52 protein-coding genes and 2 pseudogenes (1 of these 54 cut by a window edge) are annotated in these 56,868 nt (G+C 46.4%); 15 read left to right on the plus strand and 39 right to left on the minus strand.

Annotated elements, in window-relative coordinates; translation table 11 throughout:
• On the minus strand, positions 1-176 hold the start of the coding sequence (locus BM099_RS13530; RefSeq protein ID WP_090728658.1) for a hypothetical protein. The gene continues 268 nt to the left of window position 1, outside the view; 176 of the gene's 444 nt are visible here — the first part of the coding sequence; it begins with the start codon at positions 174-176; its stop codon lies off the left edge, out of view.
• A 227-nt stretch (positions 177-403) separates the two neighbouring features.
• Here BM099_RS13530 and radD point away from each other — a divergent pair, with 227 nt between their 5' ends.
• Positions 404-2,149, plus strand: coding sequence for a DNA repair helicase RadD (gene radD / locus BM099_RS13535; RefSeq protein WP_090728659.1), 1,746 nt, complete (start codon positions 404-406; stop codon positions 2,147-2,149).
• Positions 2,150-2,250: 101 nt separating this feature from the next.
• Here radD and thrH read toward each other — a convergent pair whose 3' ends face one another.
• The 4 genes from thrH to rluC form a co-directional block, all read right to left on the minus strand.
• Complete coding sequence (gene thrH, locus BM099_RS13540; protein ID WP_090728660.1) at positions 2,251-2,868, minus strand: bifunctional phosphoserine phosphatase/homoserine phosphotransferase ThrH; 618 nt, start codon at positions 2,866-2,868, stop codon at positions 2,251-2,253.
• Positions 2,869-2,984: 116 nt separating this feature from the next.
• On the minus strand, positions 2,985-3,959 hold the full coding sequence (gene cysB, locus BM099_RS13545; protein WP_090728661.1) for an HTH-type transcriptional regulator CysB: 975 nt from the start codon (positions 3,957-3,959) through the stop codon (positions 2,985-2,987).
• 109 nt (positions 3,960-4,068) lie between these two features.
• Entirely contained in the window at positions 4,069-5,157 is a 1,089-nt protein-coding gene (locus BM099_RS13550) for a DNA-binding protein (protein WP_090728662.1), read from the minus strand.
• Complete coding sequence (rluC, locus tag BM099_RS13555) at positions 5,154-6,143, minus strand: 23S rRNA pseudouridine(955/2504/2580) synthase RluC (RefSeq protein WP_090728663.1); 990 nt, start codon at positions 6,141-6,143, stop codon at positions 5,154-5,156. The genes BM099_RS13550 and rluC overlap by 4 nt, the downstream gene beginning before the upstream one ends.
• Before the next feature lie 571 nt (positions 6,144-6,714).
• Here rluC and rne point away from each other — a divergent pair.
• Positions 6,715-9,831 (plus strand): ribonuclease E, encoded by a 3,117-nt coding sequence (gene rne, locus BM099_RS13560; protein WP_090728664.1) that lies wholly within the window; start codon positions 6,715-6,717, stop codon positions 9,829-9,831.
• A gap of 209 nt (positions 9,832-10,040) precedes the next feature.
• Here rne and BM099_RS13565 read toward each other — a convergent pair whose 3' ends face one another.
• From BM099_RS13565 to aroC, 4 genes are all read right to left on the minus strand, one after another.
• On the minus strand, positions 10,041-11,123 hold the full coding sequence (locus BM099_RS13565; protein WP_090728665.1) for an efflux RND transporter periplasmic adaptor subunit: 1,083 nt from the start codon (positions 11,121-11,123) through the stop codon (positions 10,041-10,043).
• The gene (locus tag BM099_RS13570; RefSeq protein ID WP_090728666.1) at positions 11,110-14,544 is read right to left on the minus strand and encodes an efflux RND transporter permease subunit; all 3,435 of its coding nucleotides are present in this window, start codon (positions 14,542-14,544) and stop codon (positions 11,110-11,112) included. The genes BM099_RS13565 and BM099_RS13570 overlap by 14 nt, the downstream gene beginning before the upstream one ends.
• A gap of 204 nt (positions 14,545-14,748) precedes the next feature.
• Positions 14,749-15,603 carry a polyamine aminopropyltransferase gene (gene speE / locus BM099_RS13575; protein ID WP_090728709.1) on the minus strand — a complete coding sequence of 285 codons (855 nt, stop codon included), beginning with the start codon at positions 15,601-15,603 and terminating at the stop codon, positions 14,749-14,751.
• Positions 15,604-15,883: 280 nt separating this feature from the next.
• On the minus strand, positions 15,884-16,978 hold the full coding sequence (gene aroC / locus BM099_RS13580) for a chorismate synthase (RefSeq protein WP_090728667.1): 1,095 nt from the start codon (positions 16,976-16,978) through the stop codon (positions 15,884-15,886).
• Positions 16,979-17,147: 169 nt separating this feature from the next.
• On the opposite strand from aroC, the gene BM099_RS13585 reads away from it, so the two are divergent.
• A complete protein-coding gene (locus tag BM099_RS13585; protein WP_232349118.1) occupies positions 17,148-17,714 on the plus strand; it encodes a Smr/MutS family protein in 567 nt (188 codons plus the stop codon).
• Between the two features lie 86 nt (positions 17,715-17,800).
• Positions 17,801-18,340, plus strand: coding sequence for a GTP cyclohydrolase I FolE (gene folE, locus BM099_RS13590; protein WP_090728711.1), 540 nt, complete (start codon positions 17,801-17,803; stop codon positions 18,338-18,340).
• A gap of 165 nt (positions 18,341-18,505) precedes the next feature.
• On the opposite strand, the gene BM099_RS13595 is transcribed toward folE, so the two are convergent.
• The 8 genes and pseudogenes from BM099_RS13595 to dinG all read right to left on the minus strand — a co-directional run bounded on the left by BM099_RS13595 (position 18,506) and on the right by dinG (position 26,628).
• The gene (locus BM099_RS13595) at positions 18,506-19,381 is read right to left on the minus strand and encodes a patatin-like phospholipase family protein (protein ID WP_332311460.1); all 876 of its coding nucleotides are present in this window, start codon (positions 19,379-19,381) and stop codon (positions 18,506-18,508) included.
• Positions 19,378-20,193: a DUF4892 domain-containing protein gene (locus BM099_RS13600; RefSeq protein WP_177201182.1), complete on the minus strand. Its 816-nt coding sequence runs from the start codon at positions 20,191-20,193 to the stop codon at positions 19,378-19,380. Before BM099_RS13600 ends, BM099_RS13595 begins: the two co-directional genes overlap by 4 nt.
• 88 nt (positions 20,194-20,281) lie before the next feature.
• Entirely contained in the window at positions 20,282-21,121 is an 840-nt protein-coding gene (locus BM099_RS13605; protein ID WP_090728670.1) for an alpha/beta fold hydrolase, read from the minus strand.
• A gap of 42 nt (positions 21,122-21,163) precedes the next feature.
• The gene (locus tag BM099_RS13610; RefSeq protein WP_090728671.1) at positions 21,164-21,610 is read right to left on the minus strand and encodes a SixA phosphatase family protein; all 447 of its coding nucleotides are present in this window, start codon (positions 21,608-21,610) and stop codon (positions 21,164-21,166) included.
• On the minus strand, positions 21,610-22,641 hold the full coding sequence (locus BM099_RS13615) for an NAD(P)H-dependent glycerol-3-phosphate dehydrogenase (RefSeq protein WP_090728672.1): 1,032 nt from the start codon (positions 22,639-22,641) through the stop codon (positions 21,610-21,612). Before BM099_RS13615 ends, BM099_RS13610 begins: the two co-directional genes overlap by 1 nt.
• Positions 22,642-22,661: 20 nt before the next feature.
• A complete protein-coding gene (locus BM099_RS13620) occupies positions 22,662-22,889 on the minus strand; it encodes a hypothetical protein (protein WP_090728673.1) in 228 nt (75 codons plus the stop codon).
• A 277-nt stretch (positions 22,890-23,166) separates the two neighbouring features.
• Positions 23,167-24,375: pseudogene (gene rhlB, locus BM099_RS13625) on the minus strand (ATP-dependent RNA helicase RhlB); the annotation flags it as partial.
• Between the two features lie 129 nt (positions 24,376-24,504).
• Positions 24,505-26,628 carry an ATP-dependent DNA helicase DinG gene (gene dinG, locus BM099_RS13630; protein WP_090728675.1) on the minus strand — a complete coding sequence of 708 codons (2,124 nt, stop codon included), beginning with the start codon at positions 26,626-26,628 and terminating at the stop codon, positions 24,505-24,507.
• Between the two features lie 122 nt (positions 26,629-26,750).
• Here dinG and lexA point away from each other — a divergent pair, with 122 nt between their 5' ends.
• Both lexA and BM099_RS13640 read left to right on the plus strand, forming a co-directional pair.
• Positions 26,751-27,368: a transcriptional repressor LexA gene (lexA, locus tag BM099_RS13635; protein ID WP_425319911.1), complete on the plus strand. Its 618-nt coding sequence runs from the start codon at positions 26,751-26,753 to the stop codon at positions 27,366-27,368.
• Positions 27,365-27,829 (plus strand): cell division inhibitor SulA, encoded by a 465-nt coding sequence (locus tag BM099_RS13640; protein ID WP_090728677.1) that lies wholly within the window; start codon positions 27,365-27,367, stop codon positions 27,827-27,829. The genes lexA and BM099_RS13640 overlap by 4 nt, the downstream gene beginning before the upstream one ends.
• Positions 27,830-27,920: 91 nt before the next feature.
• Here the strand turns inward: BM099_RS13640 and BM099_RS13645 are convergent, their stop codons facing one another.
• The 3 genes from BM099_RS13645 to topA are packed head-to-tail and all read right to left on the minus strand — an operon-like array spanning position 27,921 to position 31,370.
• On the minus strand, positions 27,921-28,178 hold the full coding sequence (locus BM099_RS13645; RefSeq protein ID WP_090728678.1) for a hypothetical protein: 258 nt from the start codon (positions 28,176-28,178) through the stop codon (positions 27,921-27,923).
• Positions 28,172-28,699, minus strand: a complete 528-nt coding sequence (locus BM099_RS13650; RefSeq protein WP_090728679.1) for a DUF6586 family protein — start codon at positions 28,697-28,699, stop codon at positions 28,172-28,174. The genes BM099_RS13645 and BM099_RS13650 overlap by 7 nt, the downstream gene beginning before the upstream one ends.
• A gap of 31 nt (positions 28,700-28,730) precedes the next feature.
• A complete protein-coding gene (gene topA / locus BM099_RS13655) occupies positions 28,731-31,370 on the minus strand; it encodes a type I DNA topoisomerase (protein WP_090728680.1) in 2,640 nt (879 codons plus the stop codon).
• A 201-nt stretch (positions 31,371-31,571) separates the two neighbouring features.
• On the opposite strand from topA, the gene BM099_RS13660 reads away from it, so the two are divergent.
• Positions 31,572-32,279, plus strand: coding sequence for a DNA topoisomerase I (locus BM099_RS13660; protein ID WP_090728712.1), 708 nt, complete (start codon positions 31,572-31,574; stop codon positions 32,277-32,279).
• Between the two features lie 18 nt (positions 32,280-32,297).
• Here the strand turns inward: BM099_RS13660 and BM099_RS13665 are convergent, their stop codons facing one another.
• From BM099_RS13665 to BM099_RS13725, 13 genes are all read right to left on the minus strand, one after another.
• Positions 32,298-33,005 carry an RluA family pseudouridine synthase gene (locus tag BM099_RS13665; protein WP_090728681.1) on the minus strand — a complete coding sequence of 236 codons (708 nt, stop codon included), beginning with the start codon at positions 33,003-33,005 and terminating at the stop codon, positions 32,298-32,300.
• Entirely contained in the window at positions 33,002-34,999 is a 1,998-nt protein-coding gene (locus tag BM099_RS13670) for a DNA topoisomerase III (protein ID WP_090728682.1), read from the minus strand. Before BM099_RS13670 ends, BM099_RS13665 begins: the two co-directional genes overlap by 4 nt.
• A gap of 19 nt (positions 35,000-35,018) precedes the next feature.
• Positions 35,019-36,395 carry a sensor domain-containing diguanylate cyclase gene (locus BM099_RS13675; protein WP_090728683.1) on the minus strand — a complete coding sequence of 459 codons (1,377 nt, stop codon included), beginning with the start codon at positions 36,393-36,395 and terminating at the stop codon, positions 35,019-35,021.
• 152 nt (positions 36,396-36,547) lie between these two features.
• Positions 36,548-37,420, minus strand: a complete 873-nt coding sequence (locus BM099_RS13680; protein ID WP_090728684.1) for a cache domain-containing protein — start codon at positions 37,418-37,420, stop codon at positions 36,548-36,550.
• Between the two features lie 138 nt (positions 37,421-37,558).
• Positions 37,559-38,590, minus strand: a complete 1,032-nt coding sequence (murB, locus tag BM099_RS13685) for a UDP-N-acetylmuramate dehydrogenase (protein WP_090728685.1) — start codon at positions 38,588-38,590, stop codon at positions 37,559-37,561.
• On the minus strand, positions 38,590-39,066 hold the full coding sequence (locus BM099_RS13690) for a low molecular weight protein-tyrosine-phosphatase (protein WP_090728686.1): 477 nt from the start codon (positions 39,064-39,066) through the stop codon (positions 38,590-38,592). The genes murB and BM099_RS13690 overlap by 1 nt, the downstream gene beginning before the upstream one ends.
• Before the next feature lie 236 nt (positions 39,067-39,302).
• Entirely contained in the window at positions 39,303-39,578 is a 276-nt protein-coding gene (locus BM099_RS13695) for a putative quinol monooxygenase (protein ID WP_090728687.1), read from the minus strand.
• A 55-nt stretch (positions 39,579-39,633) separates the two neighbouring features.
• A complete protein-coding gene (locus BM099_RS13700; RefSeq protein ID WP_090728688.1) occupies positions 39,634-39,888 on the minus strand; it encodes a DUF2164 domain-containing protein in 255 nt (84 codons plus the stop codon).
• Between the two features lie 45 nt (positions 39,889-39,933).
• Entirely contained in the window at positions 39,934-41,247 is a 1,314-nt protein-coding gene (locus tag BM099_RS13705; protein ID WP_090728689.1) for a sensor histidine kinase, read from the minus strand.
• Positions 41,247-41,921 carry a response regulator gene (locus tag BM099_RS13710; protein WP_090728690.1) on the minus strand — a complete coding sequence of 225 codons (675 nt, stop codon included), beginning with the start codon at positions 41,919-41,921 and terminating at the stop codon, positions 41,247-41,249. The genes BM099_RS13705 and BM099_RS13710 overlap by 1 nt, the downstream gene beginning before the upstream one ends.
• 60 nt (positions 41,922-41,981) lie before the next feature.
• Positions 41,982-42,287, minus strand: coding sequence for a PepSY domain-containing protein (locus tag BM099_RS13715; RefSeq protein ID WP_232349119.1), 306 nt, complete (start codon positions 42,285-42,287; stop codon positions 41,982-41,984).
• Positions 42,241-42,396 carry a hypothetical protein gene (locus tag BM099_RS20945; protein WP_090728714.1) on the minus strand — a complete coding sequence of 52 codons (156 nt, stop codon included), beginning with the start codon at positions 42,394-42,396 and terminating at the stop codon, positions 42,241-42,243. Before BM099_RS20945 ends, BM099_RS13715 begins: the two co-directional genes overlap by 47 nt.
• A 144-nt stretch (positions 42,397-42,540) precedes the next feature.
• A complete protein-coding gene (locus BM099_RS13725; RefSeq protein ID WP_090728691.1) occupies positions 42,541-43,149 on the minus strand; it encodes a cytochrome b/b6 domain-containing protein in 609 nt (202 codons plus the stop codon).
• Between the two features lie 395 nt (positions 43,150-43,544).
• Between BM099_RS13725 and BM099_RS13730 the strand changes: the two genes are divergently transcribed.
• Entirely contained in the window at positions 43,545-43,958 is a 414-nt protein-coding gene (locus tag BM099_RS13730) for a CBS domain-containing protein (protein WP_090728692.1), read from the plus strand.
• A gap of 537 nt (positions 43,959-44,495) precedes the next feature.
• Here the strand turns inward: BM099_RS13730 and BM099_RS13735 are convergent.
• Positions 44,496-44,936, minus strand: coding sequence for an RNA-binding protein (locus BM099_RS13735; RefSeq protein WP_090728693.1), 441 nt, complete (start codon positions 44,934-44,936; stop codon positions 44,496-44,498).
• 775 nt (positions 44,937-45,711) lie between these two features.
• On the opposite strand from BM099_RS13735, the gene BM099_RS13740 reads away from it, so the two are divergent.
• From BM099_RS13740 to BM099_RS13760, 5 genes are all read left to right on the plus strand, one after another.
• Complete coding sequence (locus tag BM099_RS13740) at positions 45,712-46,698, plus strand: M23 family metallopeptidase (RefSeq protein ID WP_090728694.1); 987 nt, start codon at positions 45,712-45,714, stop codon at positions 46,696-46,698.
• A 43-nt stretch (positions 46,699-46,741) separates the two neighbouring features.
• Positions 46,742-47,419 carry a hypothetical protein gene (locus tag BM099_RS13745; RefSeq protein ID WP_090728695.1) on the plus strand — a complete coding sequence of 226 codons (678 nt, stop codon included), beginning with the start codon at positions 46,742-46,744 and terminating at the stop codon, positions 47,417-47,419.
• A 96-nt stretch (positions 47,420-47,515) separates the two neighbouring features.
• Entirely contained in the window at positions 47,516-48,547 is a 1,032-nt protein-coding gene (locus BM099_RS13750; protein WP_143083780.1) for an Acg family FMN-binding oxidoreductase, read from the plus strand.
• Between the two features lie 49 nt (positions 48,548-48,596).
• The gene (locus BM099_RS13755) at positions 48,597-49,454 is read left to right on the plus strand and encodes a DUF6920 family protein (RefSeq protein WP_090728696.1); all 858 of its coding nucleotides are present in this window, start codon (positions 48,597-48,599) and stop codon (positions 49,452-49,454) included.
• Between the two features lie 55 nt (positions 49,455-49,509).
• Positions 49,510-50,310: a type II CAAX endopeptidase family protein gene (locus tag BM099_RS13760; protein WP_090728697.1), complete on the plus strand. Its 801-nt coding sequence runs from the start codon at positions 49,510-49,512 to the stop codon at positions 50,308-50,310.
• A 365-nt stretch (positions 50,311-50,675) separates the two neighbouring features.
• Here the strand turns inward: BM099_RS13760 and BM099_RS13765 are convergent, their stop codons facing one another.
• Positions 50,676-51,680: a TolB family protein gene (locus BM099_RS13765; protein WP_090728698.1), complete on the minus strand. Its 1,005-nt coding sequence runs from the start codon at positions 51,678-51,680 to the stop codon at positions 50,676-50,678.
• A 651-nt stretch (positions 51,681-52,331) separates the two neighbouring features.
• Here BM099_RS13765 and BM099_RS13770 point away from each other — a divergent pair.
• Positions 52,332-52,856, plus strand: a pseudogene (locus BM099_RS13770) (homocysteine S-methyltransferase family protein); the annotation flags it as partial.
• 252 nt (positions 52,857-53,108) lie between these two features.
• Positions 53,109-53,327, plus strand: a complete 219-nt coding sequence (locus BM099_RS13775; RefSeq protein ID WP_177201183.1) for a DUF6434 domain-containing protein — start codon at positions 53,109-53,111, stop codon at positions 53,325-53,327.
• 267 nt (positions 53,328-53,594) lie between these two features.
• Here the strand turns inward: BM099_RS13775 and BM099_RS13780 are convergent, their stop codons facing one another.
• The 4 genes from BM099_RS13780 to BM099_RS13795 all read right to left on the minus strand — a co-directional run.
• Positions 53,595-53,990 carry a nuclear transport factor 2 family protein gene (locus BM099_RS13780; RefSeq protein WP_198064215.1) on the minus strand — a complete coding sequence of 132 codons (396 nt, stop codon included), beginning with the start codon at positions 53,988-53,990 and terminating at the stop codon, positions 53,595-53,597.
• Between the two features lie 181 nt (positions 53,991-54,171).
• Positions 54,172-55,815 carry a phytoene desaturase family protein gene (locus BM099_RS13785; RefSeq protein ID WP_218150146.1) on the minus strand — a complete coding sequence of 548 codons (1,644 nt, stop codon included), beginning with the start codon at positions 55,813-55,815 and terminating at the stop codon, positions 54,172-54,174.
• Between the two features lie 203 nt (positions 55,816-56,018).
• Entirely contained in the window at positions 56,019-56,453 is a 435-nt protein-coding gene (locus tag BM099_RS13790) for a universal stress protein (RefSeq protein WP_090728701.1), read from the minus strand.
• Between the two features lie 41 nt (positions 56,454-56,494).
• On the minus strand, positions 56,495-56,868 hold a 374-nt coding region (locus BM099_RS13795), incomplete at its 5' end, for a c-type cytochrome (protein WP_090731063.1).

The following is a 56,868-nucleotide window of genomic DNA, read 5'->3' on the forward strand; positions in this document are numbered from 1 at the left end:
GCGTTCTCTTTAACAGCGTCCATTGCAGACTTAGTGGCGTCAGACGCTTCTTTAACTGTTTCCGTTGCTGTCGCTTTAGTTTCTTCAGCTACTTTTTTAGCTTCGTCACTATCGCAACCGGTTAAAATAACAGCGGAGGCTAATACAGTAGCCATCAATACGTTATTAATTTTCATCTTCAACTCCTTGGTTTTCAAAAAAAAGTCTGAGTATTCCATCAATAATGGCTAATACCTTAAGCCAATAAACCTTAACAATAACTGCATTATGCCGCATTGCACAAATTTAATCGATTTATCAAAAGCTCATAATGTCTCAAAATCAGATATAAACATAATAAACAATAACACAGCGCCAGGTATCGAATCTTTTACTCGCCCTTCATTAGTCGTATGCTTTACACATGGAACCTTATACGCTCAGAGCATACCAACAAGACGCTGTCGATCTTACCATCCGTCACTTTCGACACAGCAACGATTCAGCGGTCATTGTTCTCCCTACCGGGGCAGGCAAAAGCCTGGTCATTGCTGCACTCGCTAAATACGCACGCGGTAAAGTATTGATACTCGCTCATGTAAAAGAACTGGTTGAGCAAAACCACCAAAAATTTATCGCTTCGGGCATCTCCGCAGGTATTTACTCTGCCGGTCTTAACCAGAAAGAGACCCATCACGCCGTAACTTTTGCCAGTATTCAATCAATTTCTCGTAATCTACAAGCACTCGATTCTCCCTATACACTGTTGGTCATAGATGAGTGTCATCGCTTAAGTGATGATGAGGATAGTCAATATCTCAAAACTATCGAGCATCTGAAAAAACTCAACCCGAACCTTAAAGTACTTGGCCTGACAGCCACACCCTACCGAATGGGGCTTGGCTGGATTTACCAATATCACTATCGCGGCTTTGTTCGCAGCGACACACCCAGGCCATTCATGCGTTGCATCTATGAACTGCCTTTGCGTTACATGATCAACCACAACTATCTCACACCACCACACATAATTGACGCGGCTGTCAGCCAATATGACTTTTCAGCGATTACTCCTGACGCCTTCGGCCGCCTACCGGAAAAACCTGTTAACGAGCTACTTACCCGCTGCAAACGCGTAACCCAAGCCATTGTCCAGCAAGTTGAGAAGCTGGCCACCGACCGGCAAGGCGTCATGATTTTCGCCGCCACGGTTCAGCATGCGCATGAAATTGCCGGTTATCTGCCTGCAGAAGAAACGGCACTGATCACCGGCGAGACCACTCAACTGACACGTGACCAAACTATTCATGCCTTCAAACAGAAGCAACTCAAATACTTAGTCAATGTTTCTGTTTTGACGACGGGCTTTGACGCACCCCATGTTGACTTTATTGCGCTACTGCGCCCTACCCAGTCTGTCAGCCTGTATCAACAGATTATTGGTCGCGGCTTGCGCCTCAGCCCAGGGAAAACTGATTGTCTGATTATTGATTATGCAGGCAACAACTTTAACTTACATCATCCCGAAATTGGTGCAGCAAAACCTGATGCTGAATCAGAACCGGTACAGGTATTCTGCCCTGTATGTAATTTCGCCAACATTTTTTGGGGGAAAACAGATAACGATGGCCAGGTAATTGAGCATTTTGGACGTCGCTGCCAGCAGGCAGAAAAAGCAGCCAACGGGAAAATTGTACGTTGCGACTATCGTTTCCGTTTTAAAAGCTGCTCTTTTTGCGGTGCTGAAAATGATATTGCGGCAAGACAATGCCATCAATGCAAAGAAGCACTAACCGACCCTGATGATCAGTTAAAAAAAGCGCTTCAACTCAATGATGCGTTTATTTTACGTTGCGCAGGCATAAGCCTTGAATCTAGCGGCAGCAAAATAACGGTGATATATCATGATGAGCAAGGCGAAACGCTCAAAGAAAGTTTCAACTTTAATAGCGCCGCACAAAAATATATTTTTAACCAGATTTTTGGCCGGCGCTTTCTTAATAGCTCTCGCCCGGTCACTTTTGACAGCTTAGATGAGGTGCTGCAGGCAGAGAACAAATTAACATCACCTGACTTCGTCATCGCCCGCAAAAAAGGTAAGTTTTGGCGTATACAAACAAGAATATTTGATTATGACGGAAATTACAGGAAGGCTCATCAGTTAAGATAAGTAAACACATGACTTTTAGACTTCAGAACACAGCCCTAAAAAAGAGCCCATACAAGCATTGAGGTTCCAGTTCAACGAAACCTCAATGATAACGCCAAGCGTTACAGTGACAGGTTACGCTGACTGGCTTTTAAAAACTCTTTTTTCAGCTCAGCAAAGGTTTGAACGGCAGGAAATTGCGGAAATTCATCAATGACATTCTGAGGCGCATGGAACAAAATGCCCGACTCCGCCTGTGTTAGCATCGTTGTATCATTATAGGAATCTCCCGCTGCAATCACGCGGTAATTAAGCAATTGAAACGCCCTTACCGACTGACGCTTAGGATCTTTCTGACGCAAAGTATAGTCAGTAATACGGCCACTCTCATCCACCTCAAGCTTGTGACATAAGAGTGCGGGATAACCTAGTTGTTTCATCAGCGGCGCAGCGAAATCGTAGAAGGTATCTGAAAGAATCACTACCTGAAAACGCTCGCGCAGCCAGTCGATGAACTCACGGGCACCCTCAAGGGGAGCCAACCGACTGATAGTATTCTGGATCTGCGGTAATGTCAGACCATGCTCATCAAGTATGCGTAAGCGCTGCTTCATCAATACATCATAGTCCGGAATATCACGAGTTGTTGCCTTTAACTCTTCTATGCCGGTTTCTTCAGCAAATGCAATCCAGATTTCTGGGATTAAAACACCTTCCAAGTCAAGACAAGCCAGTTCCACAAGCAACTCCTCCAAAGTAAATTCAATTAAAAAACGGCGCCAATCTAACCTCTGCCAGTACTGCTTAGCAGGCAGGTTCTGGTCGACATAACAGAGACGCCTATTTAGGGATCAGGTTAAAGATCAGGTAGTTCCTGATGAGCAAATATTTCATCAATTTCAGCACGGCTAGCGCACTCAAGCACCTGCTTAATAACATCTTTCGTCAGATGCGGTGCAAAAAGATGTATAAAATCATACATATAACCACGCAAAAAGGTTCCTTTCCGGAATCCGATCTTGGTCGTACTGGGCTCAAATAGATGACTGGCGTCCAACACCACCAGATCTTTATCAACCTCAGGTTCATAAGCCATGGTCGCAACGATACCAACCCCCAGGTTAAGACGTACATATGCCTTGATAACATCCGAGTCTACAGCGGTAAAAACCACCTTAGGTTCTAACCCTTCTTTCGCAAAGGCATCATCAAGCTTAGAACGTCCAGTAAAGCCAAATACATAGGTGACAATCGGATAATCCGCAATATCCTTCAGCGTAAGCTTAGATACTTGTGTCAGCGGATGATCCTTAGGAACAATGACAGAACGATTCCAGCGATAACAAGGCATCATAATCAGATCAGAAAAATGCGTCATAGCTTCGGTAGCGATAGCAAAATCGACCGTACCATCGGCCGCCATTTCAGAGATCTGCATAGGGGTACCCTGATGCATATGCAAAGAAACATCCGGATAAGATTTAATAAACTCGGTAATCGTTTTCGGAAGTGCGTAACGGGCCTGAGTATGTGTTGTTGCTACCGCCAAGCTACCTTTCTTTTCATCACTGAACTCTTGGGCAACCTGCTTAATGCTTTCTACTTTTTGCAGGATCTGACCCGCGACTTCAAGAATGGCTTCACCCGCGGGGGTTACTCGCGTTAAATGCTTACCACTTCGCGCGAAGACCTCAACACCTAACTCATCTTCCAGCAAACGAATTTGCTTACTAATGCCAGGCTGAGATGTATACAGACTCTGAGCAGTCGCCGATACATTTAAATCGTGACGTGAGACCTCCCAAATATAACGCAATTGTTGCAGTTTCATGTCAGCCTTCCGCCCAGATTAGTCTTATCCATTCAATCCATACTATTATTACTACTTTGCATTATAACTGTAAAGAATAACAAAACAGCCAATTGCTCTATCAGAGACATTACAGTCGCGAATTCAACCTGCGCAGCTCTTCATCCTGAGTAATAATACGCTTTTCAAGGCTGGTCAAACGGGCCAGCGTTCTAACCAATTCGTCTTCCTTGTCTTTTAATATTTTGCGTAAACTATTTTCACGACGACTCCAGTCGACCGTGGAATTATGCTGCTTCTGATTCAGACGCCGTATCTCACCATCCAAATCACGTGCCTTATCTTCAAGACGTTTCGTTTTATTGGTTTCAGCCAAAAGCGACGAGGTATAACGAGCTAACTCCCGACTCTGCAAGGCGTTGTCCTGCTTAAGCAGCTTCAACTCCGCATCCTGGCTACGCAACTGGGTTCGCTGCGTTTCAATCTTGACATCTTTTTTCGCTAACTCAGCTTTAAGGTCATGAATCGACTTGGTGAGTACTGATTCTTTTTTGCCCACTTCGTCACGTAATTTTTCCAACGCATTTTTATAATAGCGAGCATCAACATCCGCTTTGCTAACGGCCTCAAGCATATGACGTTGCTCATCTTTGATACGCTGATCAAAAGTACGTTTTGAGTCTTCATAGGTTTTGCGTAAGTGTGCTAACTCATGCTCAACATTAGAACGTATTTGCTCTTCCTGCTTACGTTGGGTTGTTTCTGACGCGAAGCCGCTCTTTAAGACTGACAGTTCAGCTTCAAGCGCTTTATTATGCCCGCCCAGCTCACCTACTTTCTGATTTTGCTCACGCAAACGATTTTCAAGATCCTGCTGACGATATTGCATCTCTTTAATCGTATCTTCAGTAACACGCCCGGCTTCTTCGACATTAGTGCCCAGATGTCTTTGATCACTAACCAAACGTGAGCTAGCCTCCTCAACAGCCTGCTGCCAAATCCGACCAAACGCTATACTCATTGAATCGGGTGCATCAGGAACATAGACGTCCTTTTGACCAAAACTGATACGCGCAGACAAATCACGTTTCCAGCTTTGCCAATGAGGCAGCACCTCCTCAATACTCATCTGACAATCGATGCTAATATTTTCCGGAGTTGGCTGAACTCCGCTTGTCAAAATACGATCTGCACAACGATAAATTTGCTCTTTTATCATTCAGACTCTTCCTGGTATGCTTTATTCTGTTGGTCTGCCAATCGTTCCAGCGCACTGCTTAACGTTTGCTCCAGTGGCGCACTGACCCGTAACACTTCGTTTTCCAGCAGAGTTACTTCTAACATTGCCGAGTGTAAAAACAAACGTTTGATTCCTTGTTTCTTCATGTCCCGGTTTATCGATTCCACGCCATATTTGTCATCGCCGATAATCGGGTGTCCGGCGAATTGAGTATGGACACGAATCTGGTGCGTTCGTCCGGTAACAGGCTTAGCCTCAACCAATGTCGCCTGTGTGCCGAAGCGCCTGAGCACTTTAAACCGAGTTAGCGAGGCTTTTCCATCCGGCTGAACCCTAACAATCCTTTCACCTGATTGAAGCTCGTTCTTACGCAGCGGTGCATCGACTGAGCTATCTTTAGATTCCCAGCGCCCGACAACCAAGGCGTGATAAACTTTATTAACGCGGCTTTGACGCAGCGCTTCGTGCAGATGACGTAACATGCTGCGTTTTTTGGCAATCATAATACAACCGGAGGTGTCACGGTCAAGGCGGTGAACTAACTCAAGAAAACGTTCATCCGGTCTTAATTGACGCATCGCTTCTATCAACCCAAGATTGATGCCACTTCCACCATGTACAGCCAGCCCAGAGGGTTTATTAATAACGATCAATGCTTTTGATTCATAAAGAATAGATTGCTCAAGCAATTCAAGCAGCGCTTTACCCACCATAGGTACATCGGTTGGCTCTGGCACGCGAATAGGCGGAATACGCACAACATCTCCGCCATGAATCCGACCATCAGGCTTTATACGCTTCTTATTAACTCTCACTTCGCCTTTTCTGATAATGCGATAGATCATGCTTTTAGGGACGCCTTTCAAAGCAGTACGTAAGAAATTATCAATACGCTGCCCCGACTGATCTTCTTCTATTTCGATATAACGAACGCTATTGATGGCCGACGGCTTATTATCTGACATTGAGGGAATTGTGTTCTCGATTGATGCTGTATGGGTTAGCTGCTATATTGTAGCGTCGCCGAACGCTGTTGGCTTTAGCTATTGTTAAAAAAATAGATAATGGGCTACTGTGAAGATATTTTTTCACTCATGTCAACTCTAGTATCACTATTCGATTGAGTACTTCGTTTTAGTACTTACAGTTTAGTTAGTATCAGTAGGATCTAAGCCTAGAGCAGCTAAATCTAGCTAGTATCTTTCACTGGTCACCCGACAGCGCGGCAGTATGTGTATTTAATAAAGTTTTTAAGAGAGTGCATTACCCCCCTGAATATCCCCTGTTGGATTTGATTGGAGGTGGAGACGCATTAACAGCCTGGAACCTGCGACGTTATTTCGCAGACACAAACACTTAGAAGAAAAACATCGGCTGTTTTTTCCTCCACCGCAGATGCATTTGCGCAGTACTATCATCTATAGATACTGGCATCCTCAATACTGGACGGCATCGAATGATTGAATCGTGTAACGTTTTCACCAGACGGATCGAACAGGTTGGAGCGCACTCTCTGTAATAGAGAATTAATCTAAAATGAAAAGAATGTTGATCAACGCAACTCAACCTGAAGAGCTGCGTGTCGCACTAGTAGATGGCCAACGCCTTTACGACCTCGATATAGAATCAGAAAGCAGAGAACAGAAAAAAGCTAATATTTACAAAGGTAAAATAACCCGCGTAGAACCAAGCCTTGAAGCTGCTTTTGTTGATTACGGTTCAGACAGACATGGCTTTCTGCCATTAAAAGAGATCTCCCGCGAGTATTTCTCCAAACAACCGCAACGCGGCAATCGTCCAAGCATTCGGGATGTTCTGAAAGAAGGCACCGAAGTCATCGTACAGGTTGATAAAGAAGAGCGTGGCAACAAGGGCGCTGCACTCACTACTTTCATCAGCCTCGCCGGCCGTTATCTGGTATTAATGCCGAACAACCCTCGTGCGGGCGGTATTTCACGTCGTATTGAAGGTGATGAGCGCACCCAACTAAAAGCGGCACTGGATGGGGTTAATATTCCGGACAAGATGGGCATTATCGTACGAACTGCAGGTGTTGGCCGTTCGTCACAAGAGCTACAATGGGATCTTGATTACCTCAAGACCCTATGGGATGCGATAAAAGAATCCAGTGACAAACCCTCCCCTTTCCTTATATATCAGGAAAGCAACGTTGTTATTCGTGCTATTCGTGATTACCTGCGTGCTGATATTGGCGAAGTACTGATCGACGACGACGAGGTTTACCAGAATGCGCTGGTGTTCGTTCGACAGGTTATGCCTTCTTACGAAGCAAAGCTAAAACTTTATAAAGAACAGACGCCTCTGTTTAATCGGTTCCAGATTGAAAGCCAGATTGAAACAGCATTCGAACGCGAAGTTCAGCTGCCATCAGGTGGTTCGATTGTTATAGATCCGACCGAAGCACTGGTATCAATTGATGTAAACTCGGCTCGCGCAACACGCGGCGGAGACATTGAAGAAACCGCATTGCAGACCAATCTGGAAGCAGCGGAAGAAGTATCCCGACAATTACGTTTGCGTGATATTGGCGGCCTTGTCGTTATCGATTTCATCGATATGACGCCGATCAAAAACCAGCGGGCGGTTGAAGATAAGCTTCTGAATGCCTTGAAACTGGATCGCGCTCGCGTTCAGATGGGCCGTATTTCCCGCTTTGGTTTGTTAGAAATGTCTCGTCAGCGTTTACGCCCTTCACTGACGGAAAGCCGTGGTGTTGTTTGCCCTCGCTGTAACGGACAAGGCTCTATACGCGATACTGAATCACTCGCACTCTCCATTATGCGCCTGATCGAAGAAGAGTCCTCTAAAGATCGTACAGCACAAATCCGGGCTATATTGCCGGTCACTGTAGCGACCTATCTGCTCAACGAAAAACGCCGCATCGTCCACGACATTGAGCTACGTCACGATGTTCGTGTCGTTATCGTTCCTAACCCAAACATGGAAACGCCTCACTATGAGGTGGTACGCCTGCGTGATGACCACACCATCACAACGATTAACGATGCTAGCTATACGCTTCAACCGGAACCAGAAACAGAAGCTGAAGATATTGCACGCACCCCGCCAGTGAAGCGTGAGACTGCTGCTGTTCGCAGCGTCACACCGCCATCACAGGCACCCGCGAACACAACAAACGCATCCAATACGGCTACAGAAGCAGCAACGCCTCGCAGTCAAGCCGCCACTAACCCGGCAGCACAACAAGCTACAAGTCAGCCAGAAAGCTTCGCAAGCCGCATCATTGCCGTGCTTAAGTCATTGTTTGCAACTGAAGTAGAGAAAAAAGAAAAACCTGCAGTACAACAACCAGCTGCAAAAGAAAACTTCAGCAAGAAAAGCAACAGCAGAGACAGAGATAGCAACCAACGCAACCGTAAACCACGCAGAAACGGACGAGATTCATCAGACCGCCAACGCTCCTCAAAGCAGCAAGATGAAATTATTACGGTAACTGCGGAGCAAGCTCCTCAGGCAGTGGGCGCTGTAGGTGCTGGCTCATCTAGTAACTCAGCCTCTGCCCAGTCATCAGACGATGATAAAAACGGCAAGCCTCGTCGCCGTCGTCGCACACGCAAAAACAACGATGACAAAGTCGAAAAGACGGATGCAAGCAAAACGACCAAGGAAGCAGATAACGCCAACGAACCGGCGAGCGAACCACGCAGCCGTAATCGTGGACGCCGTCGCAGAAACAGCGAACGCTCTGCAGAACGCACCTTAGTTGCCGACTCGGAAGCTTTACAGCCCGACCAGGCAGTTGCACCAGTAGCTACAGCCGCAGCGGCCATTGCTGCCGATGCAGTAGACGCAGCAGAAAGCGCTAAAGCAGCAACTACTAAGCCGAAAGCTGAAGTAACGGACGCCGCTAAACCTGCCAGCGATACGACAGCGACGGAAGCAACTTCTGAAATAGCAGCTAAAGCAACACAAGCCGTTGCAACAGAAGCAGCATCAGATGCAGCAGTTGAATCAACGGATGCAGTAGCGGATACGGCAGCTGAAACCATAAATGCAGTAGCGGATACAGCAGCTGAAGCCACAGATGCTGTAGTGGATGTGGCAGCTGAAACCACAGATACAGTAGTGGATGCGGCAGCTGAAACCACAGATGCAGTAGTGGATGCAGCAGTTGAAACCACAGATGCAGTAGTGGATGCGGCAGCCAAAACCACAGATGCAGTAATGGATGCAGCAGCTGAAACCACAGATGCAGTAATGGATGCGGCAGCCAAAACCACAGATACAGTAGTTGATGCTGCAGCTAAAACCACAGATACAGTAGTGGATGCGGCAGCCAAAACCACAGATACAGTAGTGAATGCGGCAGCTGAAACCACAGATGCAGTAGTGGATGCAGCAGTTGAAGCAACAAATGCTGGGGCCACCCCTGCAGCCGCTCCCAAAGAAGCGCCGACAGCAGTAGTCTCAACCGAAACTCAAGCAACTGATGCAGTTGAAGCAGCCGAAGCAAGTGAAGCAAAAACCTCGCCAGCTGAAACGCCTGCTGAACAGCCTGTTCCAGCACGTCGCAGGGTTCGTCGCACCAGCAGAGCGCCTAATGATCCGCGTGAAATACGCCGTCGCCAGGAAGAGTCTGCTAAGAGCAACAACGCTGATTCGAGCAATTAAGTAGAAGGCACAAACAAAAAAACCGCGACCTTGTTTCGCGGTTTTTTTATGAGTTTTAAATACCTGAAAATCTATAATGCTTGTATACCGTCATACAAAACGCAGCCATACAATCTATCTCTGTGGATCGGGCTGAAGTCCAACCCACCAATAGACGGCAACACCCTGACCGGCATCTGCCTCGCTGGGTTTTCGATCTCATCCCTCATTCAGCGTTTTTGAAGCAAGGTCTCCCCACCCTTAAGGCCTGATACAACTTCAACCATACCTTGCTGATAAACCAAGCCCGTTTTCACAAAACGCTTTTCAATGCGCGCGCCTTCGGGCAAGGCATTTACTACCCAAACAATATCTAACTGCCCGACTTCAGCGACAAACGCTTGCGGCACTAAAATTTGTTGTGCAGTTCCAGCGGGAACCAATAAACGTGCGTACAACCCAGGCAATAAGCCTTCAATATCACTGATCTGGCTTTTTACTAAGAAAGTCCGCGAAGCGACATTGCCGGCTGGCACTAATTCTTCAATAACGGCAGTCAGGGAAAGCGCTTTAGATGGAATCTCCATTTTTAAGGTTTGTCCCAGTTGCAGCTGAATGGCTCGCCCCTCTCTGACATTCGCCTCGACTCTTACCGAAGCAGGGTTATACAAAGATAATAGCGGCAAACCCGGCTGTGCAGTACTGCCGGGATCGGCCAACCTATCGACAATCAAACCATCAAAAGGCGCCAATACCGTGGCATACCCTAAAGCCGTCTCAGCCTCAACTAAGTTTTGTAGTGCGCTTTTCCTTTGGGCTTGTAAACTGGCGTAGTTTGCCTGATTGGCCTCTAGAGGCGCCAAGGCAAGTAAGCCACGCTTATTTAATTCTTGTGAACGGCCCAGCACTTGTTTTGCCTCTTTTAAACGCGCTTCAATCGAGCCAATTTGTGCTTGCGCTTGCGACACTCGTGACTGCAGATCGGCTCTTTCCATGACCACTAATTCCTGGCCCTTTTTCACATAATCACCGGCACTTACTTTTATATCTTCGATACGCGCCAGAATACGCGCTGAAATGAGCGCTGTTTGTTTGGCAGCAATCGTGGCCGGAACAGGCTCTAAGACTTCAACTTGCGTAGTTTTCACCTCAAATAAACCATCAGGATCCAGCGGGGCCAGACTTTTCTCCCTTAAACCCGGGGCCTCTTTTTTATCAAAACTACCTGCCAGCCATGCAATCACCAGGCCCAGGATAAGCACCGTGAATAAAGGCACAAGGTATTTCATTAGTAACAACTTAGCGTGTTGCATGTTGATCTTCCCTCCCGATAAGCTCACTTTGGGGCGAATCAAAAACTAAAAAATAAACAATGGGCACCAACACCAAAGTAAATAAGGTTGAAGCGATAATCCCAAAAATTATGGCCAAGGCCAAACCACTAAAAACCGGGTCCAGAATAATAACCAAATTACCTAATATCGTGGTGCCCGCAGTTAACAGTACCGGCCTCATCCTAACGGCTCCTGCCATCACCAAGGCATCTTTTATTGGCGCGCCCTGCTTTCTTGCCTGGGTAATAAATTCAACCAGAATAAGCGAATTTCTGACAACAATACCGGCTAAAGCGATCATCCCTATCATGGCGGTAGCCGTAAATAGAACAGGATCGGGCGCCCCCGCCACCACACGCTCACCAAAAAGATTCAAAATCGCAAAACCCGGCATTATGCCAATCACCGTTAACGGAATGGCTGAGATGATAATTAAAGCTAAACGAGTCGAGTCTGTTTGAAACTTGAGCACAAAAAAGATACCCACCAAGGCAAACAAAAAGGCCAACCCCATATCTCTGAATACATCAATCGTGATTAACCATTCACCCTCGCCCCCCCAATTCAACTGAGCATTTTCCGGTAAATGCCAGCTATCTCCTGGCGCGTTTCCAAGAAATACTTCAATGAAGTTTCGCTCTTGCCATGCTGTAACTTCAGTGGCATTACTTGTTTTTGACGCAGTATTCAGATCGGCACTTACATCCGCAATGACTTCAGCGGGGGTGCGGCCAGATAACTCGGCCATGACATAAACCACTCGTTGTAAGTTCTTATGCTGAATAGATGTATCTTCTTGCAACGTAATAAATTCACCCAACTCCCCTAAAGACACTAATGGTTGCGGCACGCTATCCAAACCGTTCTGACTGCTTGCTTTGACCACGCCGGCACGCCCTTTAACCTGCAAACGCTCAAGATCTTGCAGCGCACTTCTTTCCGCTAACGGGAGTTGCAAAATAATGGGCAAGGGCACGGTCTCTCTATCTGTCTGAAAATACCCTGCCGCAATACCCTGGGTTACCAACATCAAGGTTTGGTTAACATCCTGGGTCGAAATGCCTGAAAGCGCGGCCAGCGTTTTATCAGTCTCAAAACGTAAACGTGTCTGCGCATCTTCAATACTGGTATCGACCTCAACCACAAAGGGCTCTCGCTGCAAACGGGCCTCTACTAATTTAGCGGCGACCTGAAGGTCTTCATAAGAGGTCAATGCTGAACCGCTAACTTCAACCACCAGGGTACTCAACACCGGCGGACCCGGAGGCACTTCAACCACTTTCAAACGCAAGCCCGGTTGCTTTAATTGCTGCTCGGCAAACACCGCTAAATGCTCACGCATTCGTAAAACCACGGCATGGGACTGGTGCTCCCGGAGTGTTTTATCTATTAAGGTCAGCCTAAGATCCGCTAGAAAAGGTGCCTGACGCTGATAGTAGTGACGAACCATGCCGTTAAAATCAATAGGTGAAGGTACACCAACAAAACTCGCGACGGCTTCAACTTCGTTAAATCTTAGCAATTCCTGAGATATTCGTTTGGCGACAGTAGCCGTCTGCTCAAGGGTTGAAGATTCGGGCATATCAATGATCACCTGCACTTCATTTTTATTATCAAAAGGGAGCAGCTTCAGGGGAACCCAGCGCATCATTGGCAACATAGCCGCGGCGATAAAAAGTAGCAGCACCGCCCAAAGAAATATTTTAGACTTCCGACGACTGATAAAAAACGGCATCAACAGTTTCTGGTAAAAACGATACAAGCCAGTTTCCCTCTCCGGGTCAAGCTCATTAACGGATGAGTCATCATCTGATGAAGAAGCTACTCGCAGAATTTTTTTGGCGAGCCACGGCGTTACCAAAAAGGCCACCAAGGTACTAACGATAACGCTAATAGGTACATTAAAGGCCATTGGTGCCATATAAGGCCCCATCATGCCGGTAATAAATGCCAAGGGGATAAATGCCAGAATAATGGTAATGGTCGACATAATCAGCGGTATTTTAATCTCGGCAATGGCCTCCTGAATTCTGGCTAGCTTATCTTGAGCAGGATCAGCACAGTGCTTTTTTAAAAAGCGCTGAATATTATCGACACCCGTAATGGGGTCATCGACTAATAATCCAAGGGACAAAATCATTGCAAACAGGGTGACGCGATTAATGGTATAGCCAAATACCATATCCAGGGCCAGAGTCACGCCATAACTTATCGGCACCGCAATACCGACCACCACCGCAGGCCGCCACCCCAAGAAGATGGCAATAAAAACCACGACAGTAAATACCGCAAATAACAAACTATTGGTTAAGTTGGTCACTTTTTCATTGGCGGTTTGACCATAATCCCGTAAGGTTTCAATATAAACATTGCCGGGTAATAGCTGAACTTTCAGATCGTCAATTAAGGCATGCACTTCTTGCGCAACGGTCACCGCATTGCTCCCCGGTTTTTTCGCAATACTCAGGGCGACCATGGGGTAACTGCCGCCAGCCGACTGCGGCTCACCCGGCTTAGCAGCGGCAAAATCAATCCAGGTATAACTATTGGCTTCTTCAGGGCCATCCTCAATACTGGCGACATCTTGTAAGAATACCGGCACACCATCGACAACATTAACAACCAGTTGTTGTAAACTCTTTAAATCACGCAGCACATCACCTGACTCTAATTGCACCGAGGATTGCGCCAAGGTCCAATAACCCGCTCGCTTCAAGACATTAGAAAGCTGCAAGGCCTGCAATACATCCATTGCCGTACTTTGGCGGGCAGCCAGGCTTTCCGGTTGCAGCAAGATGCGAATATTGCGGGCTCTACCTCCCACCACCTTGACTTCGCTTGTATTGGTGATGGATTGCAGGTAATTGGCAAACTCGTCGGCCACCCGCTTTAATTGATAATCGCTGACCAAAGGCTCGCTTAAATCCGTCCACAAACCGAGCATTAAAATAGGGACGTCATCGACTTCAATGGGGTTCACTTGCCAGGCACTAACGCCCGCCGGAATGTTATCTTGATTGGAATAAAGTTTGTTATAGGTATTGAAAATGGCGTCTTCTCTATCTTCCCCCACATAAAAACGCAGGGTCACTAGCGCCTGGCCACTCATAGAGCGCGAATAAACATGCTCAACGCCGGGTATTTGCGCGAGTAATTTTTCGAGCGGAAAAGTGACCTGATGCTCTACCTGCTGAGCGGACATTGCCGGCGCTTGCACGCTAATATCGACCATCGGCACTACAATCTGTGGCTCTTCTTCACGGGCGGTGAAATTTAATGCCAAGCCCCCCATGAATAAGGACAACAGGATAATCAGTACCGGCAAACTTCCCGACAAACTATAGGCGACCGCTCTATCAATGAAGGATAAAGATGCTTGCCTGGATGCATTCTTTTGCATTTAAATATTCACTTTAGCTGTATTAGTTCAAACTAAACCTGACTAACAGAAAAAACACAACACCTTCCCCATGGGGACGGGAGAATAAACGCTGAATGAACCCGTTTAAGAAGCCATTAGCTGATCTGAATCACCCATCAGCCACTCTTCACCCATAAAAAAACGCATCACTTGGATGCGTTTTTTGTGAAAATCTGCTGACTGCTACACCTCGTCTAATGCTTCGACCACATACTGTGGTAAAGCAAAAGCAGCCACATGCATTTCAGGATTATAATAACGACTCTTAATACCTGACTGAACAAAGCGCTGCTTTAATGTGTCAAGATCAACCTGACGCAGAGCCGCATCATCTGCAGCCCATGCCAGTGTCATGTTGCCCCCTATGTAGGTAGGTACAGCAGCACAATAGAAAGTCTGATCAGCAAAATAAGGGCTTAGACGTCGGCGCGTTGTTTGCACTTCGCCTACCTGCATGAAGACCACGCCATTTTGTGCTACAAAGACACCTCCTGTATTCAGGCAACGTTTGCAACCTTCATAAAAACGGCTACTAAAAAGCACCTCGCCAGGGCCTACAGGGTCTGTGCAGTCAGAAATAATAACATCAAACTTTTCATTGGTTTCACAAACAAACTCGATACCATCTGCAATCACTATATTGGCACGCGGATCATCATAAGCGCCATTAGAATGCTTTGGCAGATAGGTTTTACACATATCAATAACAGACTGATCAATTTCCACCTGTGTCGCATGTTCAACTTCGGGATGCTTCAGAACTTCACGCAGAATACCGCCATCCCCACCACCGATAATTAACACCCGCTTTGCAGCGCCATGTGCGAACAAAGGCACATGCGTCAGCATTTCATGATAAATAAACTCATCACGCTCTGTTGTCTGAATAATACCGTCCAGCGCCATGACTGTACCGAACTCTTTATTGCGGAAAATAATCAGATGCCAGGAATCCGTCTGCTGTTCGAACAAGACTTCTTCGATTGCGTAAGACTGTCCGTAGCCATCATAAAGTGTTTCAAGAAAGGTAGTAGTCATCAGTTTAAATCCGCCTTTTACTGCATAATATGTCATCAACCTGCATTCCATCCGGAACAGCAAATTATTGAGTTAAGCTTAAAAACAAATGCCCAGCCGAGACTGAGCACTCAAAATAAAATTATTTAACCCCTGAATAAGAGGCTTCACCGCCGATTAAGAGGCTTCACCCAGATAAAGAGGCTTCACCCAAGTCAAAAGGCATCACCCCAAATTAAGAGGCCTCACCCAGATCAAGAGGCATCACCGCAGAATAAGAAGCTTCTCCTGATAAGAGGCTTTATCCCTTAATAACCGGGGTACTGCACTTAACATCGGCATTCTGAGCACGATGACGCAAAAAGTGATCCATCAACACGATAGCCATCATTGCCTCAGCAATAGGTGTAGCACGAATGCCAACGCAAGGGTCGTGACGCCCCTTGGTCACCACTTCAATAGGCTCACCATTAATATTGATGCTGCGGCCCGGCAACCTCAAACTAGACGTTGGCTTCAACGCGATATGCGCAATAATATCCTGGCCGGTTGAAATGCCCCCCAAAATACCGCCGGCATGATTGGAAAGGAAGCCTTCTGGTGTCATCTCATCACGATGCTCAGTACCTTTTTGCGCAACTACAGCAAATCCATCACCAATTTCAATGCCCTTAACCGCATTGATGCTCATTAAGGCATGTGCTAATTCGGCATCTAAGCGATCAAAGATCGGCTCGCCCAGTCCTACCGGTACCCCGGAGGCCACCACAGATATTTTAGCACCTACAGAGTTGCCCTCTTTACGAAGGTCATCCATATAGACCTCCATCTGCGCGGCAGCATCAGCATCCGGTGAGAAAAACGCGTTTTGCTCCACCTGATGCCAATCAAATTTTTTCGGATCAACAACAATCGGGCCTAACTGTGATAAATAACCGCGAATCTCTATCCCTTTACTTGCCAGATATTTTTTAGCAATTCCCCCTGCGGCCACACGCATCGCAGTTTCACGCGCCGATGAACGACCACCACCACGATAATCACGAAAACCATATTTGTGCGTATAAACGTAGTCAGCATGAGCTGGACGAAATGTTTCAGCAATATTAGTGTAATCTTTAGAACGTTGATCGGTATTTTCAATCAATAGACCGATAGAGGTTCCGGTCGTTTTACCTTCAAAAACACCTGAGAGGATTTTCACCTCATCGGCCTCACGACGCTGAGTCGTATGACGCGATGTACCCGGCTTACGACGATCCAGATCATGCTGCAGGTCAGTTTCTGATATCTCTATCCCAGGAGGGCAACCATCAATAATACACCCTAATGCTGGCCCATGACTCTCACCGAATGACGTTACTGTAAACAACTTCCCATAACTATTGCCCGACATTAGCTCATGTTCTCTCTTATTAATTCTGCTGGCTTATTATAACGCCCGAATCAAATGTTTTAAATTCAGTTGTCATCCGCACTTGATCAATCAGCATAACTATCGGGATAATACCCGCATCTGATTAGGTTTCGATCTGACAGTTTAATGAATTCATGTGCGCGGTGCTATGTCTGACAAAATAAACTCCGGTAAGACTCAAGCAGAGTTATCTTTTACTGAGATGATGGCTGATGTTTCACCTATTAAGCAGGGTAAAACCGTGTTGCGGACGAATGGCCCGATTCGTAAAGACAAACAACGCGCCTACCTCCGTTCCATGGCTGAAGCAGATATAGACCAGGTCATTGATGGTTTATCCAGTGAAATGGTAGAGATTGTTGAGTCCGATGAAGAACTAATCTTCGCGGCTCCCGGCATACAAGTCAGCATGCTGAAACGCCTCCGTAAAGGCCATATCCCCTGGGAAGCAGGTATTGACTTGCATGGAATGACCGTAGATACCGCACGCGACGAGCTGAGCTTGTTTATTCGCGATGCTCAACGTCAGGGCATGCGCTCTGTGATGGTCATCCACGGCAAAGCGTTTAGTCAGTCAGGCCAGCAACCCGTGCTTAAATCCTATGTCAATGACTGGCTTCGACAACTCCCCCAAGTACTGGCCTTTTGCTCTGCTCAGCCCAAAGATGGTGGTTCTGGCGCACTCTACATACTGATAAAACAAATCAAACAATAAATTAGCTCTTGCCACTTTACGTAAGTAGATTGTTCGCGTAAGTTAGCATGCTTTTTAATTCATATTACTGGGGATTTTCACCAATGATGGAAAAAGCATACGCTACCATTATCGAACAGGTAGGCGAAGACCTGAATCGTGAAGGTCTGCTCGACACACCTGCCCGCGCTGCTAAAGCAATGGCATATCTGACCCGCGGATACCACCAAAACCTGGAAGAAGTCGTTAATAATGCTCTCTTCCCGTCTGATAACAGCGAAATGGTGCTGGTTAAAGATATCGAGCTATACTCACTGTGTGAACACCACTTACTACCTTTCATCGGAAAAGCTCACGTTGCATATATCCCTGATGGTAAGGTCATTGGCCTGTCCAAGATCGCTCGTATCGTAGATATGTATGCCCGCCGTCTGCAAATTCAGGAAAATATGACAAAAGAAATTGCAGAAGCGATTATGTCCATGACAGGCGCAAAAGGCGTTGGCGTAGTTATTGAAGCCAAGCATATGTGCATGATGATGCGCGGTGTTGAGAAGCAAAACGGCTCAATGAAAACATCGATGATGCTGGGTACTTTCAGATCAAAACCTGAAACACGTGCCGAGTTTCTTTCATTACTCTGTTAAGCTCAGCTAAGCCCAGTTAAGTTAATCTCAGCTAAGTTAAGATGAATTAAGCTCTGCCTTTCTATATTCAGCATTTCTATATCATCATTACTGATTGATCAGACTTACGCCTAAGCAAGTCTGATCTACTTCTGCTGTTATTAACGCCATATACTAAAAATAGTATTATGAAAGTCGCCGTTCCAATATATCCAGGCCCTCAGCAGCCACTTTACGACCGACAGCAATAACATCCCTCGCTCGATGAAAATCATGAAAGCGACAAGTCTCAGTCGGTATATTTATCAAAAGGTCCGGCCGATAACCCGCTATTTTATATTGAGTCAACGCCCCCTGCATCACCTCGAGCGCGCTCATCATTACATCCAGATTGCTGTCTAGCTTCAGCTTATTTTCGCTGCTACCTTCACCGTGCAGTAATGCGGCAACACTTCCATTGTCAGTCGAACTCGCCACCAACGTCTGATCAACCTGAGGCAGGTTAATCTCAGGCATCACAGGGCTACTGTTCAAATCCACCGCAATAATCAGATCAGAATGCGCGGCAACTGTTGGCGTGATCGGTAGAGGGTTGAGCACACCTCCATCCACTAAGACCCTATGCGCATCAACCACGGGGGTAAAAACACCCGGTACGGCCACCGAAGCCCGAATCGCCGATTGTAACGAACCTCGCTGAAACCACACCTCTTTTTGATGAACTATATCTGTCGCGACAGCCGTAAAGGGAATCGGCAAAGATTCAATCGTCGGATCACCGGTCATCTCCTTTATTTTTTGAAATAACCGGTCGCCACGAATAGTTCCCATACCAAAAGTCAGGTCCAGCAAACGCAAAATCTGCAACCGGGTTAGACCAAGAACCCATTCCTTATAAGTATCCAGCGCATCCGCGGCGTACAAACCACCGACCAAAGCCCCCATCGAACTCCCTGCTATACAGTTAATCTGATAGCCTCTCGCCTTTAACTCTTCAATAACACCGATGTGAGCGTAGCCACGCGCACCACCACTGCCGAGCACTAAGGAAACACTGGTCACAATGATGACGCGCCGGAAACCAGCATCACTGTCAATTGATTCTGATTAAGTACCGAGGGCACTAGCGCCCCCACAGAGAACACCTCTACCCCAGATATTTGACGCATTGAAAGCAACCGCCGTATCTCGTCCGCTTTGGATATCCCAATCTCATTGGCAGTCGCTAACGTTTCTCCTTGGTGATGCACAACCAGAGCGATATCAACGTTGTCCTTTTTCAACTGATCAACCAGCTTTTTCAGCAGGTCCATATCAGGCAGCGCATTCGTTGACAATTCAACATAACCTTTGCCCTTTATCGTCGCGACCATACGTGCTGCCGCGTCGGTTTCAATGAAATCAATATGCGCATAAACTCTGCGATTACCCCGCTCAGTCACATAAATAACGGCCGTGACACCAGGCAACCGGGCTGCCATAACATACTGTGACTGCTCAACACCATAGAGTTTAGAAAATCCGAAAATATCATTTGCCCAATAATTACTACTACCGCATCCACGCCCATGACAGGTAAAAAGCAACTCTGCATTCAGCTTGTCCAGCTGTTCTTTGAATTCATTAAACACAGTACGCGTCGTATTGCCGTCAGGAACACGATAACTGATACGCTTAAGGTAGCCACTAATGCGTTCTTCACGCTCAAGTCTTTCAACACCGTTAACCTTCTCAACGCCGCCAAGGGCCAGGGAATAATCCGTTAACAAGGGAGGCTGATAATTAACGATCCATGATCCGCGAAACCGCTCAATCAAACTATCGTCAGAAGCCCCGGAAATATCATCTTCGGCGATGACTATAGAAGAACACATTAGCAATAGTACCGAAACAAATCTTGTGAACCACATGAGCAAACAACCCTTAATATTTAACCGTTAGAACATGATTTCTAAAAAACATTCACTGAATAACGTTTTTGATATCTTCAGCAATACTTTTAGCAGCCTTTGATTCCAAATGCAGGTGATGATTCCCCGGCAACAAAACAACTTTAACATCGGCTAGCTGAGCGATACGCGGCTGCCAGGATTCGTCATGTATTCCAGCATCGCCCAGATAAAGGATTACCGGCGCTGTCACTGACTGCAAAAACGCGCTCACCTGTGCTTCACTCATTCGCAAAAGGGAAGGCAACATCAATCCCGGGTCACTTCGCCAGACATATCCCTCCAACGTCTGCTTTAAACCTCTCTCAATAAGCCATTCAGCCGCCTGCCGACTAACAGGCCAGCGCCCCTGCATACGCACATTAATAGCCGTTTCTTTGTCAGGGTAAGGTCTGAGCTTTTTAGATTTCATCCGACGGCGCTTAACAATAGCATCCGCCATCAAGGCCGGTAATGCTTCCTCTGCATATACCATCGGCGCCAACCCCTCGATCAGAAAAAGCTTATCAACCCTATCAGGAAAAGCACCGGCAAATAAAGTGGCAATGCTGGCGCCCATGGAGTGACCAAGCAGCGTTACTTTTTCAAGACCAAGCTGATCCAACACCCGCAAAAGGTCACTGACATTATCCCAGATATAATAAGGCATTGATGCAGGGCGGTGATCGCTAAAGCCATGCCCCACAAAATCTAACGCTATAAAATGATAGTCACTGAAGTGCTGGCGCATTTCATGATACGTGGCAGCATTGTCTAACCAGCCATGCAGCGCAACAATAACTTTATCCTGCCCGACACCCGATTCCAGTGCATGCAGTGTTAAATCATCAAGTTGGAATTGTCTTTCATTCATAGTCAATAAAGTAGCAGAGCTGTAACAATAAAGCTTTAGAAATTATAAGGATAAACGTATAGCAGAGGCCCTTCCCGGCCAAAGAAGATCAAGCGTGACCAGTTGCCCAGGCAATAAGGGCTCAGGAAAACGCGTATTGCCCTCCAGAAGAAAACAGACGACATAACCAATAATAGGCTGATGCGTAACAACCAGCAGGTTCTCAACCCAATGCTCTTCCAGAGAATCCATTGCGTCACTCAGCGAAGCCTCGGGCGACCAACGATCATCAATCACCCACTCAACATCAGTCATACCTTCCAGCATTAACGCGGTAGTCTGCCTGGCGCGCGCATAAGAACTACTGATAACCCGCTGAACCGAAGCGAGCGGCGGTTGATAACGAACCCGCTGCTGCTCGACAAATGCAACCCCGGTAGGCGTAAGCTGACGCTCCATATCACTAACGGCATCCCAACTTGCCTCTCCGTGGCGCATCAGGATTAACACTAGAGCGTATCTCTGGGTAATACGAATTCCACATCAGAGCTCTGCTCATTCATCATCATCGCTTTAACGACCTCCTGAACATGCGCGCCATTAAAGACCACTTCATATAAACCGGAAACCAATGGCATATAGATCTCCAGCTCATCGGATTTTGCTTTGATGATACGAATCGTGTTGACCCCTTCTGCCACCTCACCCAATGACTTTACCGCTTCATCCAGAGTTTTACCGCTACCCAAGGCATAACCGACGCGGTAATTGCGGCTTAGTGGGGACATGCAGGTCACGATCAGATCCCCCACGCCGGCCAGTCCGAGAAACGTCATAGGATTGGCTCCCATACTCACTGCAAAACGACTCATTTCAGCGAGACTTCGGGTTATCAACATGCTTTTGGTATTTTCACCCACACCGAGTGCAGCACTCAGACCCGCCGCAATCGCGTAGATATTTTTCAATGTGCCACCCAGTTCTACGCCATACATATCAGTACTGGCATAGACCCGAAAATAAGACTGGTGCAATGCGGCCTGAACCTCAGAACGCAGAGCTTCATCATCACTGGCGATAACCGTCGCCGTGAGCTGATGACGAGCAACCTCTTTTGCCAGATTAGGGCCACTTAACACGCCTACCTTCGCGTCTGGTAGTTCATCTTTAAGAATTTCACTCATTAAACTAAAAGTATCGCCTTCAATACCTTTAGTCGTGCTAACTACCATTTGCCCGGCATGCAGAAATGGCTTTGCTTTGCGTACAACAGAACGAAAACTCGGGCTTGGAATGGAGACAAACACAAGCGAAGCACCTTTAACCGCTGCCTCAATATCAGTCGTCGCTTTCAATGATAGCGACAAAGGGTAATCGGGAAGATAGCGTGAATTAATATGCTGCTGATTTATTTCTTCCGCCCGGGCTGAGTCCCGCATCCATTGCGATACCTGGATCCCCTTCTCCGCCATTATATTTGCGATTACAGTCCCAAAACTGCCACCGCCTAACACAGCGACTTTCTGCTGCCCTGCTTGCATGCGTATACCCTTATTACAGATTAATCATTGTCCCGACGGTCATCAACACTATCTAACAGCTTATCGATACCTTTAAAAATATAAATAATAACGATATAAGAGAGTGCCGAAACCACCAAAAAAACCAGCAACTGCACGATATCACCGGTACGCTGATACCCAGCCACAGCTATAACAGCAAACAACGCACTCATAAAAATCGCTAGTATGCGTGCGATGAGGCCTGTTTTATGCCGATCCTCAGACATTACCGCTCTTCACCTTTATATTATCAACTTCTGTATTATCAATTTCTGCTGGCAACGATTCAGCTTGCTTTTCTTGCGGCGGCGCTGCCAAGTGCTCTTCTGAGGACGCCTCAGGCACAAGTTCAGGCTGATCGACCACATCGTCTACAGCGGCAGTATCAGGGCTGATGTTAGAGCCGGGGGCTGCATTAAGGCCAGAGGTTTCATTATTACTCAGCAGATTATCGGCCTGCTCAACCACAGCTGGCACTGAGTTCTTGTAGGCATTTGGATCTGCTAGTAACTCTTCACTCGGGTGTATACACTCTAATTTAACCCCCGTTTCTGCTTCTATTTCCGGGATCATAAAAGAGTCATTTTCGCAGGCAAAACAGATAGATGTTCCAGTAGCGCCTGCTCGGCCCGTGCGGCCTATACGATGCACATAATCCTCAGCATCTTCAGGCAATTGATAATTAACAACATGCGTTACACCATCAATATGAATACCACGCCCGGCAACATCCGTCGCTACCAGCACTTCTATTTTGCCACTTTTGAAGTCTTCGAGTGTTTTAACACGCTTGTGCTGCGGAATTTCGCCAGACATCAGCGCTGCTTTCACACCATCTCTCTTGAGCTTTTCTGCCAGATCCCGTGTTTCATGGCGACGGTTGCCAAACACAATGACACGCTCAATGTTATTCACACGGATATAGTTACGTAATAGTTTGTATTTTTCATGACTGGACACCAAAAAAACTTTCTGGCTGATATTGTCCGTCGAGCGACGCTCTGCTTCTATTTCAATCTGTACCGGCTCATGCGTCCACTGACGTGCCAGACTCATAATATCGTCTGTAAAGGTTGCGCTGTACAAAAGGGTTTGACGCTCATCCCCTTTGCGTGGCGTATTGCGGATAATGGTTCTGACATCCGGGATAAATCCCATACTCAGCATTCTGTCCGCCTCATCCAATACCAACACTTCGACGTTATGCAGATCTACTTCTTTAGAGCGCACAAAATCGATTAACCGACCCGGCGTTGCTACCAAAATACCAACGGGCCCGGCTTTCAGTTCTTTACGTTGTTTCTCGTAGTCCATACCGCCGACAATAGAGACAACATTAATATCTGTATACTTACATAACAGCACAGCATCAGCGGCTATCTGTAGTGCCAACTCACGTGTGGGCGCAATGATAAGTGCACGCGGCTCACCCTGACGCTGCTTATCTTCCAGCTGAAAATCAAGCAGATCGGTGATAATGCCTACCAAAAAAGCAGCCGTTTTACCGGTTCCTGTTTGCGCTTTACCGATGATATCTTTACCCGCCAGGGCCGGTTTAATCGTATCAGCCTGAATGGGTGTACAGTATTCAAAACCAAGGTCATGGATGGCATGCATTAACTTATCAGGCAATGAGAAATCATGAAAACGCTTCTTGCCTTCTTCGATGGCTACTGCGGAGTCATCGGGTGTCCAATCACTGCTTTTGTTCATAGGTTTACGAGCACGACCAGAAGAACGACGTTTGTTTTCGCGCTCACCTTTTTCTTTGGCGGCATCTTTAACGCTTGTCGTCTCATTCAGGTTACCCGGCTTTGATTCTTCCAATGTCATACTCACTTTTTAACTAATTTCACGACGAAAAGGAGGCAACGCATCCAGCAATTGCCGGCCATAACGGCGCGTCACTACACGTCTGTCTAATAAAATAACCCGACCACTGTCCTGCTCGGTACGTAAAAGCCGACCTGTTGCCTGCGTCAATCGCATTGACGCTTCCGGCACAGTCCACTCCATAAAAGCATTTCCACCCCTTTGCTCGATCCACTCCGCCATTGTCGCGTCGACCGGATCATCCGGGACACCAAATGGCAATTTAGTGATGATCACTTCTGTCAGATATTTTCCTGGCAGATCTACACCTTCAGCAAATGAGGCCAAGCCAAAAATGATACTGGATTTCTGCGTATCAATAACTTCTTTGTGCTTTCTGATAATTTCGTTCTTCGTCAGATCACCTTGCGCTAATACTTTACTACGAATCGTACTTTCAAGCTTTTCCAGTACAGTAAACATTTGCCGCCAAGAACTAAATAATACGAGGGTCGCAGTCGATTTTTCCAGATTCTGGTTGAGAAAACTGATCACCTCCTGCGTATGCTCCTCCGGCTTCCCGGGATCTGACAGCATACGGGGTACAGACAACACAGCAGCCTGCGGGTAATTAAACGGACTAGGCAAGCGCTCACACAGAACATCCTGCGGCAAGCCAAGCTCACTAATGACGCGATTAAAATGCCCCAGCGCCGTCATCGTAGCAGAAGTCAGTACCGCACCAAAACAACTACTCCACAGATGTTCCTGTAAGGTATCCGCCGCAGAAACCGGGCTGCTACGACATTCAAAGTCAAGCCCGTCACTACCATCAATCAGATTGATCCAGCGAGCCGTGGGCGCAAGCCCTTCAGGGTCGCTGACAGCATAACTTTTATTTAACCAGTACAGTGACTGCGCCCGCATCCACATCAGCCCCATACGTGGATACCAACGCTCGGCAACATCGCGGTTTATCTCTGGCACGCCACCGTCGAGTGCCTCTTTTAACACATCAACAATTTGCTCGGCCTTTAACATCCACTTTTCCGCCGCTGCCGCTATTTCAACGGCGGAATGTATCATTACCTCCGGCAATACTCCTTTTGGAAAGCGAAAGCGTTCAGAGGATGGACGCTGCACGCCATCTATAAGCATAGCCCTGAGATTACTCTGCAGCTGATCTAACGCCAGGTCGATATCCTGACGGGCCGGAGCCATGCGCTCTACATACTGCGCTAATACTGCATTGTTATCACACTCATCCAGCATCACATCCAGCTGCTTGACAGAAGACTTCAACCAACGCTGGGTACCTTTGACACGCATACTATATGCAAAATGCCCGGTCGCCTTGGATGAGAGGTGATGCGCTTCATCAAATATGTAAATCGTGTTGGCGGGTTCCGGCAAAATAGCACCACCGCCCAGCGAAAGGTCGGCCAGCACTAAATCATGGTTGGCAACTACTATATCCGCCTTGTCCATGGCATCCCGCGATTTATAAAAAGGACACACCGAGAAATTACTGCAACGCCTGTTAGTACAACGTGTATGATCACTGGTTAAGGGGGCCCAGCGACTGGCCTCTATCTCTAGCGCAAGGCTATCGCGATCACCGTCCCACTCACCTGACGCAAATTTACCCAGCAATTCCTGGTAAAAAGCCAACGATGCCGGATCTATTTGATGTTGAATCTCATCTTCATATAAGGCTATCTGGCCCGTCTGATGCTGGGAGTCCAATAGCTTTTCAGCCTGTGAGATACAAAAATAACGACCACGCCCTTTCGCCAGTACATAACGCACATTTTCACTTAACAGGCGGGCTACTTCCGGTAGATCTTTATTCAACAACTGCTCTTGCAGTGCCACGGTAGCCGTAGAGATCACTAATGATTTGGATTGTGATTTGGCAATCGGAATAGCGCTGAGCAGATAGGCCATCGTTTTACCGGTGCCTGTGCCCGCCTCAATCACACAAAGATGATTTCCATTAACCCGATCGCCTTTCTCATCCGTCTCGATTGTGCCGAGTGTCCGCGCAATATGCGCAATCATCATCTTCTGACCATAACGCGGTTTCATATCGTGATCAGCAAGAAATCGACGATAAGAGGCCTGAATAGAATTTTTGAGTGTGTCGCTGAGCAAGACGTACTACCTGAATAACTTTAGGCGTGGATCATACCAAGATACTGGATATATAAACAGAAAATTACTTTACATCACCTTCTTGCTGTATATAATCACAGATACTGTATAAATAAACAGGCATGATTATGAAACTAACAAAACGCCAAGAAGAAGTACTCGAGTGCATACGCGGGCATATCGATGCAACCGGATATCCTCCAACACGGGCTGAGATCGCTGCCGCATTGGGTTTCAAATCAGCTAATGCAGCAGAGGAGCACCTCAAAGCCCTGGCCAGAAAAGGGGCTATCGAAATCATTCCCGGTACCTCCAGAGGTATCCGCCTGCCAGAACTGGAAAGCGAATCTGAAGGTATCCCGGTGATTGGTCGTGTGGCGGCTGGCTCACCCATCCTTGCTCAGGAGCATATCGAAGAACACTGCACCATTTCAGCTGATTTTTTCCACCCGCCTGCCAACTACTTACTCAGAGTACACGGCACCAGCATGCGAGATATCGGCATCATGGATGGCGACCTACTGGCCGTACATCAATGCACAGAAGCACGAAATGGCCAGGTTGTGGTTGCCCGCATAGACGATGAAGTCACTGTAAAGCGCTTCAGGAAAGATGGCCATATGGTTTACCTGATAGCAGAAAATACCGAGTTCTCTCCCATCGAAATAGATCTGAGAAAACAAGAACTATCGATTGAAGGCTTAGGTGTAGGCGTGATCCGGCAGGGAGGTGATCTATGATACAAGTTCGCAACCATCGAGGTAGATCTCATCTTGGGCTATTGCCCAAAACTGAGAACAACCAGATCCATCAAAAAACGACTTCTGCGAAAGCTGACTTCGGCAAAATCACTGAAATAGTCACCAGCAGTGGCGAGCTAAATGATATCCCGCTGCTGATGCCGCTCTTGGCTCAACTCAGCCATGAAGACAGATGGTTCGCGTGGATTTCTCCCCCCGTCAACTTACCAAGATCGTTACTTGAGAATGCAGGCATCGACCTGAGCAAAGTCATTTTGCTCTACCCTGATGCGCAGCACTCCGTACTCCACCTGGCCAAAAAAGCACTCAGCGCCGGCACTTGTCATGCGGTGATCAGTTGGGCAGAGGAGATTTCAGAACACGAAATAAAGAATCTTGAGCAATCCGCCCAGCTTGGACGTAGTAATGGCATCCTCATACGAAGACGCCATCACCATTAAAACAAATGTGTGAAACAGTAGTTGGAAGTCAGGTGAAACTTAATGGACTTATTTAATGGACTTATTTAATGGGCTTATTTAATGGGCTTATTTAATGGACTACCGGCTTAGGAGGCCTGGATGCTTCCGCAGACTCCAGCGACAACTCAGACATCATTTTCGCGCCAGCAACCAGAATCATCCTTGCCAGCTCTTCAGACTGACCATTCAGACCATCTTTAACGCACTGAGATAAATTCACCGTTATTAACGGCTCCTCTTCCCCTGCTTTACGCATAGCGTATTCGCCAGAAGGAAGCCGTATAATTTCAAGCACCGTTTGCTCCAATACTTTTTTTTCGTCTACCACTCTTGCATATCCGAACGCAGGCGCTCTACTAATGAGCGAAACTCATTTAACCATAGCTTATATTCAGCCAGGATATCGCCATCTTCAGCATGGTTCGGATTGACCTGTACAACATGTATCTCCGAAATACTCACGGTATCACTGGCCACTGTAGAATGGTTGTCCATCGCCTTCCAGCACGCATCATAAGCTGCCAGCATCTTATGTAACCAACTGACTTCGCTCTGCTCAAGAATGGACAGCTCAGATCTTTCTGGCGATTCCTGTCCAGACTCCTCAAACATGCTTTCCAAGTCAGCCAGCCTACTGACCTTACTGGTATCAAAGCTATATCTCTCTGCCACTTCCCGCAAAAAAGAAGCGTAACCAGAAGCCAGATGAAACAAGATTGATTCGTTGTAAGATTCAATCTCGTTGTGCTTACTCCATTTCGTAGAGCTCTGCGCTACTGTTAAAGCATCCAAATGAATACGTGCAAAATTAATTTTCTGATTCGTCCTGACCAGATATACATTACTCATACACTACCTCTGTAAAATGACCATTTTCAGGCTATTTCTTTTTAGTCTTTGGCTCTTCCACCACCCAAGCATTACCCTGATAGAATGCACGCCATCCGGTTGCTTTGCCATTGACCTCGGTCATCACATACTGCTCCTTTGTCTTACGGCTATAACGTACAATAGTTTCATTGCCTTCGCTATCACGCTTTGGTGCACTGAACAGGAAGCTGTATTTAGGGTCAATTTCGGCCTGATGAGGCAGCAATTCAATAATTTTCGGTGCTCTTGTCTCACGGTTCCGAGGGAACTGGCTGGCAGCAAGAAACAGACCTGATGCACCGTCCCGAAGAATGTAAGTATCTTCAACTTTCTCACATGCCAATTCAGGCATAGGCACAGGATCCATTTTCGGTGGAGCCGCTTCGCCACTTTTTAATAACTTACGCGTATTTTTACATTCTTCATTAGTACAACCGAAAAACTTACCAAAACGGCCTGTTTTCAACTGCATTTCAGCACCGCATTTATCACATTCCAGCGAAGGGCCTTCATATCCTTTGAGGCGATAACTACCCTCTTCTACTTCATATCCCGGGCAGTCCGGGTTATTACCGCATACATGCAATTTACGATGCTTATCTACCAGATAACTATCCATGGCACTGTCGCAAATACTGCAACGATGCTTGTTACGTAAAATACGGGATTCTTCTTCTTCATCACCATCAACACTGACCACTTCATCGCCAGGCGTCAGGTTAATCGTCGCTTTACAACGCTCTTTAGGCGGTAAGCTATAACCAGAACAACCCAGAAAAACACCCGTACTGCCGGTGCGGATCGTCATATGACGGCCACAGTCAGGACAAGGGATATTAGTATCTGTGGGTGAGTTAGGTCGCATCCCCGTTTCTGGATCCTGCGCTTCTTCCAGTTTGCGAGTGAAGCCTCCATAAAAACGATCCAACAGAGCTTTCCACTCAGCCTCACCCTGAGCAATCTCATCCAGCGCATCTTCCATTCGGGCTGTGAAACTGTAATCCATAAGATCGGTAAAGTTTTCCGCCAAACGCTCAACAACGATATCGCCCATTTTACAAGCATAAAAACGACGATTCTGAATCTCTACATAACCGCGATCCTGAATCGTGGAGATTATAGAGGCATAGGTCGATGGACGTCCGATACCTTGCTTTTCAAGCTCTTTAACCAGGCTGGCTTCTGTAAACCGGGCAGTAGGCTTAGTAAAGTGCTGTTTAGGCTCAAGCGTTTTCATCTCAAGTTTTTCACCCGTTTTCACATCGGGCAAAATCACATCTTCATCGTTTTTCGCTTTGCTTTGCATCACGCGGGTATAACCATCAAAGCGCAAGATGCGACCTTTGGTAGTTAATTCAAAATCACCTGCTTTTACTGTAATGCGAGAGCTTGTGTATAAGGCAGGCGTCATCTGACAGGCTAAAAACTGACGCCTGATCAATTCATAAAGACGCTCGGCATCGCGTTCCATTCCAGCTAAAGAGGTCGCTTCTGTGTTTACATCACTTGGACGGATTGCCTCATGCGCTTCCTGAGCACCTTCTTTGCTGGAGTAGCGAATAGCTTCTTCAGGCAGGTATTTACTACCAAAATGATCGCCAATATACACACGACAGCTTTCAACTGCTTCAGCACTCAGATTGGTAGAGTCGGTACGCATATATGTGATGTAACCCGCCTCATAGAGACGCTGCGCCATCATCATGGTTTTCTTCACACCAAAGCCTAAGCGGGTACTGGCCGCTTGTTGCAATGTTGACGTGATAAAGGGAGCCGAAGGCTTACTGCTGGTCGGCCGGTCATCCCGGCTCAGCACTGTATATTCTGCGTCTTTTAGCGCGGCCAGATGGACATTCGTTTCTTTTTCCGATGCCGGACGAAATGCCTTTCCAGCTAGCCGAGCGACCTGTAAACGCAAAGCCGCATCGGCAGCCGTTATTGTATCTGCGTGAACTTCCCAAAACTCTTCAGGAATAAAAGCACGGATCTCTTTTTCCCGCTCAACGACTAATCGAACAGCGACAGATTGAACACGCCCTGCTGATAGCCCACGCGCAACTTTTTCCCATAGTAATGGCGACAGCATATACCCCACCACGCGATCAAGAAAACGTCGCGCCTGCTGTGCATTTACATGGTTCATATCCAGCGTACCCGGTGACTCAAACGCACTGGATATCGCTTTCTTGGTAATCTCATTGAAAACGACGCGACGATATCTATCATCGTCACCGCCAATCGCTTCTCTCAAGTGCCAGGCAATCGCTTCTCCCTCGCGATCCAAATCGGTCGCGAGATAGATAGTGTCTGCATCTTTTGCCAGGCGCCGCAGTTCTTCTACGACTTTCTCTTTACCGGGAAGAATTTCATAATGCGCTTCCCAGCCTTTCTCTGGGTTAACACCCATACGAGCAATGAGCTGCTCTTTGGCCTTCTTCGCTTTATAAATGACTTTTTCATCGGCAGGCATTTTTCGTGTCAAAGCAGCCTGTTTCGCACGTGCTTTTGGATCTGACTTTTGAGCACTACCGCTCGTAGGCAGATCACGGATATGACCTACACTCGATTTAACAACATATTCATTACCAAGATATTTATTAATCGTCTTAGCTTTTGCGGGCGACTCAACAATAACGAGCGACTTTCCCATAGGGTAACTATCCTCGGGCAGATACGGCACAATAAAAAATAGCGAGCATATATAAGTGCTAATACAACTCGGGTCAAGCAAGTCTCATAAAAAAACCAATAAGTAGTATACTCAGTTAATCAGAAATAACTTGCATACCTGCTTTAACAACGGTGTCTTCTGACTATATAATTCATGGACTTAGCGAGGCAGTTGCATAACATGTTGCAAGATAACCTGATTTATATAGTCATCATAGCTCTAATTGGCGCAATTGCGCTCGGCATTAGCCATTTCATTTCACAGCGAGAGCACAATGCAATCGTTAAAAGTGAGCGTTTAACCTGGCTACGCAAGCAAGCTTTTTACACACTTGACGCCATTGCAACACTCAAAGCGGCTGGCTGCAAGCCGGAAATTCTTGAAAAACTAAATCAGCATGCCATGCTACAAATTGAAGAGATCAGCATGCTAGCCCCTGATTCTGACCTTATGACAGAAGTTAATAATCAAAAAGAAACAGCGGATCGAACACCTCCCGGGCAAGGTGTTTTCAACAGTGACAAAGATCTGAAACGCTTCAAAATTTATGTCAATTTTACTGAAAAACTACTCGCAGAAATGCTTAAAAAAGGCAAACTTTCTACCATTTTAGCCGAGAATTACGCACAGGAATTATACTGGTTGAACATATCAATCGTAGCCGATGCGCATATGCATCAAGCACAACAATTTCTGACTCAAGATGAAAAGCTGCTCGCCCTCTCGCACATGAAACATGCCAAGGCCGTCATAGTACGCGCTATGGTGCCACAACAGAAAAAGCAGCCCAAACTTGATCTTATACAACCACAAATTAATGCTATTCAACCCCGCAAAGTCAATCAGGGCGGGGCTTTAGCAGACTCGCTGGATAACTTTCTTAAATAGCTTTCTTAAATTGCTTTCTCAAAAAGGACAGGCACACTCTGCCACCATCCTCTTACCTGTGACAGGGTGGTCAAACGCCAGTGTTAACGCATGCAATAATAAACATCCCGACGCTGCCCGCGTTTGTTCAGTACCATAAAGATCGCAACCTAAAATAGGATGCCCCAGCTCTTGGCTGTGTACCCGTAACTGGTGAGTACGCCCCGTATGGGGCTTAAATAATACTCGGCTTGCATTGGAGTGTTGCAAGCGCTGCAATACTTCAAAATGGCTAACCGCTGGTTTACCGCTTTCATGACAGATTTTCATCAACGGAAAATTCGGCGGATCTTTAGCAATAGGAGCATCAATAGTCCCCTGATCATCAACGATATGACCCGATAATATGCTGATGTAAGTTTTTACAACGGTGCGATCTTGAAATTGTTTTGTCAGAATAGCATTCACTTTTTTATTTAACGCCAGCAACATGATGCCAGAGGTACCAAAATCGAGTCGGTGCAGCAGGGTTGCAGTCGGAAAATCCTGCACCAGCCGAAAGTGAACCGAATCTTTATTTAATGGATTTTTACCTGATAAGCTCAGCAACCCGCTGGGCTTATTGATCAAAAGAATATGCTCATCCTGATAGAGTATTTCTATTTTCTCGTGACAGACAGGTGCAACAAAAGTATCAACAGGGGTTGAAACTGGGATTGAATCAGAAGTTGAATCAGGAGTACTCATGATCTTTTCCTCACACCCGGCTTTTTTACCGCAGAAGCTCTTTTGCTTACTGCCGGTTTTTTTCTACGCGGCCTCACCATCGCTTTTCCTTTGCCCTGCAGTCCGTCAAACCGGACGGCGCCGACCTCTTCTATTAATTCCCGCAAACTGAGTGCCATCGGTTGCATAAAATGGTTATATGCCAGCTCTCTTTGACTGATCGCCTCTAATTGCGACTCCCAATGAGCAGTCATATCCGGATGTGTCATATTTTCAGGCAAACTAGTGATCAATTGACGCCCCACATCAGTGGCTCTGATCTCTTTTCCGCTACGGGTTAAAAATTGACGTGTGAAAAGTAATTCAATAATACCGGCACGCGTCGCCTCTGTACCCAGTCCATCTGTCTCGCGGAGTACTTTTTTAATCACAGGATCGCTGACAAACCGCGCAATGCCCGTCATGGCGGCTAACAGTGTCGCATCCGTAAAGTGCTTCGGCGGACTGGTTTGCTTCTCATCCACATGAGCCTCGGTGCACAAGACTGCATCGCCTTGCTGAACATCAGGGAGCCTGACGCCCGAAAAAGCCTCCTCAGCCGATTCGCCAGGACTGCTATCAGAGGTTTTAGAACGATTACCAGACGATTTACTTTGTGGAAACAGCGTTTTCCAGCCCTCTGCCAGCACATCCTTTTGTTTTGCAATAAATAATCCACCGCTCACTTCTGTATCGATCTGTTTATCCATATATTCAAAAGGAGGATAAAACTGAATCAGGTACTGGCGTGCAATCAGCTCATACAGATTAGCTTCCCCTGAGCTTAAGCGGCTACTATCAACAGATTTAGCGGTGGGTATGATGGCGTGATGAGCACTTATTTTTGCATCGTTCCACGCTTTACTTTTTAAGCGAAGATCCGCTTTAGCAACGGCATCGCTGAGCTTATGGCAGGTTTTAGCTATCGCCGCCGTCACTTGCTGTGCCCCACTGTAATGCTCCATCGGCAAATAGCGGCAATCAGAACGCGGATAGGTAATTAATTTATGTTTTTCGTACAATTGCTGGCACAGATCCAACACCTGCTTGGCGCTCAACCCATACCTTTTAGCAGCATCAATCTGCAACGCAGAGAGATTATAAGGTAAAGGCGCAGGCTGCTTCTTTTTACCTTGCTGCACCTTTTTAACCGTCCCGTTTTGATCTACAACGCGCGCCACAACATTATCTGCCAACTTACGGGAAAGCACCCGCCCATCCTCATCCATGAAGGACTCACAAGCCTCACTGGGTTTCCATTTCGCCTGATAGCGTTCACCTGCAGCTGTTTTAAGAGTAACAAATACCTCATAAAACGGTTTTGAGACAAAACCTTCAATTTCAAGGTCACGATGCACAACCAAGCCTAACAAGGGGGTTTGTACCCGTCCTATCGATAAAACACCGTTAAAGCCTGATTTCTGCCCTTGCAAGGTACACAGCCGTGTCATATTGATGCCATATAACCAGTCGGCTCTGGCACGCGCTAACGCGGAAGTTGCCAGTGAAATAAATTCGCTATTATCCCGGAGGTTGTTCAGAGACTTTTTTACCGCATTGATATTTAAATCGCTAATCAGGCAGCGTTTTGCAGCGGCGCGCTTGCTAGCAGAAACACCACTGAAACTAATCACTTCATCGACTAGAATTTGCCCTTCTCGATCCGGGTCACCCACATTAACCAGAACATCCGCCTGCTTAATCAGTTTTTTCAAAATAGTGAACTGTTTTTTTGTTTTCGGTTTTACTTCCAGCTTCCACTGATCAGGCACAATAGGAAGGTGCGCTATGCTCCACTTTTTAAAAACCGGATCATAAGACTCTGGCTGTGCCTGCTCTAACAGATGTCCGATACACCAACTGACGACATCACCCTTTCCCACATAGATACAACCATCACCTTTTTTGTGTGGTGTAGGCAGTGCATCAGCAATAGCACGACCAAGACTTGGCTTTTCAGCAATATATAAAATCATGGAAAAACGGACTCTGTAATCAGTCGATTTGTTGGGTACGAATTACCTTTGCAGGGTCGGCCACTGTTGAGGCAGCCGCTTTATAGGCCACCACACAATTACGCCCCCTTTTTTTAGCGGCGTACAATGCTAAATCCGCTGATTTAATCAGCGCTTCCTCATTTTTCTGATCTCCCGGGCAGGTCGCAATGCCTACAGAAAGAGTAATAGTGCGTTGGCACTCGGGGACGCTCTCTGAATCCTCAGCCACTTTAGCAATCAACATCTTAAGTTTTTTATACGCTTCTAGTTTGCTGGTGTTGGGTAAAACCAGAATAAACTCTTCACCGCCATATCGAGCAACAACATCCCGGGATCTAATATTTTTTGCTAGGGTCTCTGCCACAAATTTAAGTGCTTTATCCCCTTCAGGATGGCCAAATGAATCATTGTATTGTTTAAAGTGATCGATATCGACCATGGCCACAGTGACATCATAACCCTGCAGCTGAGACGTTTGTATTTCACGCTTAAGCGTACTCCCCAAACCCCGGCGGTTAAGCAGCCCCGTCAGCTCATCGCGGTTGGATGCCATGCTTAACTCAGTGCGCAGCTGGGTATTATGAAAATGTAAACCAATGGTATTGCAAACCTCAATCACGCGCTGCTCTTCCTCACGGGATAGCAGTGACTCGGTCAACCTTTCTGAGCGAATATGTAGCACACCGTACTGCATTTCATGGCTGGCAATCGGATAACAGGCAACGCTTTTGATGGTGGTTAAATTGGCGTTACTGCACAGCATATTCTGCGTATTAGACGAGTCGATATAGGCTTTCCCTTGTTGCAGCACCTGACACTCTTCAAGCTTAACATTCAAATACACCTTATCTTTGTGCTTCCCCCATGCGCCGGCAAGCCCCCAGTTTTTAAAGGACTTATTAGCAAATAATACCGCCACGGTATGATCAGGAATGATATTTTTCAGATATTTTACAGAGATTTCCTGCAACTCTGTTAATGTAACCGCTGCCGCCAGTGCATCCCCCATCATTCGCACCTGCTTCAACTTTTTATTACGTAAATACTCTGACTCCAGCATCTCATTTTTTGTCTCTGACAACACCTGAGCATGCTCTACCGCCAGCATTCGCTCTTCCACCTCCGTTTGTAGCTTCTCAATGGTTTCTGATAGCTGCTGATGACTAACGCTGGCATCCTGCAAACGCCGCCAGGCATACCACCCCAGTGCAAAGGACAAAAAAGACAATCCGATCGGAAGGTCCTCCAAACCTATCATCGAATAGGCAGAGGCCCATGACAACCAGTGTTCATTGAAATCGGAAATAGTAGCGATAAGGTATGCGACAAGAAAAACGCCAATAACGATAAAAAAGTCAGAATCACTTCTTTTCATGCATTCATCCTGAAGGGGTAAGCGTTCACCTGAAAACAATTCAACGTGCCATAAATCCGTGTCATTAATCTTCAGCTTTAATTTAACAGTTTCAGCATAGATCAATACTGTTGATTTCGGGGTATTGATTTAGGAATATTCACTTAGAAACATTACTTTCGTGGCATTTGTTTAAGCTTTTTGAAAATCACATTTAAGCTCTTCTGCATACGCCCGATAGCATCTGCAAGCTCACCAATCTCATCGTTAGAATTAACCGAGATCACTGTATCCATTTTACCCAGGCTCATTTGCCGAGCACTTTCAGCTAAGTCACGAATGGGCTTCACTAAAGCGCGGTTAGAGAACCACACGCTGAAAATGATCACGAGTACCAGGATCGAAATACCCACCAACAAAGAAAGAATGATGGTGGTTTGTACTTTTGCATCAACCTCCTGCTGCTTCAACAAGACGGCATCATCAATATCGTCTACATAAAAACCGGTACCCAGCACCCAGTCAAACTCGTCGAGTACAATGGCATAGCTCAGTTTTTCTACCGCACGACCTTTGGAGGGCTTATCCCATAGATAACTGACGTAGCCGCCGCCATTTTTTGCTGCCTGAATAAGCGCCTCTGTCAAGTGCACGCCATTTGCATCCACCAAATCTATCAAGCTCTGACCTTCCAACTGAGGCTGATCAGGTTGTACTTTAGCAACGCCCCTGTAATCGAGAGCAAAAATATAACCATCTTCATCACCGTAGGAGATAGCGCGTAAGACGGTTTTCACCCGTTCCTGCGCTTCATTTTGATTAGCTACATTTTTAAGAACCGACTGAATAGCCGTTTCGGTAATTTCCATATAATTTTTTAATGATTCACGCTTGGCAGCCATCATAGTAATGCGTATCTGCTCAAGTTCCTGCGAGCCCAGAGAACGTATCTGGTAAATAGATACGGCCATCACTGCCACCACCGTTAAAATTAACGGAATTACCGTCAGGAGCAGAATTTTTTGTTTAATCTTAAGGTTTTTCACTTACAGCACTCCGAGCCAGCAACACGCTGATACTCATTATTTTTTATTCATATCAAATCGACATAGAAGACGAAATCATAGCGTAGCAGCACATAACTAACAGTCGAGATATACGATACAACCCTATGATTTAAAAGATTAAGTCATAGGAAAAAGTTGCGGTTCCATTTCCAGATTCACATTAAAAGCCGCATAAACAGAAGCCTGAATATCGTTAGCCAATTGTAACAACTCCTGTAGCTCCCCCCCACCAAAATGCACTAATACCAGCGCCTGTTTTTCATACACGCCGACATGTGCTCGTCTCTTTCCCTTCCAGTGACACTGATCTATTAGCCAGCCGGCCGCCAGCTTCATAAAACCAGGCGCGTCGGGATAAGCCACCAGCTCCGGCCACTGCTGTTTTAACTGCTGATATTGTGATTCACTGATCACAGGGTTTTTGAAAAAGCTCCCGGCGTTACCCAGTACAGCGGGATCAGGAAGTTTGCTCTGTCGCACCGCGCACACCGCATCAAAAATCTGCTGCATATCCGGCTGGGTTATATTGTGCTGATCAAAATAGTTCTGTAATGCAGCATACCTGATTGACGAATCCTGTACCCTTGACAGCCGAAGAGTCACTTCAGTGATAATGAAACGTCCGGGCAGGCGCTTAAATACACTGTCCCGATAAGCAAACTCACAATCGTTATTCGAGAACTCGATAAAGCAGCCCTTTGCTACATCTAATGCACGCACCTTAGTCAAAACGTTTTTCAACTCAGTCCCATAAGCGCCGATATTCTGAACCGGCGCCGCGCCGACACGTCCGGGAATCAAGCCCATGCTCTCGATTCCTGAATAGCCCTGTTCTACACACCAGCGCACCGTTTCATGCCAGTTTTCACCAGCCCCCAACGCCAGAGATATCGAGTCAGCCGATTCAGTGACCTGTTGGCACATAATATCAATACGAATCACAAGACCGTCGATAAGCGGAGCCATCAACACATTACTACCACCACTCAACACGCGGATCGGTAGTTGGTGTTGCTGCGCATAAGTAACGGCGGCGACCAATTCAGCTTCACTTTCTATGGCAATAAATTGCGCAGCGACGCAAGGAAAACCCAATGTATTAGCGGATTGCAGTGGATAATCAGCATGAATCTTATGTTGTATATCCATTATCGTGGTGCTTGCTGAAGTTTTAACAACAGCCCGAAAGATGCGTTCTCAACCAGGTCCAGCACATGGTCGAATCCTGAATCACCCCCGTAATAAGGATCAGGCACTTCCCGCTCGACACATTGAGCAAAATCCAGAAACAAGCCTAAGTGCCCGGCATAATCGGGAGGCGCAATCGCCTTGAGGTTACGCAAATTCTCTTCATCCATCGCAAGGATATGCGTAAATTCCGAAAAGTCTTCAGGGGTAGCCTGACGAGCGCGCAGGTGATCCAGCTGATAACCCCGTTCTGCGGCTGCGCTGATAGAACGCGAATCTGGCGGGTTGCCTACGTGATAAGCCGCTGTTCCGGCAGAATCCACATCAATCACACCCGCCAGCCCCTGCTGGGCAGCTAAAGTTTCAAACACACCATGTGCTGTTGGCGAACGACAGATATTCCCCAAACAAACAAATAAAACACGCGCTTTTTTCATTCAAAACAACCACTTAAATAAACATTCTAAAGCAGAACAAGATTAGTAAAATCAACAAGAATGATGATTATAAATCAATTGGTTAGCAAATAGTTTTACAAAAAGAAAATAGACTGTCGATATAAAATAATTTCTAGCGATAAGAGTAACGAGCAAATATTTCGGGTGCTAAACCAGCCATTGAATTTAGCTGCGAAAGGTCCGGAAAGCCGGCATCAAAGGCGCAAAATTAATTACTATGTGTTGATGTCATATTCGGTTACATCAAAAGACTCAACTAAAGAAAACATGTCATTCTCAGGGCCTGATTCTCGAAATGCATCCAACGCCTGACGAGTTTTCCATTTTTCGAAAATATTGACTCTATTCAAGTCAACCGGGTCTGGTGATACAGAGAAATCGTCACAAGCATCGTCATTTCTGGCCAGCAGGATTGCTTGTCGTGATTTCTCAATGAATTCATCCCGAAAGTTCGACTTTATAGTCAGCTTACCCGCAACGATTATTGACATCTTTGTCTCCTGGACACACAACTGAATGATCTCATCAAGCCTTTAACGCCCCCTGCTATCGGGTAAGTGTTATCGGTTTTTCAATCTCATAGATGGCATCTGCTATGTTTTCGAGTTGTTTTTCAAGCACGGCTTGCGCGTCGTGCAGGCCTTGATTGTAGTAATAAGCGCCGACCTCTTCAGAGAAAAAATCCAATAGAAACTGCGCATCAAACTGCCCCATGTCCTGATCCAGTTCCTCCTGAAAATAACGCTGAATCTTTTGAACCATCATATTTTTTTGTTCACTGCTGAACTCAATTTTTGACATAAATGACTATTTCCTTGTGGATTTACCCGTATACCGCTTACCCGTTTAAATGGGACCTGACGGGAAGACAACAGTAGCTCGCAACCCACCCGATTTTCCATTTGTGATTAGCAGCGAGCCTTGGTAGTTCTCTACTATATCTTGACAGATAGAGAGCCCCAAACCCGCACCTTGTGTGCTTTCATCCAAACGCTCGCCTCGCTGCATCAGCCGTGCGATGCTTTCAGCCGGTAACCCCCTGCCATCATCCGTCACCGATATAACGATATTTTTATCTTCCTGACGTATCTGCAGAGCAACATTACGCACGGCAAATTTGCAGGCGTTATCCAGTAAATTGCCAAATAGTTCGAGCATATCATCGCGGTCCTGATATAGAACAAGTTCAGCCGGATATTCACTTGTGATGACTAGATCAGGGAAGAGCTTAGTCAACACATCCATCAATGGCGGAATATCGTCAGCAAGATGCATTTGCCTGCCGGGAGATGAGACGCCGACAATACGTGCCCGCTTCAACTCACGCTGAATCAGCCATTGAATATCTCCCAGCAGGCGTTGAATCTCCTCTGAATGAGGATTGGAGGCCTCTTCTAAAAGCTGCTGGACTCTTTGCAGTGGTCGCTTCAACTCATGCGCCAGGTTACCCAATGAATTACGCGAACGGCTGACACGCTTTTGCAACTGGACTAAAAGCTGCTCGATATCTTCTGCCAACGGCATCAACTCTTCTGGCACCTTACTCAAATCTGTTTTCTCTTCTGAGTAGCGTAACGATTGAATTTTCGTCCTGACTGCGTCCAGATAGCGAAAATTCTTTTTAATAACCCACTGCTGCAAAAGCAGCAATAACACAGTGCCACTTAAAACGACGCCGACAGCCCAAAGACTGTAATGCCAGGTGAGTGCTTCAACCGGGGCGATATCTTCAGCTATTGTGATGGTAAAAGTACTCGATTTTTTACTGAACCCCTGACTCCAGACCAGCCAATGCTCATCATTAGCGCCCGGCATCAGTTCACTCGTGGTAACGCCCTTATGTAAACTCACCACCTCCAGCGGATAATCCCACAGCGAGCGGCTTCTGATATTCAGGTTTTCACCTTTAATAACGAAGTAGTGGCCGGAAAAAGCACGCTCATAGACCCTACCAAGCCTGTCTGAATTGAGTTTCCACTGTCCATCTTGCGGGTCTTTATCCAAAGCAGAAATAATTGATTCGGCATCATGCTGTAAGCGTGACTGGATATAGCCATGAGTTAACTGGCCGACACCCCAATGAATTACTAACAACAAAGCGCCCATGGTAAAGCAGAGAGCGAAGAACAGACTGCGACTTAATTGCGCACGAATAGACATTATCTATTGTCCGTTCCTGGTCCCAGCCGATACCCCTGACCCCGCCGGTTTTCAATAAAAGATTTTCCAAAATAATGACGTAAACGGTTGATATATACTTCGATTACATTGCTGTCTTTTATCTGTTCTTCTTCATAGATATGTTCACTCAGCACGCTTTTAGAATGTACTTTATCCGGATGCATCATCAGATAACGCAACAAGCGAAACTCGATACCAGTAAGCACAATAACTTCACCGCTTTGTTTGACGGCTTGCTGTTCAGAGAGCAGCAAACGCACACCGTGGGATACGAGTTCATTATCGGCTTTGCCGTGCGAGCGCCGAATCAGCGCCTCTAAACGAGCCAGTAATTCATCCGTATGGAAGGGCTTGCCCAGATAGTCATCCGCACCGGCTTTCAAACCATCCACCCGTTCATGCCAGGCATCTCTGGCGGTTAGGATCAACACCGGAACCGTCATACCTTGGTGACGCCAGTTTGTTAAAACATCCAAACCCGGGCGCTGCGGGAGTCCCAAATCCAAGATAACCGCATCGAAGCTCTCTTCCTCTCCCAGAAACTGAGCATCAACACCATTATTAGCGGTTTCGACGACATAGCCTTCCCGCTGCAAGCGCGGTTTAAGGCTATTCACCAGATCTGTATCATCTTCTACCAGCAGGACTCTCATTTTCTGACTGCCTCATTTTCTGACTGCCTCATCCTTAAACTTATTCATTCTGCAGCGGCCTTAATCTTCAGCTTTCTCTTTGATGAACTGCCCGGTAACCGCATCTATATAGACTTCTGACACCTCACCATTCTCTTTGAGCTGCTCGATCTCATAGACGATACGCCCGTGCTTTTTTTCAACTTCCAGATCAAGGATTTTTCCTGAAAGGTAGCTTTTATTTATCTGAAAAATTTCCTCGAAAGAGAGAATTTTTCCACTCTCAACCCAGCCACGCACCGCTTCCGGTTTTATATCACGACCAGCCCATACCCATGTGCTAGTCGCCCCAACAACCATAACCAGAAATATCAACCCTATCTTCATCAAAGTCTCCCTTAGTAGCACCTTCATGACATACATTACAGTGACTAAAACTACCGACATCAGGATTACCTTTTACCAGCCTATCAGGAATTTCATCATGCTTTCTCAGAAAATAAGCTAATGCATCAGGCGTTCTTCAATCACATCCGTCTGCGCTTTCACTGACATTAGCCCTACAGCCAATAACAACAAGCATTAACTAGTAAATGGCCCAACTTTCATACCAGCTCTCATATCAATCATGTCTTGTTGTCTAATCAGCTGTCTCTTCTAAATGCTGCTCTTCAGCAACCGCTTTGTGCACCTTAACCCCAGTGAACATAGCGCGAATCAGGTTTTCCTGATGCAACAAACTACTTACGAGCACTCCGGCCACATGCAACACAACCAACAACACAGAGGTATTCGCCAAGAACTCATGAAACCCTTCTAATAAATCTTCATTGAAATTCGCAATAAAGGTTCCTGCTAATGGTCCACCTCCATCAACGGCCAATAACGCCATTCCACTAAACCCGGTAGCCGCCAATGCCACCAGCAAAGCCACTACCATCATGCCACCAGCCGGGTTGTGCCCGATATAATGCCGGGGGCTTCCTGTTATCAGGCTTTTCAGATAAGCCAACGTCTCAGCGGGGCCTTTAACAAAATTACTGAATCGCGCATATTTTGCGCCGATTACCCCCCAGATAAGCCGAAACCCAATCAAAATCGACACTGCATATCCTGCATAGATATGGATATTCTCGAAGTCATCTTCGGTTAGATAAGCGGTTAAAAAGAAAAGCACTAAAGACCAGTGGAATATCCGTACCAGCGGATCCCAGACCTTAATGACGTTTTGTGATTCTACGTTAGACATAAGCCACCTCCTGTTAATGGAGACAGCTTATCGAGTGCGAATTAAATGAAACTTAAAATAAGGAGTGAGAACGAAATTGGATGAGCAAATTAATGATTAAATTGATGTAGCGCTACCCAACACTTGTCGGAACCATTCAATAAGCCATGCATTGCAATAATCCATCCGTTGCAATCAGCCATCGATGAAGTGGCACCAATATTGCTGTTACATTAATAACTTTAGTTAGCGGATCACATTAAAACGCTTTAGGCGGCGATCTGTCGTGATGAGTGCCTGTTATTGACCGGCAACATTCATATTGCACCGCACTAGTGCAAAACCGGAATAGATGCCGCCTATTTATCTGCCAGGTTTTGCAAAGCCTGAATATTATTCTGATAAACGGAGATTCTATGCTTCCCACTTCAATTATTAATGGTATGAATAAAAAATTCGCCCTTATTAAACCCCATATGCCGGTTGTAGAAGCATGTGGCGAATTAATAAAGAAAGAAATGCTTGGCGGCCCGGTCATAAATGATGATGGCGAGCTGGTGGGCTGGATATCAGAACAGGAATGCTTGCAAGTCATCATGCAGGTGGTTTATCACAATCAGCGGGTTGCTACCGTTCAGGATATTATGCGTACCGATGTTTTATCCATGAAGCCTAATGATGAATTTATGGCCATTGCAGAACAAATGCTGCAGCAAAAGCCAAAAAGTTACCCCGTCGTTGATAATAACAATAAGGTCATTGGCGTAGTAAACAGACGCCACATTCTTAACATGTTACTTAAGCAACTGGCAGACGTAACCAAACAATAAGCAATGGGCAATAATCAGAAAAGTATTTACGATAACATTGAGTCGCTAACAGCTAGCAGCGAAGACCCACTGCAACTTTGTTAACAACTAATCAAGTTGGAAACAGATACTAAACCGCCAGTGCTTTACCAAACACCTTCCAGCCCTCTAATTAGTGGCGATATTAACTTAGAACGCATGCTACACGCATGTCTGGAAAGCCCTTTAAGTCGCTCAACGACCCCAAGCAGTCTTTCTAGCCTAAGGCGCTCAATTACAAAACGGACGAAGGATCATGGTAGGTGTTGCTACTTAGACGATTGTCGGCGCCTATTCTGAGTCAGTGTTTCCGCAACATCCGGCAGATAACATTGATGAGCTATTACGTTTGATCTCTCTCCCGACCGTTGATCTGATACGTTGATGCAACGGACAATACCTGCTGCGCTAACCCCCTGCGAAATACCGCTGTTCATCTATGAGTGTTGCACTTATTATCTGAAATCGAGCTTTGGCTGGCTTAGCAGAGAAAGCTCATATGTGTTAAAAGTTTTCGTACTATTGAATAATCTCAGCTTTTAAATCTAATAAAAAGATTTCCGGTAACTGAAGTAATACTTTATCGGTGTGCTTATGAATCATATTTTTCATTTCCTCGTCAGAATATAAATAGAGATTTACTTCATATAATGTATGGTTTTTAATTGCAGGCAATTCTGGCGACAGCACCAGCATTCTGTCGCTAAGTACTAATTTTCCTAAATCCTTAACCAAGGGTTTACTAGCATCACTAGGATTTTCAAATTCAGCATAAGCATATACAGGATCACTCAAGCTTACAGACTTATAAGTCATCGCATATTGCACTATGCCTGAATTTATAAAGAAACCACTACCCAATGTATGTATGGGGCCTGCGGTGTTTGGATTGGGTAGCTTTGGCGTCGTACAAGCGATTAATGTAAATGCGAAAAATGCTACTGCTAATTTTTTAAGCATATGTATATCCTTTATTTTTGAATAACCTTCCGTATGATTTTCAAGCTTTGCCTTCCGACTATAAATTGTTATTTAACACTTCTTTTAAAACCGAAAACATAAAAATGAGTAATGAAATGATAATTTCAGGCAATTATTTTTCGATCATCCTCAATGTTAAACACTTCGGATTTGAGCAAGATCTTCAAAGGATTAATAAAGTCTCTACCACGGCATCATAGTGACATAATGCCCATGAACGCTTTTGTCACCCACCTATCTTAACGTTTGACGGACTACCTCAGGGCGTGAACCGGATAAACCAAGGCCAAAAGCACTTCAATTATCCTAATAAAAAAATGAACAAAATCCATCCAAATACACGCTATGTTCTAGTGTCGTCTTGCTGACGACCTAGTCCTAAGCTCTGGCATAAATATTCGGCTATCGCCTCACCTTACTGTCGTTGTCACTGTGTTCCATCGTTGTCCCGGCTATGCCTCGGCTGAGTTGTCCATTCCAAAAAACAAAATAGCAAGCTCATGGTAAGGGCGGGCATTTTTATTTCGATAGCGTGAATGAAAGATGTGATTTAGTCGATTAAATTATGGGAATCCTAATTACCCTCACTGAGAATGCGTTTTGAGGTGAATTAACTTCTATGGATTCGAAAGTCCTGTTCAAAAATTGTATGTTTCGGCAATTAATACTCGTAACCCATAGGAGCATGTTCTCTTTCTTAAAAACGAAGTACCTTTATTAAATCAGAACAGAGTTACTATTAAGGAGTCATCAAATGGACTGGCTACTTATTCAAGTACTTTTTTTGCAGGTTTTAGTGCCTCTATTGCTATTGATATGGTTAGCCAGAATACGAGAAAAAGCCCGTTTCAACTGGCTGTTAAAAACAATCATGGTATTGAGTTATCTTACCTCGATTGCAGTGGCTGGGATTTGGCCATTCATGCCGTGGCCCTATGTGTATATGAGTATAGCGATACTGTTGGCTATGCGTGGTGGATGGCGTATCAAGGACATACCCTGGCTGGATGTTGCAGAGCTACGCTCTCAAATAGGGCTTGTCGGCTTGCTCGTGACCTCATTAGCAAGCGTAGCTATGAGCGTTTATCTGTTTAGCGGATGGATTCCACCGGCTGGATCGAGCATTAATCTCACGTTCCCATTGCAACAAGGCAACTATCTCGTCGTCCACGGCGGAAGCAATATGATACTCAATCCTCACCTGAAAACCTTGGCACCTACTCCGCGTTATGTGCCCTGGCGTGGGCAGAGTTACGCTATTGATGTAGTTAAAATCAATCATTGGGGCTTGCGCACAAATGGCATACTGCCAACCGACCTTAAGCGTTATGCAATCTTTGGTGACAGCGTATTTGCCCCTTGTACAGGCAAGGTTGTCAGTGCAGAAAATGATCGACCTGATTTGCCAGTACCTCGTAGAGACCCCGATCGAACCAAATTGACAGGAAACCATGTGTTGCTTGAGTGCACTGGAGTAGAAATTCTTTTGGCTCACTTACAACGCGGCAGCGTTGTCATTAAAGCTGGCGACCACGTAATTGTTGGCGATTTTCTTGGTCATGTTGGCAACTCGGGGAATACCACCGAACCACACCTGCACATCAGCGCGCAACGGCGCAAATCAGGTCAACCGCTGATAGGCGGAGAGCCAGTCGTAATGCTTTTTAATGGAAATTATCTCGTGCGCAATGAGCTGATTACCGGTTATCAGGCAATGAGTGATCGACATAATATTCAATAATCGTGCAGTAACACAACAGGAGCATCCTCCAGGGAGACACAATATGCTTGCGCTAATATCATCATCGACAAAGACAGTCGGATTCTGGTCTGCGGTACTCGCCACAGTTTCCAGTATCACTTATATCTTGGGACAACTCGCTGAATGGATGGGCTTTTTGGGTTCTCAGGGTGGGCCTGAGAGTGCCAGCACGCCACTTGGGATTGTCGTACTGCTTACACCCTCTTTGCTATTGGGCTCATCGTTTCTGGTGCTCGTTGTCAGTATCCATCAACTGGCTGCACCGGAGAGGAAAATCTGGAGCCATGCCGCCGTTGCATTCGCCACGGTTTATACCGCCCTGATCAGCATCGTTTATTTCGTACAACTCACACTGGTAATGCCTCGACTTGCACGCGGCCAGGTTGAAGGTATCGAGGTTTTCCTGTTTGTGCCATTTGACTCCTTCCTGTACGCGGTAGATATACTTGGCTACAGTTTTATGAGCCTGGCCACACTATTTGCGGCAATGGTATTCACAGGCAGAGGACTGGAACGGCTCGTGCGACTATTTCTGATTACCAATGGTTTGTTGCTCCCCTTCATTGCTCTGCAAATGTATTATCATCCTTTGATATGGATCGCCGCACTTTGGGCAGTGACGTTTCCGGGGGCAACATGGTCGCTTGCTATCCTGTTTCGACGCGCAACGACAAATACATTTGGCTCCGAAAACTTATGAAATAGACTGAGTCGAAAAGTACTGACCTGCTTACACCTGAATCTTGGCATTGGGCGTCACGGGGTCTGAAGTCAAAATTCAATAGGTAAAAGTAAAATGTCATTAAATGAAAAGCACGACAAAGCTGCAAAAAACATTAGACGGCCAGGAACTGAGCGCGCAGACGGCACACTGGATACCAAAGAGCTGATTCGGTACGCTACACTCGCCGCCTCCAGCCACAATACCCAGCCGTGGAAATTCCGCATCCGTCAAGACACGATTAGCATCCTACCCGACTACTCGCGACGTTGCCCGGTTGTCGATCCCGACGATAGTCACCTGTTCAAAAGCCTGGGTTGCGCTACTGAAAACCTCATTCATGCGGCTGCCGCGCAGGGCTTTTTCGCTAATGCCCAATTCGACCCCAGTGAAGACGGAGTAATCGTTACGTTGCGCAGTGATCCCTCGGCCCATGCCTCAGATTTATATCAGGCAATTACCCAGCGCCAATGTACAAAGATTAGTTATGACGGCTCATTAGTTGACGAACCAGAACTTAAACTCCTGCAGGAAGCAGGAACTGGTGAGGGTATTCGTACACTGCTGATGTTGTCAGAAGCACAAAAAGAAACCCTAATCGACTATGTTTCTAAAGGAAACACCGCCCAGCTAACGAATAAATCATTTCGAGATGAACTGGTTTCATGGATCAGGTTTAACCATGGAGAGGCCTTACGCACTGGCGATGGACTATCCGGACGGACTAGCGGCAATCCGTCGCTACCGAGTTGGTTGGCGAAACTGATCATAGGACTGGTACTGACAGCAAAAAAACAAGTGGATACTGATGCCATTAACATCAGAAGCTCTGCAGGTATTGCAGTTTTCATATCAACCCGCAACGATAAAGCCGCTTGGGTAGAAGCTGGCCGTGCATACCAGCGCTTTGCGCTGCAAGCGACTGCGTTGAATATACGTACAGCATTTATCAATCAGCCTATCGAAGTACTTACACTACGTCCTGGTTTTGAAAAATGGCTAAATCTCAATGGCGAACACGCACTTCTAATGGTGAGATTCGGTCATAGCCAATTGGCCCCCTTTAGTCAACGTCGTTCAATAGATGATGTAATCATTAAGCACTAAGCACAGATGACCTATAAGCTAAAAAGTGAACCAGACTTTGCAGATAACAATGTTTGAGTGGTTTCTAATTGCTGCTTGTGCCATCGCCATCTTGTTTCTTTTTGCCGTTAAAACAGGTCAGGCGCGTGAAACCAGAAGGGCTGAACTACTGCGAAAACAGCTCAATCAAGGAGTCGGTCAATCTGTTCGCGAAAGTATTAATTTTAGCTCGCTATCTGTCCTGCCTCCACCGGTCGAACGCTATTTAAAGCATGTGCTGACGGATGGGCAAGCGATGATCAAAACCGTGGAAATGCAGCAATCAGGTAAATTACGTACCAGTACAAATAATAAAAAATGGTATAGGTTTACATCATCTCAAGTGATTTCACCATTTTTAACCGGCTTTGTCTGGGATGCAAAAGTAGAAATGCCTTTAGCCACTCATATCCGTGTACATGATAGTTACTACTCTGGCATCGGTTCTGGACGCGTCGCATTTTTATCGGCCTTTGTCGTTGGCTCCGACAACAATATTCCCGAGTTGAATTCCGCAGCATTACATAGATACCTTGCCGAGGGTGTCTGGAATCCGACCGCTTTATTGCCACAGTCAGGTGTTACCTGGAGTGCCATTGATGATAACTCTGCGGTTGCTACACTGACGCACAACAACATCACTGTTTCTCTTGAATTCCGCTTCAACAGTGAAGGTGAAGTCACGGGCATATTTACTCCTGAACGTTTCTACCGAAACAGTAATGGTACGTATCAAGCCATGCCCTGGGAGATACAAATAGATAACTATAAAGTACAAGACGGTATGCGAGTTCCATTTCATGCCGAAGTGGGCTGGCACATTGACGGAGCACTAGAGTTAGTCTGGATCGGAGAAGTTATTAATACCCAATATCAGTTTGGTAGCTAGTGCTATTTATTTATCATTTCGCTGAATTAAGACATACATTAAGAAAGATAACACCATGAAAATTCGATTATTACTGCCCTATTTTGCGATCACATTTGGCTTAGCCTGGGGTCTTATACTTGTGCTTATGCTGTTTCCTGTTCAAATCGAGGCGATTTTTGGAAAACTCAGCGCTAAAAACCCGCTATTCATACTTGCTGTTTATTCTCCAGCCATAGCGGCCTTATTTCTGGTCATTCGTCATGCAGGATTACAGGGTCTGCGGCGCTACCTTTCAAGGCTTTTATTGTGGAAGGTGCACTGGGGCTGGTATGCATACCTTATAATCGGCATTCCAAGCCTGTTTTATGCGGGTGCTGCAATAAAAGGCAATCTATTTACCGACCCCTTTCCATTTTCCCCCTGGTATCAGGTTTTACCAGCATTGGCATTTATGCTTGTGCTAGGTCCTATCGAGGAATTTGGTTGGCGTGGTATTGCATTACCACTGTTGCAAAAGCGTTTTGCGCCGATATGGGCGGGACTGATCCTGGGTATTATCTGGGGAATATGGCATTTCCCAGCATTTTATTTAAGTGGTACGCCGCAGAGCAGCTGGTCATTCCTACCCTTTTTTATTGCATCTATCGCAATCTCGGTAATTATAACGCCACTATTTAATGCCTCGGGCGGCAGTATTTTGCTGCCGATTCTGGTTCACTGGCAACTCAACAATCCGATTTTCCCCGACGCTGCACCTCACGATACGATCATATTCTTGGCGGCTGCGATTGTCGTTGTGATAATTCATCGAAAGAAGATGTTTATTAGGGATGGCACTGTAACGGAAGTGATTCCCGCTAATTCGAAAGCATGAGTAGAGTCATCAGCAAAAACAAGGATCAAAAACACTCTATAAGTGAGGGGGTGGTTCTGCCTATGTCCGGTTATGGGTTGTGGCAACCTGTTATTTAAAATGACTTTCTACGACCGGTTCACGAACCTGTCCAAACGCTCGATCTGCCTCGACTAAAAGCCCTTTAGGTCGGAAACGACCCTAACCGGACAAAATCGGTTAGGGAATCAGATCGTAAAGCAGCCCCCACTATGCCCCATAGATAAGGAAATAGGAGTAAAAGAAGAACAAACGTCCTTCCTTGGCCACTTTACGCTAAGCAATCAAGTACGGATATTTAATTCCGATCAGCCAAGACTACTTAGCGATGCTCGATCTCCACAACTTTACGGGATGAGTGGTAATGTAGCTCCCCATATACTGGGAGATTTGCCAGGCCCAAGGTCAGCCTGTTCTTTGACATAGTGCTGAATGCTGACCATGCGAGGTGGTGATGAGTATGAAAAATAGACATGGCTTGCGTTGGCACTGGGACGACTGTGTTCAAACATCGGGAAGAAGTCGCCGAGCTTAGCTGCTGTCCCGGTATTCATGTCGCGACGATAAAGACCATCTGCGCAGAAATAGAAGAGGTATTTATCATACCAATTGGGATCGTAGCAACCAGTCAGCCCAGGATTTGTTTTTTTCGTGGTTATCTGCGTGATCTTTCCTGTACTCAATTCAATCGTGCCAATTTCCTCTCTGCCGCCCCAACGCCCTACAAAAACAATGTGCTTAGCATCCCACGACCAGGCAAGTCGGCCATCCTCGTAGCCGTGAATTTGGAAGGAAACTGGTGTCAGGCGTTTCTCTCCGCTGCCATCAGCGTTTATCAGGAAGACGCCATAATTGATACCTCCCGGGCGCCCGGAAATAAAAGCTAATTTTTCTGCATCTGGGCTCCATGCCGGGAATTGATCAGAGAATGTATTCTTGGTGAGTTGGATTGGGCCGGCACCATCGACGGCAACTTTAAATATCTCGTAGTTGTTGTTTACGAATTTCGACACCGCAATCCATTTGCCGTCTGGCGACCATGAATAATCAGAATGCAAGTCGAATCCTGTAAGCGGGCTGGGATTTTTACCGTCTTCATCTGCCTTCCAGAGCCTCTTCTTATTTGAATTGGATTTTGGTTCAAGGTATGCAAAATGGGTCTTGTTGCCTGGTATCCATGAGGGGTTTTCACCGAGGCTGGCTAACTGGGTTGCATCTTTGCCGTTTGCGTATGCTTTCCAAATAGTCTGCTTGTGCTCGTAAATAAGTGTTTTGGAGGTACTACACCCGACCATGAGTATAGCGTTGATAATTAACAGAACGATGGTAAGTCCCGGAGTCGTATGCTGCATATTGCTTCTCCCTAGTTGTTGCGACCATTCCCGTAGTCCGTCCGAAGGTCCGGTACTTGGCACGAGGCCTGCCCGAGCACTTAATTTTGTTCTGCTCAGAGCCACTTAAGTCGCTCAATTACCAAGCTGACAATAACGCTCGGCTCTGCGGCTGGTAACAGTGGAGGCATAGCCCGAGCTTTTACCAGTCTGGCAGCAGCCGCTTGTTAGCTTTTAAATTTTGGCGGAAATTAAATCATCAAAATAATAAGGCAAATGAAAACAATATATTTTAGAAACCCAGATTGGCCATAGCTAATTTCTCCTTCTGCGATACATAGTAATAATCCTTGCATACATGTTCAGTTGATGTCAGAAATCATAGTTACAAGCTTCAGTGTTTCTTGGATATCTTAGCGTATTTCTTTCGCTTCAGTTAGTAATATTCAAACAGATGTATTAACGAAACTACTCGCATTGCAGCCTTTATTTCAACGTAATTGAGGAGGCCTTAATTAAATTTGAGATAGGAAACAATCTCTAACAGTCCGGTTCTGGCACCAGCCTACCCAAACGCTTGACGGTAATCACCGCTCAAGCCATCCTGGCCATTGTTTTGCGCTTTGTACTTGATACACCTTTGTCGAATATAGTTTATGCACCAGCACTGAGGAATTAAGTAAACTGTCCCGGGAACCGATTGAAACCTTATCCAGAACAGATGCCGACTTTATCTGCGGGTCGACAGTATGCTACCCGGAAGAGGCGATTGGAATTGTTCGTAGCGCCGGGAGATATGGCAAAGCCATTGCTATTTCCTTCACTGTCGAGACGGATAGCTGTTTGCCAACAGGGATTTCGTTAAAGGACGCCATTATGGCCGTAGATGAAGCAACCGATGCCGCCGCCATTTATTTTATGGTCAACTGCGCCCATCCAGATCACTTCAGTGGAGTGTTGGTTGACGAGCCTTGGCTTCAAAGGGTCAAAGGCTTTGTTGTCAATGCTTCACGATGTAGCCATGCCGAACTCGACGAAGCGGAAACCCTTGATGACGGTGACCCTGTTGAGCTTGGTGTACAACTAGCGGATTTGCGGCGGAAGTTTCCACACATCTCAATTCTAGGCGGCTGTTGTGGAACGGATATGCGGCATATGAAAAACATCGTTGAGCAAGCGCAGAGAGCGGTGTCATAGTTGTCCGTTTTGTATATGTACTCTCCCGTTTAGCCAGAAAACCATACCCAGACTAAGACGCGTATGTATATTCGGTTTTATAGTGGGGGGCGACCTCCTAATCCTACATGTATACGTACCTTGATCTCTCTTTTAATAATGATAAATTAATGCTTATAAAGTTTACTTGGAACCCAAGTAGGGCGTCAAAGTGATAGTAAGCCCTAGGCTCTTGCATAATCTGTTATATGGCATGAGGGTGAACACCTGACGATGAATAATTTCGATTGGCATAGCGATACAATCACAGCAGAAACGCCAGTAACGAACACATATAAAAACACCCAAAACGTACGCCGGTTTTTAAAGGAAATTTGCGGTTCTGGTTTCACGTTTAATCGAGAATTCATGGCCTGGATAAAGGATGGAAATCCTAAATTATGGGGGATGTGGCATCAGAATGGCAGCGGCGAGAGCAAAAGTAATGGATAGAGTGACGACATCCGAAATGCCACAGAACCAGTGGTTCAAGTTCGCACGCTACGCAAGCCGGACTAGCTGCTGGGTAACTGACCCTTAGTCGGGCGTTAATTTCAACTTGGAGTCGTTGAGCGACTTAAAGAACATTGACTCGAGGCAGGTCGAGCGTCTAGGCAGGCTAGTACCAGACCGAACATTCCCCGCGACAAAATTGATTAACGCCTCATCGGGTCCGACTCAATCGGATGATGTTGGGCTGGCCAACATCTATCAGGAACTCTAGCTTTTTTCGATAGACCTAATCGTATTGACTGCCGGAATATCCCAGGCTTCGGTAATTTGGCCATTGACGATTCGCCAAACAACGACAGCATCAAACTCCATTGAGCTACCTTCAAGATTCATGCAATTGCAAACTTGAGTGACTACTAGTTCATTACCGGCTGTCCTACTATCGATTACTTTCACACGGAAACTACTGTCGCTTCTTTCACTCAGCTTGGAAAAGAAGCTTTTCAACCCGTCAAGACCGCGATAGTCGCCTTCCAACTCAGGTATATGTCGATTGTAGTAGTGCCAAAAAAAATCGTCAGCCACAAATTTCTTACATGCATCCAGGTCTTGCAGATTGAGATTTTTCAGAAGAGACAAGTTCGGGTGTATAGCTTCCATCATCGTTTCTCCTCAGGCGCAGCTTGAGTACTATCTGCGATTAGCCTACTAGCGTGCAAAGTATTTTGGTCATCCATTCTCTCCAAATCATCGTGGCTGCAACACTCCATCTAACATGCACGAGCCCGCAACCAAACTACTTTTATGCGAGTTCATTGAGAGACCAGACGCCTAAGCCATCATTTTACGTTGGAAAATGTAAAAACACCTTGCGGTCGACATTGGCTGCTGAGAGAACGCCGCCCCACAGCGCACCTGCAATCCCCGGAGAGCATACATCCTGGCCCGAAAGATAGAGCCCCTTTATCGGCGTCTTCATGCGCAATGCTTCTGAGAATACACGTTTCGGCGAAACATCAAGACCGTAAAATGCCCCTTGAAAGTGGCCAGTAGTGCTAACAGTGGTGAGCGGTGTTGCCAGCTCGCGATGGACAACGAGTTTAGCAAGCTGCGGAAAATAGTTTTCAAACTGTTCGAACATTCTCTGCTCAACAGATTGTTTGAATTCCTGATAGTCAGCGCCTCTTGCGCCAGGTGATTTCATCGCCCAACGTTCGACGCTGGACCAGTCCGTTAGGGTAAGCACCTCTCCCACATGCTTTTGGCTAGGACCCGGATCATGCGCTGGATCTTTGAGTGATGCAAAGGAAACAAAAAAACCGGGCGGCGCTCCATCCGGCACGTCGTCCCAAAGAGTGTCTACAGCGCCGGTAGGGTAGATCCAGTGATTTGATTTGGTGGCGCCTGCGGATTCGATATCGCCTTCAAAACCAAGAAACAAACTGAAATGAGCGACATTAGGATTGAGCGCGCGGATTTCTTCTATCCAGTCCTGATGGCAGCAATCATTAGGCAACAGGCTCTCAACCGTTTCTCGAGCGCCGATATTCGAAATCACAGTGTCAGCTCGTATCGTTTCTCCGTCTTCGGTCGTAACACCTACGACACGCCCGTCTTCCAGCAACAGGGAGGCCACTTTTACGCCGGCGCGAGCATCGCCACCGCCAGCTGATATCGTTGGCAAGATGTGTTGCGCAAAGGCGGCCCCGCCACCAACCGGATACCACGCACCGCTTTCAAGATAGGAGCCAACTGCCATGGCGTGTAAAGCGAAGCTTGCTGTGCTCGGTCGACCTCCGAAATCACCCCATTGCGAGGTGAGCGCACGAACAAGATCGTCATTATCTGTGAGACTACGTGCCACTTCATTGGTTGTTCGGCCACACCACTTGTTAAGTTCGTTGTGCTTCCACCATTTCAAACCGGCGCCGAAGGGGACGGGTAAGGATCGAACTTGCATCGCTGTCATCAGCGCCTCGCGGCCCTTGCGCATCGCATCCGTCCAACCTTCGATTGCTTCGGTTTCCTCCGGAAAACGCGCCTTGAAGTCTAACTCCTGCGCCTCATAGGGACGTGAAAGCCGCAAGGGCTCAGAATCTCCGACATGCAGTATGTCGTAAACTGCACCCATGGAAGCAAACTCAATGGGCTTTGTGCACAGCCAGTCAAGAAGGTCTTTTTCTGGGTCGCCAGGGGCGAGCCCGCCCAAATAGTGGATCCCAACATCCCATGTGAAGCCCTCGCGAGAGAAGCTATGTGTCAGGCCGCCGAGTGTGTGGTATTGCTCCAGAAGAAGAACCTTGTGTCCTGTTCTGGATAAAGCCGCTGCCGCCGCCATGCCGCCCATGCCTGATCCAATGACAATGACATCCCATTCGTTTTGGGATTGATCGCGTTTGATATTGTCCATTCCTTTAACCCTCGCTATCGGCCCGCATGGCGTTTGCCGATAAAAATAGATGTTAAACGAAGACTGCGCACCCATCATCTACGGCGCAAAAACCGCCAGTACACAATTTTCTAGTAAATCGGGAACTCCCCACCGTTTGCTTCGGGTCGATTTGCTACTGAAGTGGCACTGAGTTGAACAGACTATGCGCTCGGGCAGACTCGTGCCAGATATGGCTGTATGCCGAATCGAGTCATGGATGACAGCGTCTTACTGTGGGTTATTTCCGCCCGCAATAAGGATCACTTGACCCGCACTGCAAGTACGTCGCAAGTCGCGCTCTGCATAACGCTGTTGGCCGTTGACCCCAGTATGAACCGTTGAAGGCCGCGGCGGCCATGACTGCCGATCACAATCAGATCGATGTTGTGTTCTTCTGCCAGCCGGTGTATTTCGGCATCCGGGTGGCCGACCGCAACAATTTGTTGGTTTGCTTCAACATTGAACTCATTAGCGTAAGTCGTTAAGCGCTCTTTCGCTGCTGTATTCAATTCATCCTGAGACTTGTCCAGCTCCATCATATATACGCCGCCATAGGCGGTGCTGACAGGCTCAACAATGTGGACAACCAGCAGTTCTGCGTTATGAACCTCACGCAGATCAACTGCCGTTGCGAGAACTTGTTTTGCTTCTTCGGAGAGATCAATTGCCACCAGTATTTTGCGATACTTAGCCATACATTGCTCCTTCAGTTGCTAGTTCACTGATTATCCAGGCATTACTCTTCTTGAATTGTCTGGATATAGTAAACTAACTCCAGAACCCTTCCTCTGATAACCTTTTCAGCTCCCATCGGGCCATATTTATCTCCCTCTTCCATTTTGTAACGGCTCCCCCAGACAGGCATCTCTCTGTCTCCATGCCCCGAGACAAGGGTTCTACCATCAATTACCTGAAACACACGTTGGAAGGGATAGTTTCCGGAACCCAGGGATGGGTATAAACCATGGTTATTCTTCGCGAGCTGGGTTAAATCCGTGGGTTTTGGTGTAAGGAATTGAGCTATAGGCCCGTCTCCTTTACCACTAATACCATGACAGGAAGAACAAGAAGCAAGAAACTCATCTGCACCTATCATATGATTTTCTGCAT

The organism is Neptunomonas qingdaonensis (assembly GCF_900113275.1).
Classification (GTDB): Bacteria; Pseudomonadota; Gammaproteobacteria; order Pseudomonadales; family Balneatricaceae; genus Neptunomonas; species Neptunomonas qingdaonensis.

Coding starts and splice junctions, on each gene's coding strand:
- radD (WP_090728659.1), top strand. CDS start 404: ATGGAACCTTATACGCTCAGAGCATACCAACAAGACGCTGTCGATCTT.
- cysB (WP_090728661.1), bottom strand. CDS start 3,959: ATGAAACTGCAACAATTGCGTTATATTTGGGAGGTCTCACGTCACGAT.
- BM099_RS13550 (WP_090728662.1), bottom strand. CDS start 5,157: ATGATAAAAGAGCAAATTTATCGTTGTGCAGATCGTATTTTGACAAGC.
- rluC (WP_090728663.1), bottom strand. CDS start 6,143: ATGTCAGATAATAAGCCGTCGGCCATCAATAGCGTTCGTTATATCGAA.
- rne (WP_090728664.1), top strand. CDS start 6,715: ATGAAAAGAATGTTGATCAACGCAACTCAACCTGAAGAGCTGCGTGTC.
- BM099_RS13565 (WP_090728665.1), bottom strand. CDS start 11,123: ATGCAACACGCTAAGTTGTTACTAATGAAATACCTTGTGCCTTTATTC.
- BM099_RS13570 (WP_090728666.1), bottom strand. CDS start 14,544: ATGCAAAAGAATGCATCCAGGCAAGCATCTTTATCCTTCATTGATAGA.
- speE (WP_090728709.1), bottom strand. CDS start 15,603: ATGACTACTACCTTTCTTGAAACACTTTATGATGGCTACGGACAGTCT.
- aroC (WP_090728667.1), bottom strand. CDS start 16,978: ATGTCGGGCAATAGTTATGGGAAGTTGTTTACAGTAACGTCATTCGGT.
- BM099_RS13585 (WP_232349118.1), top strand. CDS start 17,148: ATGTCTGACAAAATAAACTCCGGTAAGACTCAAGCAGAGTTATCTTTT.
- folE (WP_090728711.1), top strand. CDS start 17,801: ATGGAAAAAGCATACGCTACCATTATCGAACAGGTAGGCGAAGACCTG.
- BM099_RS13600 (WP_177201182.1), bottom strand. CDS start 20,193: ATGTGTTCTTCTATAGTCATCGCCGAAGATGATATTTCCGGGGCTTCT.
- BM099_RS13605 (WP_090728670.1), bottom strand. CDS start 21,121: ATGAATGAAAGACAATTCCAACTTGATGATTTAACACTGCATGCACTG.
- BM099_RS13615 (WP_090728672.1), bottom strand. CDS start 22,641: ATGCAAGCAGGGCAGCAGAAAGTCGCTGTGTTAGGCGGTGGCAGTTTT.
- BM099_RS13620 (WP_090728673.1), bottom strand. CDS start 22,889: ATGTCTGAGGATCGGCATAAAACAGGCCTCATCGCACGCATACTAGCG.
- lexA (WP_425319911.1), top strand. CDS start 26,751: ATGATTATGAAACTAACAAAACGCCAAGAAGAAGTACTCGAGTGCATA.
- BM099_RS13640 (WP_090728677.1), top strand. CDS start 27,365: ATGATACAAGTTCGCAACCATCGAGGTAGATCTCATCTTGGGCTATTG.
- BM099_RS13650 (WP_090728679.1), bottom strand. CDS start 28,699: ATGAGTAATGTATATCTGGTCAGGACGAATCAGAAAATTAATTTTGCA.
- topA (WP_090728680.1), bottom strand. CDS start 31,370: ATGGGAAAGTCGCTCGTTATTGTTGAGTCGCCCGCAAAAGCTAAGACG.
- BM099_RS13660 (WP_090728712.1), top strand. CDS start 31,572: ATGTTGCAAGATAACCTGATTTATATAGTCATCATAGCTCTAATTGGC.
- BM099_RS13665 (WP_090728681.1), bottom strand. CDS start 33,005: ATGAGTACTCCTGATTCAACTTCTGATTCAATCCCAGTTTCAACCCCT.
- BM099_RS13670 (WP_090728682.1), bottom strand. CDS start 34,999: ATGATTTTATATATTGCTGAAAAGCCAAGTCTTGGTCGTGCTATTGCT.
- BM099_RS13675 (WP_090728683.1), bottom strand. CDS start 36,395: ATGAAAAGAAGTGATTCTGACTTTTTTATCGTTATTGGCGTTTTTCTT.
- murB (WP_090728685.1), bottom strand. CDS start 38,590: ATGGATATACAACATAAGATTCATGCTGATTATCCACTGCAATCCGCT.
- BM099_RS13690 (WP_090728686.1), bottom strand. CDS start 39,066: ATGAAAAAAGCGCGTGTTTTATTTGTTTGTTTGGGGAATATCTGTCGT.
- BM099_RS13695 (WP_090728687.1), bottom strand. CDS start 39,578: ATGTCAATAATCGTTGCGGGTAAGCTGACTATAAAGTCGAACTTTCGG.
- BM099_RS13700 (WP_090728688.1), bottom strand. CDS start 39,888: ATGTCAAAAATTGAGTTCAGCAGTGAACAAAAAAATATGATGGTTCAA.
- BM099_RS13705 (WP_090728689.1), bottom strand. CDS start 41,247: ATGTCTATTCGTGCGCAATTAAGTCGCAGTCTGTTCTTCGCTCTCTGC.
- BM099_RS13710 (WP_090728690.1), bottom strand. CDS start 41,921: ATGAGAGTCCTGCTGGTAGAAGATGATACAGATCTGGTGAATAGCCTT.
- BM099_RS13715 (WP_232349119.1), bottom strand. CDS start 42,287: ATGAAGATAGGGTTGATATTTCTGGTTATGGTTGTTGGGGCGACTAGC.
- BM099_RS13725 (WP_090728691.1), bottom strand. CDS start 43,149: ATGTCTAACGTAGAATCACAAAACGTCATTAAGGTCTGGGATCCGCTG.
- BM099_RS13730 (WP_090728692.1), top strand. CDS start 43,545: ATGCTTCCCACTTCAATTATTAATGGTATGAATAAAAAATTCGCCCTT.
- BM099_RS13735 (WP_090728693.1), bottom strand. CDS start 44,936: ATGCTTAAAAAATTAGCAGTAGCATTTTTCGCATTTACATTAATCGCT.
- BM099_RS13740 (WP_090728694.1), top strand. CDS start 45,712: ATGGACTGGCTACTTATTCAAGTACTTTTTTTGCAGGTTTTAGTGCCT.
- BM099_RS13745 (WP_090728695.1), top strand. CDS start 46,742: ATGCTTGCGCTAATATCATCATCGACAAAGACAGTCGGATTCTGGTCT.
- BM099_RS13750 (WP_143083780.1), top strand. CDS start 47,516: ATGTCATTAAATGAAAAGCACGACAAAGCTGCAAAAAACATTAGACGG.
- BM099_RS13755 (WP_090728696.1), top strand. CDS start 48,597: ATGTTTGAGTGGTTTCTAATTGCTGCTTGTGCCATCGCCATCTTGTTT.
- BM099_RS13760 (WP_090728697.1), top strand. CDS start 49,510: ATGAAAATTCGATTATTACTGCCCTATTTTGCGATCACATTTGGCTTA.
- BM099_RS13765 (WP_090728698.1), bottom strand. CDS start 51,680: ATGCAGCATACGACTCCGGGACTTACCATCGTTCTGTTAATTATCAAC.
- BM099_RS13775 (WP_177201183.1), top strand. CDS start 53,109: ATGAATAATTTCGATTGGCATAGCGATACAATCACAGCAGAAACGCCA.
- BM099_RS13780 (WP_198064215.1), bottom strand. CDS start 53,990: ATGATGGAAGCTATACACCCGAACTTGTCTCTTCTGAAAAATCTCAAT.
- BM099_RS13785 (WP_218150146.1), bottom strand. CDS start 55,815: ATGATGGGTGCGCAGTCTTCGTTTAACATCTATTTTTATCGGCAAACG.
- BM099_RS13790 (WP_090728701.1), bottom strand. CDS start 56,453: ATGGCTAAGTATCGCAAAATACTGGTGGCAATTGATCTCTCCGAAGAA.